Source organism: Exiguobacterium sp. 17-1, from assembly GCF_023096305.1.
In the GTDB taxonomy this organism is placed as follows: Bacteria; Bacillota; Bacilli; order Exiguobacteriales; family Exiguobacteriaceae; genus Exiguobacterium_A; species Exiguobacterium_A sibiricum_A.
In genome coordinates this window covers 115,344-173,014 of sequence record NZ_JALIGJ010000003.1, presented here as the reverse complement: position 1 = coordinate 173,014, position 57,671 = coordinate 115,344, and the positions used below count along the sequence as shown (strand labels likewise).

Genomic DNA, 57,671 nt, shown 5'->3' with positions numbered 1-57,671 from the left:
TAGTCCATGCAGTGTTTTTAAAGGATGAACCTTGATCATGTCGCGCAATAAGGAAAAATTGAAATAAGAGTCGATATTGATGAAAAATTGTTGTTTAGCGATATTGTACAGTTCCTTAACCTCGTCCTGATAACCAGTAATATCATTTTTAGCAAGCTGACCATTCGTAAAACGGTCGACTTCAGTCCGCATCGCCTCACGACCACTGGCGAATGTCAACGAACGTCCATCCGGAAAGTGATTGACGGTATGACGTGTCAATTTCTCAAACGTAAAGTAGTCATCTGGATCTGCTCCTGACTCTAAAATGACGGATTGAAAGATTTCAGGCATCGTGATGGTATTGGGACCGAAGTCAAACCGGTGTCCCTCAGACGTAATGGGCATCATCTTTCCACCGATGTGTTCGTTGCGTTCAATGACAGTAACTTTAAACCCTTTTGAAGCCAGTGAGATGGCGGCACTCAAACCGCCAAGCCCCGCTCCGATGACTGCGATATGTTTCATGACAATAAAGCCTCCTTAAGAATATGTCCGACCCTTCCAACTGATTTCCCTTTTATTGAATCTTCGAATCATCGCCGTCGCTAGCAGGACGACATAAAGAATGACCGCAAGTGGATGCCAAAACCAGGCATGAAAAATCATTGCCTTCCGGTCAATGCGGTAACGGGCAATCATGATCAAAAGAAACGCTCCGAGTGTCCAAATCGACGGGAATATGAACACGAGCGGTAAAGCGGCGGCTTGAACAAGGTAAAACAACAGGAAATAGCTGCCTACTGCATAAGAATCGTTCATACCGCGGAAAACGTTTTTCAGGAAACCTTGCCACACATCACGGTTAGTCGCATACATGTCACAGCTGACATAGGGAGCCACATGAACAAGTGTCGTCGTAAAACCGTTTTGTTTAAAAGCCCGACATAGCTCCAAATCGTCGACGAGTGCCATTTGAATGGCTTGATGTCCACCAACGTGTTCGTAAGCTTTACGTTCGACGAGAACGACCATACCGTTTGCCGCTGCAAAGGCAGGGTGTTTGACCTTCCGAAATGCAATCGGCAGATGTTGGGCGATTAAGACGTGCTGCATCGGAATCAGGCACTTTCCGAGAAAGGTTGGAACGGGGAATGACGGGAAGCCTGACAAGAAGACCGCCTGTTCTTTTTGCAACGTCGCATAGAGGCGGGGAACCGTATCTGCTGCCAAAGTAATATCAGCGTCTAAGAACAACAGGTACTCTTCATGCGTCGCACTCGCGAGTTGATGACAAGCATGGACTTTCCCAGCCCAGCCAGATGGTAAATCAAGACCATCGATGATTGTGAACTGATCCTCTCCGCCGACAAGGCGGACTAACAAATCACGTGTCTGATCAGTCGAGCGGTCTTCATATAAATAGACATGCATATTCGGATGAAGCGCTTGTCGTAACGAACGAATCAGTTTCTCGACATTCCGTTCTTCGTTTCGAAGTGGAATACAGATTGCAAGACTTGGCGGAAGAACAGGTTCGCTTAATTTCGGTAAGAATGACAAGTTGATGAACGTATAGAGACAAACAAAAGTTGCAATGACGAACAGTACGACCATCATGAACGGATCGCCTGTAACCACTGTTCCGTTTTAACGGGGAGCGGTTCCTTTCTCGTAGTCAACACACGATACGATTCAATCCGTTCTTCGATCGCATCAGTCCGGACATCATCATACAGCAGGGTCATCGCGTCCGTTAAGTAACGTAACTGCTCTGAACTACGTCCTTCAGGTAATTGAATCGTCCGGGTCCGGATGTAGACATCCGGCTGTTGTTCATGACCAAATGAGTAATAAAATGAAAACAAGGAGATGGAACGGGCTGCTTTTGCCAGATGTGTCGCTCCGCTACTGAGCTGTAATGGTCGTTCTTCTTGATGCCGTTCTTCCCCTTGAGGGAACATCCAGACACTGCTTCCATTCGCCAATTGATCTTTTGCATACTGCAGGCTTTGTTTGATTTCCGCAAACGAACTCCGGTCGATGGAAAATCCGCCGAGTCGAGTAAAGAAAGGAAAACGTTCCAGTCCCTGCTCATCAATCATGACGTAAGGATCGTGATGCAAAACCGTTTGATCGAGATGAAACAAAATCATACCGTCCCACCACGATCCGTGTGTTGCGAGCATCAAGCCGGGGGTCGGTAAATCATCGGCCCGGTAGAGAATCCGGTGAAATTGTTTTCGGATTAAACGTTCTTTGACATATAGATGAAAAGCGTGTTCAGCTAATTTGTTTTTGTTTGCTTTTTGCAAGAGGAACGCCTCCTTGTGTGAGCCAATAGGTAAGACCTGCGAGAAGGCTGATTAACGTGACGCCGTAAAGACCCGCGACACCTGCTGTCAGACCAAACAACGTATGGAGCATTAAAAACAGATACTGATTATTTCGTTCAAGGGCTGTGATTGTGACCTGTTGTTCAAACCGGGCAATCAGGAGAGCAAAGAAAAGTGCCGTTCCATACCAGCCAAAAAAATTTTGGGTCGGGATGTCATAATACAATCCGCCATCCTGCCAGATCCAATACGATTTGACGTTAGCTGCTACCGGATCAATCGCTAAATCCAACCAAACGGCAAACAGCGGCACCAGAATCACAGTATTGAAGCGAAATGGAAACCGGCGTGAGAAGGCAAGACTTGCTCCCATGACGGATAACCAGGCGGCACCGATCGTAATCGGTACACCGAGCAGTTGTACACCAAAATCTGCTTCGTATGCGTATGTGCCGAACGGCCAACCTGTATGGACGCCGATGGATTCGATGAGGATTGAACCAAAGAAAATGACTGGAATGATGAAACGTCCTTTTGGCAAGACATCCCAGAGATAAAGAGCGGCATATAAACCAGATGCAAATAAAAAAACGGCATTTGCCCATTCAAGCCAAGGGGGCAGTAAGGAAAAACCGACTAAAATCAGTCCGATGAAAAACCAAATCGTAAAAAATAACCAAAGTTTATTTTGGAACCGATCCATCATAAGTGTGTCCTCCATCTCTATGTATTCTGATATTAGTATACCTGTAGGAATGGGCGACGAGCCAGAATGGAGGTGGAATTCACTGTATTAAAAAAACAGACCGAGTGAATCGGTCTGTTTAATCGATTTGATGACTTTTTTGTTTTTTCTTTTTGATGAAGGAAAACAATAAAAATGCGATATACAATGGCACTGCGACGAACCAGAAGGTCGACCACTCGTTGCTGCGGGCAATCATCACATAAGTCACATACAGTAACGTAAACGTGATGACGAATGTATGTCTAGGTACCGGAATATCTTTGAAGCTCGGGATTTTGACTCGACTTACCATTAAAAAAGCGAGTGCAGTAAAGACGAGTGGCACCATTAAATCATTCATACGTCCACTGAATAGGGTGACGACGGCTAAAATACCTCCAGCCGCTGTAATCGGGACGCCGGAAAAATAAGCAGAAGCCACATTAGTAGCCGAGAGATTGAAACGGGCTAAGCGAAATGCACCAAATAGAGGGAACAAAGCCGCAATCAGCAAACCGATTTCTCCGAAATCATAAAAATAAGTGTAATACGCCATCATGGCTGGAGCGACACCAAAAGTCACGACATCAGCTAGTGAATCCAATTCTTTTCCAAAGTCACCTGCGACACCAAGCATTCGGGCAATCCGACCATCCAAACTATCTAACATCATCGCGATGACGATCAGTAAGGTCGCATTTTGAAAATCTCCCCGCGCCGCCATGACGATGGCAAGAAAACCACAGTATAAATTTCCGAACGTAAAGAGGTTCGGAATAGAGTTACGTACACGTTCTTTCCACAAAATGATTCCTCCTGCCACTTCTTCGATACTATCCATCATATCATAAACAACTGATAGATATCAGCGGTTCATGAAGACAACCCCGTTCGTGAAGCGCAGAAAATCATCAGGAGCGAGTTTGATTTGCAGACCGCGTTTTCCAGCCGAAATAATGATGAATTCTTGATTCAGGGCCGAATCCGATAAAAGGACCGGGAAAGGTTTTTTCGCACCAATCGGGGCGACACCTCCTCGGATGTACCCCGTTAGTTGCTTCAAGTCTTTCATTGGCACTAAATGTGCTTTCTTGGCCGACACTGTTCGTGCGACGGCCTTTAAACTCACTTCTTCTTCACCGGAAATGACAGCAAACACATGTTGATATGAGTCTGTTTCTAAAACTAATGTTTTAAAAATAGACGAAAGCGGGTAATTAATCTTTCTAGCTACATGTTGAGCGGATAAATCCTGTTCATCAACAGGATAGGAAAGCAAGTCGAACGGGATGTCAGACTGCTTTAGAAGTCTCGCGACGTTCGTTGTGGTCATGTTGGTCTCCTTTGACGACAGCGTATTGAGCCCACTTCCGACTGTTCCAACGTTTTAAGGCAAAGATGCCACGGAACCATTCGTCGGCAGAAAAGGCGATCCAGATACCGAGTAAGCCAAGTCCGTATTGCAAGCCGAGTGTATAGCTGAGAACAACGGCGATTCCCCACATCGAGAGAATACCGATGGCGACAGGGAAACGGACGTCCCCGGCTGATTTCAACGTTCCCATCAGAACGATATTCATGGCACGACCTGGTTCAAGAATGACACTTGCCCATAATAATGGAATACCGATAGCGATGATTTCCGGGCTTGATGTGAACATCGACAGAATCGATGTTCCGACTGATGCCAGTGCAACGGCAGAAACGAAGCTTGCAAAAACAGCGATTTTCAGCGTTTTTACAGCACGGGCATGTGCTGCTTCAAATTGTTGCGCTCCAACTTGGCGGGCGACTAATAATTGTGTTCCTTGTGCGATAGCTAATGTAAACAAGAAACAAAGCATCGTGATATTCGAGACATAAACGCGTGCAGAAAGAGCCGATTCACCGATTGTGGCGATAAAGCCGGTAATGATCAATTGAGAAAATTGATAGGAGACACCTTCTCCGGCAGAAGGAATTCCGATATTCATGATACTTTTGATATCACGTCGATTAATTTGAATCAAATCTTTTAATTTAAAGCGTAAAGACAGTTTCCGGTAAACAACGAAAAAGAGTAAAACGACTGCCACTGTTCGGGCAACGACGATCGACCAGGCGACTCCGGCGACTCCAAGGACAGGAATACCAAATAATCCGAGGACAGCGATGACGTTACCGAAGGCACTGACGAAGTTCATCAATAACGTGACATACATAGCATTTTTTGTGAAACCATGACTGCGTAAGATAGCACCGAGTGTAAGAGAAATGGCTTCTAAGAATAAGAAGAGACCAACAATCTTTAAGAACGTTTCGCCGTACACTAATGTTTCTCCTTCTAAAGAGAAGAATCCGAGCAATTGTTTTCCGAACAAAGCGACGAGTACGGAAATGATTAAACCGATGTATAGGTTGATGGAAAAAGCAGATCGTGCGGTCTGGCGAGCATCTTGAATCCGTTTCGCACCTAAATATTGACCGATGATGATGGTCGCTCCAACGGATGTGATGTTAAACAGAATGATAAAAATGTTAAGCACCTGATTGGAAACACCGACAGCAGCTGCTGCACTGTCCGAATAATAGCTCAGAATCAATGTAGCGATGATTCCGAGGCTCATATGAAGCGCGATTTCAATGAATAGCGGCCATGTAATTTGAAATAATGATTGTTGTTTAACTGTTTTCATAAATTTAATTCCCCTTTAAGTCCGTAAAACGTATTGTCTTTCTGTATCTTTTGGAAACTATACGCCTTCAATTTTCATAATGAAAGAGGAAAAGTGGAGCTTTCATAAAAAAAGAAGGTATTTAAAAGGATTTTCATAAAACATCACGAATACATCATAATGAATGGATGTTCATTTTTGAAATGGAGGGGAATGGAATGAAAAGTGAAGTCAGTTATACCGTTGCAGAGCAGGTTGCGACCATCACGTTGTCACGTCCGGAACGACTAAATGCACTTACATCGACACTTTTAACTGAATTAGCGGAGTCCATCGAAGAGGCGAATCAAGATGATAACGTGCGGGTTATCGTTTTGACAGGGGCCGGGCGTGGATTTTGTGCGGGACAAGATTTAAAAACCGTTCAACCTGGCATGGATCATGGAGAATACTTAAAACAATACTATCATCCAGTCATTCGAGCACTTGCGACGACGAAAAAACCAACTATCGCTGCCATTAATGGTGTCGCTGCGGGAGCAGGATTATCTCTGACATTAGCCTGCGATTTCCGAATCGTGCGGGATGATGTAAAATTATCGCTCGGCTTCATCAATATCGGATTGGTTCCAGATGCCGGTGCTCCGTACTTCTTACCCCGGTTGATTGGATCGGCTAAAGCACTGGAACTGGCCTTATTAGGTGAAACGATTACGGCACAACAAGCGTACGACTACCATTTGGTGACGAAAAGCATTGCCGCCGAACAGTTTGAACAGGAAGTGGCTTCTTTTGCCAAACTTCTTGCCAATCGGCCGACGAAAGTCATTGGGTATATCAAACAATTACAAACAGCGAGCTCTGAATCGACACTCGAGGATATGTTGGCTCAAGAGATCATTTACCAATCCCGTGCCGGAAAGACAGAAGATCATCAGCAAGCCGTTCAAGCTTTTTTAGAAAAAAAAGCGCCCGTCTTCATTGGGCGTTGATGACATGATGGAAGATAAAAAGGGCTTTCCGGTAAGATGCCGGGAAGTCCTTTTTAGCATTCATTTGATTTTCTGTTTGATTTTTTGGGCGGTTGCATGAGTACGATCCGTTAATGCGGTCGAGGTTCTGAATAAAATGATTCCGAGGAAAGCAGAAACGAAAATATACAATCCAGTTAACGTGACGAAAGCTCCGCTAGCAAGTGTGATGAAGAGAATCGAGAATTCTCCGCGTGGTCCTAAACAAAACCCGGACTCAATCGCATGATAGTTGGAGAGTCCAAACGATCGTCCACCCAGGAAACCAACAAGAAATTTCGACAAAAGTCCCCAAACGACTAATGCAAAGAAAAACCAGTCTAATGGAAGTCCTTCCGTCATCTCAAACGACATCCCGAACGAAATGAAGAATAAAGGTAACAGTAAATCTTGGAATGGTGTGACTAGTCTTTTCAAATAACGTGTCTCTTTGATTTCAGTTAGTAAAATCCCGACGATGAACGCACCAAGGACTTCGGACAACCCAAACATGATTCCAATTCCTGAGAAAGTCAAAATTAATCCGATGATTCCGATCCCGGCGTCCGGGTGCCGATAAAGGGAGTCGACGACTCTCGATTTTTGGCGGATGAAGACCGTTAAAAAAATCAATGCACTGAATAAGAAAATAAATCCAAGAAAAATCGTTCCGACTTTTACGAAGGTGAACTCTTGTGTTCCGAGAACAAACGGGGCACTTGTTAATAAAAGGGGTGCCGCCAAATCTTCAAAGATGAGTAACGAGAGGACAAACCGATTCACGTCTTTGTGTTTGTCTGGCTCCCGGTCGAGCAGACGAGCGGAAATCGATGAACTTGTTGCATAAAGGACACAACCAATTAAAAACGCCTCGGGTACGGAAAACCCAAAGGCCAAGGTCAAGAGGAAGGTACCGCCAAACGACAGGATAAGATCAATCAGTCCTGCTTTCCAAATATTCCGAAACTGGATTAATAAGTCAGCGACAGAAAACTTTAGACCTAACAGGAAAAACAAGACGATGATGCCAGCTTCCCCACCCAGCTTTAACTCTTCCGGCAAATCGTAGTAAAGGCCAAGTACGATTCCGATCAGGATGAAGGCAAGAATGCTCGGGAGATGAAACCGTTCACTGAGATAACTGACTGCGAATAAGCCAATCAGAATCAACCCCGCATAAAGAAATATTTCCATGAGAGAGTATTCCCTCCTTTCTTTCCTCTTTACCCTAAATCAAAAGCCTTAATTGGCTTGTAACAGAAATGAAAAAAGACAGTCTTTTTGCTATTGAGCAAAAAGGCTGTCTGAAAATCAAATTACTTGAATGATTGTTCCGGTATATGGAGCGAGCGTCACCTCTAATGAAGGAAGCGGCGTGTTTGAAAAGAGATCCATTCCTTGACCAGATTGAGGAGCTGGAATCGTAGCTTGATGATTGGAGTTATTAAAGTAGACGTAATATGTCCCGTCTTGACTCATGCGGCGCATGATGATGGTATTCGTTTCATCGTCGGCATGGACGAATGAGATATGCCCGTGATTGGCAAGTGTCTTATGCTGCTTTCGCAACTGAAGTAAATGTTTCGTGTACATCAGTAGGTTCAAATCCTGCTCTTCCGGATTCCACGGCATGCATTTCCGGCAACCTGGATCTTGATCACCATCTAGTCCGATTTCATCTCCATAATAGATGACCGGGCTTCCGGAGAATGTCAGCATGGATAACAGCAGCAGGCGCATCTTATTTTTATCGTTTCCGGCACGCGTTAAGGCACGTGGCGTATCATGTGAACCAATCAAGTTAAACGTCACTTCGTTGACATTGACCGTGTTCGAAAATAGGACATGCGACATGTCGTTGGCATAGGCAGAAGCGGATGTTTTATCGAGTGCAAAGAAATTGAGCGCAGCATTCGTGAACGGATAGTTCATGACGGCATCAAATTGATCACCGAGCAACCACTCCTGTGAGTCATGCCAAATTTCTCCGAGAATATACGTCTCCGGATTCACTTCTTTAACGACAGAACGGAAATCACGCCAGAAGGCATGATCGACTTCGTTGGCAACATCAAGACGCCAGCCGTCGATTCCGAATTCTTCGACCCAGTAACGGGCGACATGGAGTAAGTATGCTTTCACTTCCGGGTTTTCCGTATTGAACTTCGGCATTTCCGGAACAAATGCAAACGTATCATAGTTTGGCATCGGCTCGGTTACGAGCGGGAAGTTTCGGAGGTGGAACCAGTCCCGGTAAGAAGAATTGCTACCGTGTTCCCGAATGTCGGCAAATGCTTTATGATGGAAACCGGCATGGTTAAAGACGGCATCGAGCATGATCCGAATACCGTTTTCGTGCAGTAAATCAACCATTTCCTTGAACTTTTCTTTTGTTCCGAACTGGGGATCGATTTCTAGATAATCAATCGTGTCATATTTATGATTGGACTTGGCTTCAAAAATCGGGCAGAAATAGATACCGGTGATTCCAAGATCAACTAAGTAATCGATTTGATCAATGACCCCCTGGAAATCACCACCGAACAGATTTGTCGTTGTAGGTGCAGTACTGTTCCAAGGAAGAGTACCGGCAGGATCATTGCTTGAATCTCCATTGGCAAAGCGGTCGGGGAAGATTTGATACCAAACCGTATCCTTGACCCAGTCCGGAGCATGGAAGACATCAACTTTGTTTAAATAAGGTACACAGAAGTAATATCCGGTATCATCTAACGGTTTTTCATCAAACCAACCACGTTCGGTAAACACTTGGCTCGAATGTCCATCATGGAGCCGGAATCCGTAGCGCAGACGGCGAAAAGGAGGCACGACATCAATGAACCAATAATCGAACAACTCATCTGACCCGCTCCGTTTCATAGGAGTTTCGAAAGTATTCCAATAGTTTGATTTGGACGGATCAAAATTCCAATCGGCATCATCCGGGTTTTCAGTATGCCAATCATACGGATCTCCCCAAATAAGATCGACGTGATCTACATCATTTTTTTTCGTCTGCAATCGAACATGAATCGTTTTGTCATCATACTTATAGACGAACGGTGACATCGCGCGGTGGAAAACAGCTTCTTTCAGCATTTTGGTCACTCCCTATGTGCAATCGCTTGCATTCTAATATAATTGTCCTCGACCTAAGAATAGTGAAGCGCTTTCTTAAAGTCAATTGGAATTCCAGAAAAAAACAAGGCGGACAGGGAATCCTTCCATATTAGCGCAATCGATTGCACTTAGTTGTGCAAACGGAATGAATGTAAACGTTTTCTTTTTAAAATGATTTTACTAATGCATCGAATCGTTTGTTAAGAATACTTTTCGGAAATCTTTTTTGAATGTAAGGAAATATTTAAAGAAAAGGACTTGTCAAAAGGATTTTAGATTGTATAATAAAAATGTAAAGGTGATGCAAACGTTTTCATAAAACGCTTACAACCCCTCGGTTGTTATCATGAGAAAATGGTTGTGCCTTTATGCAAACGTTGTGCATCAGAACTTATCATTCGTACGTTAACTTGGGGAGGAATTTTCGAACATGGAAATCAAAAAATTAGTAGCAGGTCTTTCAGTATCTGTCATGGCAATTGGTGCTCTTGCAGCATGTGGTGGTGGAACGGATTCAGGTTCTTCTGATACAAGTTCAGAAGGCGGTAAAAAACCAACTAAAATCGTGATCTGGGAAGATACAGAAAAAGCGGAAACAACTAAAGCCGCTGCTAAAGCATTTGAAGAAAAAGAAGGCGTCAAAGTTGAAGTCAAAGAAGTTAAAATGACGGATCAACAAAAGAAAGTCGCTCTTGATGGTCCAGCAGGAAAAGGTCCGGACATCATTCTTCTTCCACATGATCAAATCGGAACAGTCGTTGACCAAGGGTTGATTGCTGAACTCAAAGACGGTGAAAAAGCACTCGAACCTTTCATCGATACAGCTAAATCTGCCGTTACATTTGACGGTAAAGTTTACGGCTATCCTAAAGCTGTCGAAACACCGATTCTTCTTTTCAACAAAGATGAGTTAAAAGAAGCACCGGCTTCAATGGATGACCTATACAAAATTTCAACAGAACAGAAAAAAGACGGGAAATACGGTTTCCTCGCACTTTGGGATAACTTCTACTTCGCACACGGTCCAATCGGTGGATACGGTGGGTACGTCTTTAAAGAAAACGGTGGAAAACTTGATCCTGCTGACATCGGTCTCAATAACAAGGGTGCAGTTGAAGGAATGGATTACATCGGTAAATGGTACAAAGAAGGACTCTTCCCGAAAGGTTTGATTGGCGGTGGCGGTGGTCAAGCAATGGACCAATTGTTCGGCGACAAGAAAGCAGTCGCAGTCATGAACGGACCATGGGCAGTCGCAAGCTATAAAGAAAAAGGCATCAACTTAGGTGCTTCAGCACTTCCGAAGCTTCCAAACGGTGAAGCGATTAAAACATTCGTAGGTGTTAAGACGTATGCTGTTTCAGCTTACTCTGAAAACCAAGAATGGGCAGAAAAGTTCCTCGCGTCACTGACTGGCGAAGAAAACGCGAAAGCGATGTTTGAGAAATACAATGAAATCCCACCGGTCACTTCACTTCAAGAAGATGCAACAATCAAAGATAACGAAGTGGCAGCAGCCGTCTTCGCACAGTCTAAAGACGGTGTACCAATGCCGAACATCGCTGAGATGGGTCAAGTTTGGGAGCCGATGGCAGCAGCACTTCAACTCGTTGCTACAAACAAACAAGATGCACAAAAATCAGCTGATGACGCTGTAAAACAAATCAAGCAACAAATCGAAGCAAACAATCAATAATCAACTGAATCACTGACACAGAATTAAAGAAAGGGGGATCTTGGATTCCCCCTTATCTTTATGGTTGGAAGAGAAGCCTGAGGTCAGACATGACCTTTGGAAAGGAGAACAGACGATGGCGGCCATTGCGACACCACAACCCACGAAAACACCAAAGCCAAAAACGAATCACCGGACGATTGCAGCAGCGATATCGATCGTTCCAGGAATGGGACAACTGTACAACAAACAATTTTTAAAGGGTGCGACATTCTTTATCGTCGTTCTGTCATATTTTTTAGTTAACTTCGAACTGTTTTTTAAAGGTGCTGGGAACGGTCCTGGAGATCGCGGAGCGATCTGGGGATTGATTACACTCGGTGAGGTAGCAGGCGTAAGGGGGGATCACTCGATCTTCTTGATGGTCGAGGGAATCATTGCATTGATTCTGCTTGTGTTTGGTATCGCCATTTACGTCTGGAACTTTATCGATGCGTATCGAATCGGTAAGCTCCGTGATTTGGAATTAGAAGTACCTTCTTTGAAAATGCAGCTGCGGAACTTCCGAGACAATGGATTCCCGTATGCCATGCTGATTCCATCGTTGGTTCTCCTAGTCTTCACGGTCGTCTTACCCTTGATTTTCACGTTTTTGATTGCCTTTACAAACTATAAGTTCAACAACTCACCGCCTGCAAAGCTTGTCGACTGGATCGGGATTCAAAACTTCCTGAACATCTTTACGGTCGATATCTTCCGTGACACATTCGTCAGTGTCTTAGGATGGACGCTCGTCTGGACTGTTGCTTCGACAACTGGTGTCATTGCGATTGGGATTGGTCTTGCCGTCTTGTTAAATCAAAAAGGACTAAAAGGAAAACGTTTCTTCCGTTCGATTTTAATCCTATCGTGGGCTGTACCGGCATTTATCACGATTTTGATTTTCCGTTCGATGTTCAATGAGACATTTGGTGTCTTTAATACGACATTGCTTCCTGCCATCGGCCTTGATAGCGGTGTCGAGTGGATGACAGATCCGACGTATACGAAGCTTGCTTTGATCGGAATTCAGTGGTGGCTCGGTTTCCCTTACATCATGACATTGACGACGGGGATTCTGCAGTCGATTCCAGAAGATTTATACGAAGCGGCAACGATTGACGGTGCGACTTCAGGTGAAAAATTCCGCCTGATCACATTACCGATGATCTTATTTGCGACAGCTCCAATCTTGATTACGCAATATACATTTAACTTCAACAACTTCAACATCATCTATCTCTTTAACAACGGGGGACCGGCTGTTCCGGGTCAGTCGGCCGGCGGAACGGATATCTTGATCTCCTGGATCTACAAACTCTCGCTTGGTTCGAATCCGCAATACGGATTTGCCGCGGCGATTACACTCGTGCTTTCGTTCTTCATCATGACGATTGCAGTCATTCAGTTTAAACGTTCAAAATCATTCAAAGATGAGGATATGATCTAATGAGAAAACAAAACCGAATCAATATGGCGTTGTCATACCTCATTTTGACGATCGCCTCGATAATTATCGTGTATCCACTCTTATGGGTTGTCGGCACATCGCTCAACCCGGGGAAAAGCATCACTTCGGATATCTTCCCAAGCAATCCGACATTAATTCATTACTTTGATTTATTTGATGCAACACAAACGGATTATGGCATGTGGTATTTGAACACCATCAAAATCGCTGTCATTACAATGGTCGTCTCAGTCGCATTGATTACGTTGACAGGTTATATCTTTTCACGTTACCGGTTCGTCGGACGTAAAAATTCATTGATCCTGTTCCTCGTACTGCAGATGGTTCCGCAATTTGTTGCAATCATCGCGATTTACGTTCTGTTGAACATGTTGCAATTGTTTGATACGCATTTGGCATTGATTCTCCTGTATGCAGGGGGAGCGATTCCGATGAACACGTATCTTGCGAAAGGATATTTTGATACAATACCAAAAGAACTGGATGAAGCGGCACGGATGGATGGAGCAGGACATCTTCGGATTTTCTGGCAGATCATTCTTCCACTTGCAAAACCAATGGTTGCTGTTATTGCTTTGTTCAACTTCATGGCACCGTTCAACGACTTTATCCTGGCGTCACTTGTTCTCCGTTCACCGGAGAAACAGACACTTGCTGTTGGACTGTACAACATGGTTTCGGAGCAATTCGATAATAACTTCACATTGTTTGCGGCAGGTGCCGTATTATCAGCAGTACCAATCGTTCTTCTGTTCTTCGCCTTCCAGCGTTTCTTCGTATCTGGATTGACGGCAGGTGGAACGAAAGGTTAATCAATCAAGGGGGAATCAGCGGCATGAGACGAGGCGTGATGCTTCTCCTCTTGCCGCTTCTCTTGTCTATCGGAATGTTTCCGCAGACAAGCGAAGCTGCAGGGTGGGAAAAAGAACGAATGTATTTCATCATGGTCGACCGGTTTGAGAACGGTGACAAAAGTAATGATTTAGAGGCAAATCCAAACGATCCAAAAGCTTTCCAAGGCGGTGACTTGGCAGGTGTCACGAAACGTTTGGACTACATCAAGGATCAAGGATTCACATCGATTTGGCTGACACCCATCTTTAAGAACCGTCCAAATGGTTATCATGGGTATTGGACAGACGATTATTATGAGATTGATCCGCACTTCGGAACAAAAGAAGAATTTAAAACACTGGTCGAAGAAGCACATAAACGTGATCTTAAAGTGGTGCTTGATTTAGTCGTTAACCATTTAGGTCCGAATCATCCGCTCGTAAAAGAAAAACCGGACTGGTTCCATAAAGAACAGACGATTATGAACTGGAACAATCAAGCGGAAGTCGAGAACAATTGGCTGTTTGATTTACCGGACTTTAATACAGAAAATAAAGAAGTCGTGAAGTATTTGATTGACGTCGCGAACTACTGGGTGGATGAGACCGGAATCGACGGTTACCGACTCGATACCGTCCGTCACGTGCCACCGGCTTTTTGGAAAACATTCATACCGGCCGTCAAAAAAGAGCACCCGGATCTCTTTTTATTAGGCGAAGTATTTGACGGTGATCCGCGTAAGATTGCGACCTATTCGAAATTAGGATTTGATTCCGTGACGAACTTCCCGTTTTACTATGGGATCAAGGATCAGTTCGCCCGCAAAAATGGTTCAGCGGAAGAGCTGGATTCGGTTTATAATCGAGATACTACGTTTAATCCGAAAGCGATGTCACTAGCGAACTTTATTGATAATCATGATTTGAAACGCTTTATTACGGAAGCAAAAATTGGTGGGACCGCTGATGAGGAACGACAACTGCGTTTAGCCTTGTTCGCCTTGTATGCAGCACCCGGTATGCCAATCGTCTATCAAGGAACAGAGGTCGCGATGCCTGGTGGAGAAGATCCGGGAAATCGAATGATGATGGAATTTGATAAAAACGATAAGATGCAGGAATATGTACAGACGCTCAATAAGATGCGTAAGAACTATCCGGCTTTCGAAACAGGGAAACAACGGTTGGTGGCTAAAACCGATCATATGGCTGTCTTCGAACGAAAAGCCAAAGACCAGTCTGTCTTATATGCCATCAATTTAGGGGAAAAGAAAACGACGTTGCGTGTGAAAGCATCAGAAATCGGTGATGATCAACGCCTTCGGGGATTGTTGTTCTCTGACGTGGTACGTCAAGACGGAGATGCCTATGAAGTGACGCTCGATGCGAGCAGCGCGAACGGATATGTCGTGGAACGTTCACAGGTCAATTGGGTCTCGCTCGTTGCGATTGGATCAATCGCTCCAATCCTTGCCTTAATCATTTTATTCGTCCATCGACGACGGATCAATCGGACAAAGGAAACACACTAAAATACATTTGTAGGGAAATGATGAGGTGAAAGGGATGCAAGTAACAATCAAGGATGTCGCAAGAGAAGCGAACGTTGCACCATCAACGGTCTCACGTGTAATTGCCAACAGTCCGCGCATCAGTCAAAAAACAAAAGAACGTGTCCGCCAGGCGATGGAAGAGCTCGGCTACTATCCGAACGTCCATGCCCGGAGTCTTGCCAATCGAACGACTCAAGCCATCGGTCTTGTCATGCCTAGTGCGGCAACGAAAACACTTCAAAATCCGTTTTTCTCGGAAGTAATCCGCGGCATTAGCACGAAAGCGCATCAAAACGGTTATTCCTTATATATGACGACAGGGGTTTCGGAAGAAGAAGTTTACGAAGGTGTTGTCTCGATGGTTCAGGGTCGTCGAGTCGATGGTGTCGTCGTCTTGTATTCCCGGACAGATGACAAGGTCGTTCAATTTTTGCAAGATTCGAAGTTTCCATTCGTCGTCGTCGGGAAACCATTTAGTGACTCCTCGCATGTCACATATGTTGATACGGACAATTATCTCGCAGGACGTGAGGTCACGAAGTATTTACATCAACTCGGACATGAGTGCATCGCGTTTGTCGGAGGATCGCAAGACTTAGCGGTCACGCAGGAACGGGTCGGTGGTTATAAAACAGCTTTAATGGAAGAAGGACTACCAATCCATGAATCCTATATCGTCAGTGCACCGTTCATGACGACTGGCGGAGCGGACGCCGTCAAACGATTGATGTCGCTAGAACACCCGCCGACGGCTGTCGTCGTCAGTGATGACATGATGGCGCTTGGTGTCATGAGTACGCTGAATGAGATGGAAATCAGTGTACCCGATCAGATGGCGGTCGTCAGTTTCAACAATCTGTTCATCGCGGAGTTTTCCAGTCCGCCGTTGACATCGGTTGAAATCAACATCTTCGGTTTAGGGTTTGAAGCAACCAACTGCCTGATTGAACAAATGAACGAAGAGGCGACACCATATGGGAAACGTGTCATCGTCCCTCATTATTTAGTTGTTCGTCAATCTTGTGGCGGTACAGTGAAGTAAATACTCTCCCGAAACACCACTTGTCCGGTTAGGATAAGTGGTGTTTTCTGTTGAAGAAAAGGAACCATAAACCAATCGGGAACACGAAATGACCACACGGATCGAAAAAGATTTTTATTTTCGTGCAAACGATTGCATTAACGATGATTATGTGTAGAATAAAGAATGTAGAGAAAATTAAAACGCTTACAAAAAGGTGCTTGGGCATCCATTTGATTAAGAATAAAGGAGCGACTTATAATGAAACGATTGTTTGATATTAATGAGTGGAAAATTACGGAACAAGGTTTTCATCCAGAAGATAACCGCCTTGCTGAATCGATGACGGCGATTGGGAACGGCCATATGGGAATGCGCGGAAATTTTGAAGAAGATTACTCTGGAGACACGCATCAAGGGATGTACGTCGCTGGTGTCTACTACCCAGACAAAACCCGAGTCGGCTGGTGGAAAAACGGTTATCCGGAATATTTCGCAAAAGTTTTGAATGCGGTGAACATCATGGGACTTCGTGTTTCAGTCAATGGGAAAAATGTCGATTTGAACGAGTGGGAAGTTGTCGATTTCAAACGGGAACTCGATATGCAACATGGTGTTCTGACACGGACGATGCTGATCAAAAATGGTGTGGAAGAAACAAAAATTGAATCAAAACGTTTCTTCTCGATCGTCGATAAAGAACTGGCTGCACTTCGATATACAGTCACACCCGTTAACTTTGATGCGGAAGTGGTCATCGAATCATACCTTGACGCTGACGTCGAAAACGAAGACTCCAACTATGATGAGAAATTCTGGCTTCCGGTAGAGCACGGAGCCGAAGAACGATTTGCCTATGTTACTTCTAAAACGAAGAAACTGGATTGGCACGTCACGGCTGCCATGATTACTGATGTTGAGGGCGCGAGATGTGAAGTGCTTGAAAGTACATTACAGTATGTCGCGAATCGTTTCACGAAACAGGTACCGGCGGGTGAAGCGGTGACAGTTGAAAAGTTAGTAGCACTCGTGACGAATCGTGACTATGAGATTGAAGACTTATTGGCGCAGGCGATGAAACGTGTGAATGATGCGTTTGAGAGTGGATTTGACACTGTACTTGCAGCACATGAAGCGGCCTGGTTGAAACACTGGGAAGAGGCAGATGTGAAGATTGAAGGCGATGTTGAAGCTCAACAAGGGATTCGTTTTAACATCTTCCATATGTTCCAAACGTATACAGGCGAAGATTCCCGCCTGAACATTGGACCAAAAGGATTTACCGGAGAAAAATACGGCGGAGCGACATATTGGGATACAGAAGCATACTGCCTGAACTTCTATCTTGCGACATCGAAGCCCGACGTTGCTTGGAACTTATTGAAGTATCGTCATAACCAACTGCCGCAAGCAAAAGAAAATGCGGATAAGAATGTTGGGATGAAGGGTGCTTTATACCCGATGGTGACGATGAACGGGGAAGAGTGCCACAATGAATGGGAAATCACGCATGAAGAAATTCACCGGAATGGTGCGATTGCCCATGCCATTTATAACTATACGAATTACACAGGAGATACATCCTACCTCGGACAATACGGCTTTGAAGTACTTGTTGAAATCGCACGTTACTGGGCAAGTCGCGTCAACTACGTCCCTCATAAAGATGTCTATATGATTCTTGGTGTCACAGGACCAAATGAGTACGAAAATAACGTCAACAACAACTGGTATACGAACTTAATGGCTGCTTGGTGTCTGGAATACGCTCAGACGGTCTATCGTCATCTCGAGCAAGAAGAACCGGCGCGTCTGGAAGAATTGATTCATCAATTAGCTATTACGGATGAAGAATTAGCTCACTGGGCCGATATTGATCAAAAAATGTATTATCCGAAAGACGATTCCGTTCCAGATGTGTTCATGCAACAAGATGGTTTTATGGATAAAGAACAGATTATGGTCGCGGATCTTGATCCAAAACATCTTCCTTTAAATCAAAATTGGTCGTGGGACCGTGTCTTACGTTCTGTCTTCATCAAACAGGCTGATGTCTTACAAGGACTCTATTTCCTGACGGATCGTTTCTCGATCGAAGAGAAGAAGAAGAACTTTGATTTTTATGAGCCGCGTACGGTCCATGAGTCCTCACTTTCACCGTGTATCTATTCCATCATCGCGGCCGAAGTAGGTTATGAAGAAAAAGCAATGGAACTTTATCAACGTTCCGCACGGCTTGATCTTGATAACTACAACAATGATACAGAGGATGGTCTCCACATCACATCGATGGTCGGATCGTGGATGTCGATCGTTCACGGGTTTGCCGGACTTCGTGTCGAGCAGGGAACGCTGTCCTTCAAACCGATGTTGCCGAAGGGCTGGACAAGTTATTCGTTCCGGATGCAATGGCGCGGACATCACATCTTGGTTCAGGTCAAACAGAACGAAGTATGTATCGAACAAAATGCAGGTGAAGCATTTACGTTACAGCTTCATGGTGAAACAGTTGAAGTCCCGTCAGAAGGAACGGTTACGATCCCGGCTTCGATGACTGTGTGATGAAATCAAGAAAAGGCAAACCGTCATGTTCTCATGAATCACGGTGGCAGATTTCAAATCTGCCGCCTTTTTTTTGTTTGAGAAAGAAAGTGTTCAACTTCTGAAAATGAGAGCGTTACCAAAAAAAGAAATATAATTCTTTCATCATCTTGACTATCCGGACACAATTGTTATGTGCTAAAGTGTTCCAAGATAGTTTATGAATGAGAGGAGAACACGGTGTGACAGCGGTTGTAAAGGAAAGTATGTTAAAAGTAATTGTCGCCTCGATTGGCGGGTTCGTCATCGCAGTAGCGATGAACTGGTTCTTGATTCCAAGTGGTGTTTACTCGACAGGATTTACAGGATTGGCCCAGATTTTAACGCAGGTATTGCAAGGAACGGCGTTTGCTTTTGGGGAAAACGTCTGGTTTTTAGTCCTGAACCTACCATTGATTGTTTTGGCATGGATTATGCTAGGACGCAGTTTTACCATCATTACATTGATTTCTGTTTTGGCGACAACGATTTTTATCGGACTTATTCCTCAGTATGCTGTCATTCCGGGTGATCAAACACTCAATGCCGTGTTTGGCGGTGTCTTGCTGGCAATCGGAACGGGGATTACGATTAAATTCGGGGCATCGACGGGTGGTTTTGATATCGTTGCGTTGATTTTTGCACGTTTCTCTGACCGTAGTGTCGGATTATATCTGTTTGTATTGAACTTCCTGATTGCGATTCTCGCTGGAGCGTTATTTGGTTGGTCGACGGCCCTGTACACGATTGTCTTCATTTATGTCACTTCGAAAGTCGTCGATGAAATCCATACAAGCAATCAACGGTTGACGATTTTCATCATTACGAATCATGCCGACGATATTACAACGGCACTTCACCAACACATCATTCGCGGCATCACCCAGATGCCGGCAATCGGCACGTATTCACGGGCTGAGAAGTCGACGCTGATGATGGTCATCGAACGGCATGAGTTGCGCGATATCGAGCGGATTTGCCGCGACGCAGACGAAACGGTGTTCATCAACGTCGTCGCAACAGACTCTGTAGTCGGGTACTTCCGCAAAGGATGAGGTTAAATAAGAAAGCCGGCTTTTCTGTCTGATGGACAGAGAAGCCGGCTTCTTTTGATGACATTAAATCAGACCGAGAACATGTTTCAGATAGTAGGCAATCCCGTCTTCTTGGTTCGTCTTGGTCGTGCCGTTAGCAACCAGTTTTAACGCGCCGATGGCATTGCCCATCGCGACACCATGCCCAACATACTCGAGCATTTCCAGGTCGTTTTCTTCATCACCAAAAGCAATGATCTGTTTTTGTTCAATCCCGAGATGACGCGAAATTTGTTGTAAGCCAATCGCTTTACTCGTACCTTTTCGCATGACCTCGACCATATATTCCGGTTTGACCCACTGGCGGTTTAAGACCGTTTCAGCGTGAATGCTTGAAAGTTCGGATCGGATTTCCTGAACATGTTCGCCTTTGGCGTGAATCAACAGCGATGTCGGTTCATGTTGCAGGACCTTTCGTAAATCGCCGGTCGTCACGGATAAGGCATGATCCGTGTAAAATTCATAAATACCAATCGGATCATTTTGGAAGTAAACATGATCCGTCACCTCACAGACGATATTTTGTGTTTTCGAGTCCGATACCGACTCCAAGATGTGTTGAACGGTTTTCAGGGGAATCGGATGATGGCTGACTTCGAAATGGCGATCCTGCGGATGATGAACAAGTCCGCCGTTAAAATTGACGATCGGTGTCGTCAATCCAAGCTCATCGTAATAGCGTTTGGCGTGCCGGAAAGGACGCCCTGTGGCGATGACGACTTCATGACCATTGTCGCGTGCAGTTCTCAACGCGTGTAAGTTGGCCTGACTGATGGTTTTGTCGTCGCGTAATAATGTTCCGTCTAAATCGACGGCAATCAGATGACGTTGCATAGGATACTCACTCCACTCTGGATTCATTACGTTTACTGTAGCATAATCGACTGAAAAATAACTAAAATTGTCTGTGGTTTGAATTCAGGAAAGCGTTTAAAAAAATCGGAGAAAAGCTGTCCGCTGTCCTAAAAAATGATATACTACGAAACGTAGGACATTAAAAAGTAAGTTAAGAAATGGAGGGGGAAGAATGCGTTTTCTCGTTACATTCTTCTGGTCGTTCTTACTCGTGAACACAGCTGTGTTCATCGTATCAGCGGTCGATGCAGTCACGTATAACTTCGGATTCGCGACAGCTATGTCAGTCGTGACTTCACTTGTCGTCTTCGCACTTGATGCAGTCAATGAAGATCTTGGTCTTGGTCAAGGGACAAAGGCAGAATAAGGTAAAAGCGAGATATCGTCATTCGGACGATAGGCTCGCTTTTTATGATTTAGGAGGCATGTGATGATAGTACTTAAAAATGTGACAGTAGCCGGTGAAACGACGGATGTACTGATTGGTGTGGGAAAGATTCTTGCCATCGGTTCCTATGCGGTGGATGAACGGCTGATCACTCAGACGATTGACGGGACGGGCAAACAACTGATTCCGGGTCTGCTTGATGGACATGTCCATCCGATCGGCGGGGGCGGGGAAGGTGGTTTCGCAACACGAACACCGCCGCTTTCGGCCACTGATTTTTTAGAAGCAGGTGTCACGACCGTCGTCGGATTACTTGGAACAGATGGCTGGACACGAACAGGAATCGATCTGCTTGCGCACATGCGGGGTTACACGAGCCAAGGGATCCGTTCTTTCCTCTTGTCAGGCAGTTACGCTGTCCCGCCGGTTTCGATTACGCAGTCGATTGCGGAAGACATCCTGTTGATTAATGAAGTCATCGGGATTGGTGAGATTGCCATTAATGATCATCGTTCGACACAACCGACTGTTCATGAACTGTCACGTCTTTCTTCGCAAGCGCGGATTGCCGGTCTTTTAAAGGGAGTCCGGGGAACGATGAATGTTCATATCGGGGACGGCAAACGTGGGCTTGGCCTGCTGGAAGAAGTGGTCGAAACGACCGATATTCCGATTACACAATTTTTACCGACCCACATTAACCGCAGCGAACGGATTTTTGACGCCGGTTTACGTTGGGCGAAACAGGGCGGGCGTATTGATTTTACGACCTGTACGACAAAGGCGTTCATTGAAGAAGGGGAAATACCAGCAGGCCAGGCACTAGAGCGTGCTCTTGCTGCCGGTATCCCGTTACGCCAGATTACGATGTCGAGTGACGCTGGCGCCAGCTTACCCGCCTTTGATGAAAGTGGAAGACTGCTTCGTCTCGAGACCGGAAAGCCGTCATCGATTTTTGATGCAGTTCGTGACGCGGTGAAACATGGCGTACAATTAGAGGACGCCATCCAAACGGTTACATCAAACGTCGCAGAGGCGTACGGCATTTCCGGAGGAAGCATCCGGCAAGGCGAACGTGCTGATCTGTTACTGATTGATGACGCTTTGCAAATCGATACGATTCTTGCAGAGGGGCATGCTATAATGATTCAGAAAAAATGGCTGTTGCCAAAATGACGGAGGGATATTGTGTCGAAGAAATCTAACCGTGTAAAACCAACAAAAAAACCGCAGTCGAAAGCCAACTGGATTACAGCTGGTGTGATTGCGCTGATCGTCTTGATCGGGGCAACGATGTTACTGTTTACGGATCGAGAGGATTCTGCATCGAAAAACGGCAATTTAACGGCCAGTCAAGTGGCTGATAAGCTGAAGTCCGGTGATGAATTTTATACGTACTTTTATCAGACGGGATGCGTGCACTGTGAAAAAGTAAAACCGTATTTAGTACCACTCGGTGAGAAGCAGGACATTCCATTTGAACAAATTGATCTGGCAGTCGAACAGTCGGCTTGGGATACATTTGCGATCGAAGGGACACCAACTGTCGTTCACTTCAAAGATGGAAAAGAAGTCAGCCGGGTATCCGGTGAGCAGACAGAAGACGCCTACAAAGAATTTTTCGCCGGTAAAGCCGTTAAAAATTCTGAAGAAGAGTCGTCAGGTGATTTAAATGATTAAAAAATGGTTCTTTACGCAACTGTTTGAACTGAACGGTCATCCGACCGTCGCGAAACAACTGCGCCGCTTTGCGATGAGTCCGGTCAGTCGACCGCTGATCCAACCGTTCGTCAAGATGTATGATTTACAGATGCAAGAGGCAAGTCAGCCACTTGAATCGTATACGACGTTACATGAATTGTTCGTTCGAAACTTAAAAGAAACGGTTCGTCCGATTGATGGGTCAGAACAAGCTGTCGTCAGTCCGTGTGACGGTGTCTTATCCGTTGTCGAGGATTTGACGGAAGAAAGTCGTTTTACTGTCAAAGGACAGACATATTCAGTTTCCGAATTGCTCGGTTCGCATCATGGCGCCGATCACTACATCGGGGGACGGGTATTGATTTTTTACCTCAGTCCGCAAAATTACCACCGTGTTCATGTACCGATAGACGGGACGATCCGGACAAGTTATACGCTTGGACGTGATTCGGCACCGGTCAATGATCTGGGTCTTTCCTATGGGAAACGACCGTTGACACGGAACTATCGTCGGGTCACACGTATCACACATGGTGAACATGCACTTGAACATGTCATGGTCGGTGCCTTGAATGTGAATACAATCGTCCAGACGAATCAAAATCGAGAAGTTAAACGGGGCGACGAGTTCGGTTATTTTTCATTTGGTTCAACGGTCGTCTTGATTTGTCCGAAAGATGCCATCACATTAGAAGCGGACATCAAGGGTCCGGTTTTGATGGGGCAACGCATCGGTTATTGGAATTCATGAATGAAGACGCTCCCGTCACGAAGGGAGCGTTTCGTCATGCTTAGGAGGAAGCTGTCATGCAGGTTTTAATGTTTACGGAAGCGTCGAGCTCGTCGCTTCAAATTTACGCGGCCTTATTCATTTTTTTAGTGACATACGCTTTTATCATCAGTGAAAAAATCAGTCGGGCGATTGTAGCACTGTTAGGTGCATTGGCAATGGTGATATTCGGCATCGTCCGGTTGGAATCTGCCTTGTTCGAATATGTGGAATGGGGAACAATCGTCTTATTGATCGGAATGATGATTTTAGTGACGATTGCCAATCAATCGGGATTGTTTGAATACATTGCCATTCGGGCGGCTAAAAAAACAAAAGGAGATCCGGTAAAAATCTTGATTTTACTGTCCGGATTGACGGCACTCGGATCTGCCTTTTTAGATAACGTCACGACGGTCCTGTTGATTGTTCCGATTACGTTTTCGATTACGAAGGTCTTAAAAATCAAGCCGTTTCCGTTTTTACTCGCCGAAGTCCTGTTTGCCAACATCGGTGGAACGGCCACGTTGATTGGCGACCCTCCGAACATCATGATTGGAGCAGCTAATCCTCATTTGACGTTCAATGCCTTTTTACTGAACCTCGCACCTGTGATTGTGTTGATTACAATCGTGACGATCGGTATTTTGTATATGATTTTCCGTAAACACTTACACGTAGAACCGGAGAATCAACAAAAATTAATGGAAATCGACGAAAACAGCTACATTGTCAGCCGTAAATTAGTCATGCGCAGCAGTATCGTCTTGTTAAGTACGATTGCGTTGTTCGTCATTCATCCGTTACTGAGTAGAATCGGGCTTCATTTGGAAGCACCGGCCATCGCAATCCTTGGAGCGACCGTCTTAATGCTACTGACGATTGAGAATAATCACCAATTGGAAGAAGTGTTCGCCCGGGTGGAATGGACGACGATCTTTTTCTTCGCCGGACTATTTATTTTGGTAGGTGGAATTCAGGAAGTAGGCGTTATCCGCTTCTTGGCAGAAAAAACGATTACGTTGACAGGAGGAGACATCCAGACGACGGCAACCGCTGTTCTTTGGTTATCCGGAATTGCCAGTGCGACGATCGATAATATTCCGTTCGTCGCGACGATGATTCCTTTAATCAACGATGTTGCGACAGGAATTGGTTTGTCACCGGACAGTCAACAAGTCGACGTGTTATGGTGGTCCTTGTCGCTCGGAGCATGTCTTGGAGGGAATGGAACATTGATTGGAGCATCAGCCAATGTGATTGTCGCAGGGTTAGCCACACGGCAAGGTGAGAAGTTCACATACGGACGATTCTTACTTTACGGGGCCCCAATCACCATCGTAACGCTGATTATTTCGCAACTTTATTTATGGATCCGCTATTATTGAACAGAAATTACGAAACGGAAGAGACCTGTGCTCTTTCGTTTTCTTTTGGTCGTCGCTCTATCAAATGGATTGTGCTATAATCGAACGATAAGAACATAACTGTTTCTTAAACTTAACTATAGAGCTAGACCATTATCTGGAGGTTTTATTCTTGTTTAAACGACTTTATCCAAAACATTTTGTGGCGTCGATTTATGATATCGACTTAGAGATGTTAAAACGAAACGGTGTCAAAGCAATTTTGACGGATCTTGATAATACACTTGTTGCTTGGAATATTGCCGATGCTCCAGACGAATTGGTGTCATGGCTCGATATGGTGAATAACCAATACGGATTTGACGTCATCATCGTCTCGAATAACAACGGCGATCGAGTCAAGAAATTTGCGGATCCACTTGGCTTACATTATATTGCACCGGCCCGTAAACCTTTACCGATTGGTTTCAAACGCGCGTTGACGGAATTTGGTTATCACGCGAAGGAAGTTGTTTTCCTTGGAGATCAACTGTTTACGGATGTGTTAGGCGCAAATTCAGTAGGTATCGAAGTAATCCACGTTCAACCCGTCGTCAAGACAGACGGTGTCGTCACAAAATTTAATCGCTTGATGGAACGATTGATTTTCCGTCGGATGAAACGTAAAGGAATCTACAAATTGACGCAACGTGTCAAAGAAGATCCGGCAGCGTTAAAACATCCGATTGAAACACTCCGTCAAGATAAGCAGCAATGACCCTGTCATACCGGTAGATGAAAGGATAGGCAGCAGTCGCAACATGTACGGCGAAAGGTCGGAAGTTACGCTCTTGGAGTGGCGTGCAGGGCGCTACGTTGAATAGAGAAGGGAAAGTCCCGATGCGGCTCAACACACACATGGAAGAAATCAATTGCGCAGGCTGTGGTGTCGCGATCCAGACAGAGGATCCAAAAGCACCTGGTTATGCGCCTAAATCTGCACTTGACCGGGAAATGGTCATTTGCCAACGTTGTTTTAAACTGAAGCATTACAACCAAATTCAAGACGTCGCATTAACGGACGATGATTTTGTCAAAATCTTAGATGGAATCGGTCAAAAAGATGCATTAGTCGTTAAAATCGTTGATATCTTTGATTTTAATGGAAGTTGGTTACCGGGATTACACCGGTTTGTCGGAAAAAATGATGTTTTGCTCGTCGGAAATAAAGCCGACTTGCTACCGAAATCACTTAATCCGAACCGCCTGATGAACTGGATGCGCCAAACATCAAAAGAATTGGGCTTGCGTCCGGTCGATGTCCATCTGATCAGTGCGAAAAAAGGACACGGTGTGGATGAACTGGCAGAGAAAATCGATTATTACCGTAAAGGACGCGACGTTTACGTCGTCGGCTGTACGAACGTCGGTAAATCGACATTGATTAACCAAGTCATCAAACGATTCGGGGAAGAAGAAGAGGCGGTCATCACAGTCAGTCACTTCCCGGGAACGACACTTGATTTAATTGATATTCCGCTGGACGACAACTGTAATCTGTACGATACACCAGGAATCATCAATCATCACCAAATGGCACACTACGTGGATGCAAGAGACTTGAAATTGATTACGCCGAAAAAAGAAATCAAGCCACAAGTGTTCCAAATTCATCCACAACAAACGTTGTTCTTCGGTGGTCTGGCTCGTCTTGACTACATGGAAGGCAACAAACGGTCATTCGTCATCTATATGTCAAATGACTTGAAAGTACACCGGACGAAGCTCGATAAAGCAGACGATCTGTATGCGAATCATAACGGAGAATTGTTATCACCGCCGAATGAGAAGACGCTTGAGATGCTTCCGCCGCTCGTTCGACACGAGTTCAGTCTACGCGATAACATGAAAACGGATATCGTTTTCAGTGGACTCGGTTGGGTTGCAGTTCACGGAAAAGGCGGACGAGTTGCTGCCTACGCACCAAAAGGTGTTGCTGTCTCATTACGTGAGGCGCTTGTCTGATGCAATTTGCTGTCATCGGTCATCCGATTGCCCATTCGCTTTCACCCATGTTGCACGAAACATGGCTGAAGGCGGCTGGGCTTTTCGGTTGTTATACCACGGTAGATGTCGAAGTGAACGAGCTGGAAGCGTTCGTTCAGAAGGTAAGAAAACGGCAGTTTGATGGAATCAATGTGACGATTCCCCATAAGTCGGCCATCATTCCGTTTCTTGATCGTTTGGAGCCGGCGGCAGCCCGCGCCGGTGCCGTCAATACCGTCTATTGGGACGGGGAGGAACTGGTCGGTGCGAATACAGATGGAACCGGGTTCGCCCGTGCCCTTGCGACGCGCACGAATGCGAAAAACAGTTTAGTGATCGGGGCAGGCGGTGCGGCACGTGGCATCATTCCGATGCTTCCCGGTCATGTTACAGTCATGAACCGAACGAATCAGACGGCTGAACAGGTGGCTGCTGAATTCGGACAATCTGCTGTCCCTTGGTCGAACACACTGGATTTGCTGCCGTATGATGTCATCATCAATACGACTTCTGTCGGGATGGCTCCCGCAATTGATCAGACGCCAATCGAATTGACAGCGACGAGAGCTTTAATTTGTGATATTATTTATCGACCGACCCCGACCCGTTTTTTGCGGGAAGCGACCGCAAACGGGCTTGATACACTAGATGGTGTTTTGATGTTTGTACTACAAGCGGCTGAAGCGTTTGAACACTTCACCGGTCATCCGCCTGATCTCGCGCTCGGCGAGCAGGTGATTAGAAAGCAATTGGAGGAATCATAATATGTTAACAGGTAAACAAAAACGGTATTTACGCGCAACGGCTCACGACTTAAGCCCGATTTTCCAAGTCGGAAAAAACGGTGTCGGTGAAGCGATGTGTGCAGACTTGATGGATGCGCTCGAAAAACGTGAACTCTTGAAAGTTCAAGTTCTGCAAAACTGTGCTGACGCTCCGAAAGATGTCGCGGCTGAGCTCGTTGACGGAACGAATGCAGAACTCGTTCAAGTCATCGGAAAAGTCATCGTTCTCTACAAGGAATCGAAAGAGAATAAGACACTTCAATTACCACGATGAAGATCGGTTTGATGGGCGGAACATTCGATCCGCCCCATATCGGTCATCTGCTGATTGCCGAACAAGCGAAAGAGCAACTTCAACTGGATGCGGTCTGGTTTTTGCCGGCAAAACTTCCGCCGCATAAACAATCGACGTTGACGAGTGCGGCGAAACGGTTGCAACTTGTCCGAGAAGCAGTCCGGGACAACAAGGATTTTTCGGTCTCTGAGATCGAGTTTGAACGGGAAACGAAATCGTACACGTTTGATACGATCCGGGAACTGAAGATGCGTTATCCCGGACATGCGTTCTTTTTTCTGATCGGTGCGGATTCATTAGTCAGTTTAGGAACATGGCACCGGTCGGAAGAATTGTACAAGGAAATTGAGTTTGGGGCAGTCGCGCGTCCAGGCAGTCGTTACCTGATTCCGGAAGGTGCGCGTGTCACGGCAGTCGATATGCCGCTGCTTGAAGTTTCTTCGACCGACATCCGACAACGGGTAGCGAGAGGGCGCAGTATCCGTTATCTCGTGCCGGAACCGGTCCGACAACTAATCGAGGAGTGGAAACTCTATGCGACTTGAAGAAGCGAAACGAATCATTAAGGAAACATTGCCCGAAAAACGCTACATCCATACGCTTGGCGTCGTCGAGACGGCAATTCAACTGGCTCGACAATATGGGGTTCAAGAAGAAAAAGCTGCTTTAGCAGCCATGTTACACGATTATGCGAAATATCGGAATGTGTCCGAGATGCAGACGGTAGCAGTAGAACTTGGACTGGATGAATTACTCAACTATGATGAAGAATTGTTGCATGCACCAGTCGGGGCAGAACTCGTTAAGCGAGAGCTCGGCGTTGAGGACGCTGATATTTATCAAGCGATCGCCAATCATACGACGGGTGCTCCGGATATGCCGTTGCTCGATCAAATCATTTTTGTCGCAGATGCGATTGAACCGAATCGTCAGTATCCGGGTGTCGAACAGCTTCGGCAGATTGCGCAGGAAGATTTGACGCAAGCCGTCATTGCGACACTTGTCCAGACGATTTCATTTTTATGCAAAAAACAAACAGTGATTTTTCCGCTGACGATCGAGACGTACAATGCGTTTATCACGGAAAAACGAAAGGGGACCGTCCTATGACAGTCGAACAAGAATTAAAATTAATCGTAAATGCAATTGATGATAAGCGTGCCGAGGACATCGTCGTACTCGACATGTCGAGTATTTCACCGATCGCGGACTACTTTGTGATTTGTGAAGGGAATTCTGAAAAACAAGTTCAAGCGATTGCGCGTGAAGTGAAAGAAGTCGCGCACAAAAACGAATTACCGATCAAACGACTAGAAGGAATGGATGCAGCACGTTGGGTCCTCGCGGATCTTGAGAACGTCGTCGTACATGTCTTCCACCGTGACGACCGTGATTACTACAACCTTGAGAAATTATGGGCAGACGCTCCTAAAGTAGAAGTCGAGATCGACTAATGGCGTACGAACAGTTTGCGTATGTCTATGACGAACTGATGCAAGACGTCCCCTATCCTGAATGGGTCGCATGGGTACTTGAACAGGTAGAAACCGGCAAGAAAATTGCGGATATCGGTTGCGGTACCGGAACGGCAACGTTGTTACTGGCCGACCATTATGAGGTCACCGGTGTTGATTTATCGGAAGAAATGCTTGAAATTGCTCAGGAAAAAGCAATGGAGACAAATCGACACGTTGATTTCTGGGTGCAGGACATGCGGGAACTTGAATTGCCGGAACCAGTGGATGCGATTACGATTTTATGTGATTCCTTGAATTATTTGCAGACGGAATCGGACGTTAAACAGACATTTGATAGTGCAGCAAGTCTGTTGACAGACGGTGGAAAGTTGTTATTTGACGTTCATTCCCCTTATAAAATGGAGACGTTATTTAACGGGAAAACGTACGCGACCCACGCCGAGCAAAGTTCGTATATTTGGTTTGCGGATCCCGGTGAAGACCCGTTGTCGGTTGTCCATGAACTGACCTTCTTTATTGAAGGGGAAGATGGACGATACGATCGTGTCGACGAGACACATCATCAACGGACGTATCCGCCGGAACAATACATTACCTGGTTACGCGAAGCAGGTTTCCGTGTTTGTGCCGTAACAGGTGATTTCACATCCGATGCACCGACTGAAACAGCCGAGCGCATTTTCTTCGTTGCTGAAAAAATATAAAAGTATCTAACCATCAACGGATATCCTGTTGATGGTTTTTTATGTTGTTTCGGGTTAGAAAGGCAACTGGTTGAAGCAAGGAAAACTAAAAGAAGCGAAAGGAAAGGCACGTCACCGGATAATGAAGATTAGCTCTCTTCAGAAGCAGCGGAAAGATTGATACAGTCGAAGAGACAGGAGGGATATGGATGACGATTCCACGCTTACAGCAAGTAGCAACGATTGCGGTTGTTCTCCTACTGCTCGTTGTATTATTTGTTCCGTTGCCTTCATGTTCGAACGAGGCATTGGTTGAAAAACCGGCAGTCGTAGAACGAGAACAGGAAGCACAGGCAGAAGACCGTTCGGCAGATCAGACGCTGACTGAGAAAAAAATCATGGTTGATATCAAAGGGGCGGTCAAACGACCCGGTCCATACAGTTTTCGACTCGGTGATCGCGTTCAAGATGCGATTAAACGTGCAGAAGTGACTGCAGAAGCAGATATCAAAGAACTCAATCTTGCAGCACGTTTAATTGATGGTCAGGAAGTGATTGTTCCGACTAAGAAAACGACCAAGGTATCAAAGAAGCCAGCAACGGAAAAGCCTGAACAAGCGGAAGTGCCAAAAGGATTACTTGATTTAAATGCAGCGACTGAAGAACAGCTATTGGAAGTGCCGGGGATTGGTCCTGCGAAGGCCGATGCGATTTTACAATACCGGGAAGAAAAAGGCGGCTTTGCAGCGTATGAGAATCTTGGCGATGTGAAAGGATTTGGACCGAAGACATTGGAAAATCTGAAAGCTTATCTCATCGTCTACTGATGCCGCTGTTGCCTTTATTTTTTATGATCGGGCTCATCGCCTTAAAAGAATCCCTCTGGCTGGTAGCGGTCTGTTCGATGATTCTTGTACTGAAATCTTGGTCGATGTCGACGTATTCTGTGTTAGCACTCATTGGCCTGACTTTCGTATTTTTACTGAATATGACGACGGAGCAGATCGTCAGACCGGTCAAAGTCATCGATATTCTGGATGCCAAGCAGAATGGCGACAGAATCCGTTATCTCGCAGAAGCCCATAATCAGCAAATCGTTGTCGCAACCACGCTGGATGAAAAAACGGATCGTGACTATGAGCGGATCGGGCAACGATGTGAAGTCGAGCTGGAAGAGCGGACGGTATTGCCTCGAGTGAATTCGGGCGGATTTGACGAATCCCGTTGGATGCAGATTGAACAGTTACAGGGAAAATATGAGGTTGTCCGGTGGGGGAAGTGTTCCGAGACGCCGGGATTCGAAGCGAATGGACGGCGTATTCGTCAGCAGTGGATGACGCGGATCGAACAACTTCCCATCAAACAAGCACTGTATGTGGAAGCCTTAGTATTAGGGGAAGATCGTTTAATGGATCAGATGACGATGGAACGTTTCAAAAAGTTCGGTTTACTCCATGCGATTGTCATCTCCGGTTCACATATTGCGTTTTTGATTGTAACGATGTTATGGCTTTTAAAAAAACTGCGGTTGACGCGGGAGCGGAGATTTGAATTTCTATTGTTGACCTTGCCGTTATATGGATGGTTGACGGAGTGGAGTGCTCCAGTCACACGTGCGGTGTGTGTCGCCATGGTATTGTTGTTCTGTCACAGGATTAACCGGCGACCTGATCCCTTATTGGTCGTTGGTTCGATTGGAGCGCTTCAATTGGCGGTCTCGTATACTTATCTATATGACGTTGGGTTTCAACTGACCGTCGGATTGACGATATTCTTATTACTGTCCCGCAAGATGTGGGAAACGATCAAACGTCCCTGGAACTGGTTGCTGATTAGCCTTTGGGCTCAAATCATGACAAGTCTTGTCCTGCAATTAGCTCAACAGACGGAGGTTTCCCTTTGGTCACCGCTGTTAAATTTGATTGTCGGAGGATGGATTGAGTGGGTGATTCTACCGCTGTCTTTCCTTGTCAGTGCAGCTGTGCTGATTCCGTCGTCTGATAATCTGGTTCGCCTGCATGGTCAAGCTACTTCATTCTTGGATCAAGCATTGGCTTGGGCGGAAAAATTACCCGTCCCGACCGTTGCGGTTCATCTTTTTTCACTTCCTGTGTTTCTGATTGTGGCAGGAGTGGTCCTTACAGGCTGGTGGTTGGCCGAACGCAAATGGTTCGGGCATCTGGTACCACTGGTCGGGCTGCTCGCAGCGAGCCTTTATATGGATCAACAAACGCCGGAGCAAATCACCTTTCTTGACGTCGGACAGGGCGACAGTACAATCATCGAAAAAGCGGGAGAAACGTTTGTCATCGATACCGGAGGGGCATTCTCCTTATCGATCCGTCCTCCTTTACGACCATTCGATCCGGGTGGACAAATCGTAGCTCCGTTTTTGCACACACGGGGAGAAACGCACATTGAAGGATTGGTGGTCACACATGCAGACCATGATCATATCGGTGGATTGTTGGGGGTATTGCGAAAAATTCAAGTGGACACCATTTACATGGGAAAGTTCGACAATCAAGATCCAAAACGGCACGCGTTGATTGAGCAGATTGAAGCGACAGGAACAAAAATTGAATACATTCGTTCAGGACAGCAGATTCGTCCCTGGCTCAAGGTGTTGGCTCCTGTAGCAAGCGAAGAAGAAGAAAATGACCGGTCGGTCGTGTTACTTGCCGACATTGCCGGGAAGCGCGTCTTATTGACAGGAGATGCGAGTATTGATCAAGAGGAGACATGGTCTGTCCAAAAAGTCGATATTTTAAAAGCGGGGCACCATGGTTCGAAAACGTCAACCGGAGAACAGCTTTTGCAGAAAACGGATCCGAACCTGATCATCATATCGGCAGGACGAAATAACCGATATGGTCATCCTCATGCAGAAGTACTGGAGCGAACGAGGAACCGGACTGTCATGCGGACCGATCAATCGGGAATGATAACTTGTTCTGCAACGGGCTGTGAACCTATGCTAAAATAAAAAACAGCAACCCCCCAAGGTTGCTGTTTTACTGGTTATAGGCTTAAGAATTTAATGACAACGCCAATGATGAACAAGACTGCGAAAAAACCGAACGATGCGCCAAAACCGACCGCTGAGTCAAGCGCGTCATTACGTTTTGACTGAATGTCGTTTTCAAACGCATTCTCACTTGGTGGACGTACTGAATGTGCCATGCTGCATTCCCCCTAAAAATAGATTCCGCTTCTAGTATAGCGGAATAAAAGAGGATTATCTATGATGAAGTTAAGAACAAACTGTGAAATGTGGTGGGGAAGATGAAAACACCTTGGCTTGTCAACGGAAAACTGGCGAACCTTTATTTATTATATGGAACGGAACGACACCTTTTGGAAGAGTGGGAACGTGAAATCGTCAAAGCCGCTTTGCCGGATGGTGAACGCTTTGATTACATGAAGATTGATTTAAACGATCAACCACTCGATGCAGTACTCGATGAAGCGGAAACGGTCCCTTTTTTGAGTGATTACCGTGTCGTCATCGCTAAACCGGCGACTTTTTTGACCGGTGCAAAAGACAAGAAAACACATAACGTAGAGCGATTGACTGAATACATCGTCCAACCTGCGGATTATGCAGTTGTCGTCTTGATTGTCGAGGCGGAAAAACTGGATGAGCGAAAAACGATTGTCAAACGGTTAAAAGACCGGGCTGTCGTACTCGAAGCAAAAAAACCGACGACGGAAGAACTGTTTCGTTTCGTGATGGATGCTGTCAATGACAAAGGGTACCGGATGGAACGGCCTGCCATCGAACGATTGATTTTCCTGACGGGCGAGATGTGGGCGACGCTGACACATGAACTGGATAAACTCATGCTCTATGCCGGAGATCATCCGACGATTGAACTGGAAGATGTTAATTTACTGGTGCCACGGACGTTAGAGGATAATGTGTTCCAACTGACGGATTATCTGATGAAACGACAACTTGAACCGGCGATTCGATTGATTCGCGATCTCGAAAAGCAGGGACAGGAAGTGTTGGCGTTACTTGGTCTGATGGCACGACAGTACCGGATGATGCTGTTGTCCAAACGTCTAGCGGAACAAGGGTACGGGGAACGGCAAATCGCGTCCAAAGTCGGGGCGCATCCATATGCGATCAAACTCGCCCTACAGGCTGGTAAACGATTTACGTTCGCGCAGCTCGAACAGGCATTGATCGCAATCACGACGACAGACGAGGGTATGAAGACGGGCCGAGGGGACAAGCGGATATTGTTTGACGCCCTGATTGTCCGGCTTGCTACATTATAGGAGGCAGAGCAGATGGAGATTCGAATCATTTCAGCAACAGAGGTCATTCCACTTCGAAAAGAAGTTTTACGTCCCAACCAGCCGATTGAAATGTGTGTCTATCCGGACGATGATCTCGAATCCACTTTTCATTTAGGAGCCGTCAAAGACGGACGGATTGTAGCTATCGGTACTTTCTCCAATCGTCCTCATGAGGCGTATCCGGAATTGACCTATCAATTACGCGGAATGGCATCGAGTCCTGCTGTCCGTGGAGAAGGATATGGAAAAGCATTGTTAGAAGAGGCACGAAATCGACTGAAAGCAAAAGGTTCAGACGGTTGGTGGTGTAACGCTCGACTCAATGCTGTTCCTTTTTATGAACGATTGGGTTTGACGGTTGCGAGCGAGTCATTCGAAATCGAAGGAATCGGTCCACATCATGTCATGGTGGATTGCTTCTGACGGAAATAAAAAACCATCCGACAAACAGCCGGATGGTTTTTTAAACACAAAAAAATCACCACTGGAGCGGACTCCGAGCGGTGATCGATCACTGTATCCTTCAAAGAAGAATTAAAGTGCGTTTACGAGACGAGCGAGACGTGATTTGTCACGACCAGCTTTGTTGCTGTGGATAAGACCTTTAGCAGCAGCTTTGTCGATTTTCTTAGATGCTGTGTTGAAAGCTACGAGCGCTTGCTCTTTGTTGCCTTCAGTAGCGAAAGTTTCGACTGCTTTGATAGCTGAACGCATAGACGATTTACGTTGTACGTTAGCGACGCGGCGTTTTTCAGCTGTTTTAACACGCTTGATTGCTGATTTAATGTTAGCCATGGATGATTCACCTCCAAGAAAACTCATTCGAGATTTATATTCGCATATCTGCATTTATCGTTCAACAGAACAAACACAATTGTAGCAAACGTTTTTCTTAAAAGCAATAACAGCTCTAGGGTTTCTTTCGATTTTTGTTTTTTTGGAAAACAAAACGAGATGGTGCACCCCGTGTGATTTTTGGTATAATGAAGCGTATGTACGTTTGACTATAAGGTAAGGTGACTATAAACATGAATAATGCAGATCGTTTAAAGCGGCAAAAAAGTATTCGTAATTTCTCTATCATCGCCCATATCGACCACGGGAAATCGACACTTGCAGACCGTATTTTAGAAAAAACAGGTGCTTTGACATCGCGTGAGATGAAAGATCAGACACTCGATGCGATGGACTTAGAACGTGAACGCGGGATTACCATTAAATTAAATGCCGTTCAATTAAAGTATACGGCAAAAGATGGTGAGGAATATATCCTCCATCTGATTGATACACCGGGACACGTCGACTTCACATACGAAGTCTCCCGTTCCCTTGCTGCTTGTGAAGGAGCGGTCCTCGTCGTCGATGCGGCGCAAGGAATCGAAGCGCAAACTCTTGCTAACGTGTATTTGGCACTGGATAACGACTTGGAAATCTTGCCGATTATCAATAAGATTGATTTGCCTTCAGCAGACGTCGAACGTGTCCGTCAAGAGATTGAAGACGTGATTGGACTGGATGCTTCTGAAGCTGTTCCGACATCCGCGAAAGCCGGTATCGGGATTGAAGAAATCCTCGAACAAATCGTTGCGAAAGTTCCGGCACCGACGGGTGACCCGGAAGCACCACTTGAAGCGTTGATCTTCGATTCGTATTATGACGCCTATCGTGGTGTCGTCGCGTCGATTCGTGTCGTCAACGGGACGGTTAAGATCGGTGACAAGATTCGGATGATGTCGACCGGAAAAGACTTTGAAGTCTTGGAACTCGCTGTCTCGACACCGAAGCCACTCCGTCAAAAAGAATTAACGGTCGGAGACGTTGGTACGTTATCGGCTTCCATTAAAACAGTTGGTGATGTTCGCGTCGGGGATACGATTACCTTGGCGAAACAACCGGCGACAGAAGCTTTACCGGGATACCGGAAGATGAACCCGATGGTGTACTGTGGTCTGTATCCGATTGACGCTGCACGCTATAATGATTTACGCGAAGCGCTCGAGCGTCTTCAATTGAGTGACGCAGCACTTGAATTCGAGCCGGAAACATCACAGGCACTCGGATTCGGTTTCCGTTGTGGATTCCTTGGTATGCTTCACATGGAGATCATTCAAGAACGAATCGAACGCGAATTCAACATCGATATGATCACGACTGCTCCATCGGTTATCTATCATGTTACGACGACGGCGGGAGAAGTGCTCCATGTCGATAACCCGTCGAAGATGCCGGAACAGCAAAAAGTCGAGTTCATCGAAGAGCCATACGTTAAAGCAGCCGTCATGACACCAAACGACTATGTCGGTGCCATCATGGAGCTTTGTCAAAAGAAACGCGGAACGTTCATCGATATGGAATACATCGATACGGCACGGGTTAAAATCACGTATGAACTTCCGTTATCGGAAATCGTCTATGATTTCTTCGATCAGTTAAAATCAAGCACAAAAGGCTATGCGTCACTGGATTATGAATTAATCGGCTATCAGCAATCACGTCTCGTCAAGATGGATATCTTATTAAATAATGAAAACGTCGATGCCTTGAGCTTCATCGTTCACCGTGATTTTGCGTACGAACGTGGGAAAGTCATCGTTGATAAATTAAAAGCACTCATTCCGCGGATGCAGTTTGAAGTACCGATTCAAGCGGCCGTCGGAACGAAGATTGTTGCCCGTTCGACAATCAAAGCGTTACGGAAAAACGTTCTCGCCAAGTGTTACGGCGGAGACATCTCGCGTAAGCGTAAATTGCTCGAGAAGCAAAAAGAAGGTAAGAAACGCATGAAGATGGTAGGCTCGGTAGAAGTACCGCAAGAAGCCTTCATGTCGGTTCTGTCGATGGATGAAGATTAAAGAAGACACAAAGGGGGCGTTTCTGGCGCACCCTTTTTCTGTTTAAGTAAAGAAAGTCTGTTTAAGTGAAGAAAGGATGAGGCGAAATGACTCCACGCGCCGCATATGTCCACATTCCGTTTTGTGAACATATTTGTTATTACTGTGACTTTAATAAAGTCTTTTTAAAAAATCAGCCGGTTGCAGAATATCTCGATGCGTTAGAACGGGAAATCGAGCTGACATTACAACAGTATCCGACCGATCGGCTCGAAACGATCTTTATTGGTGGTGGGACACCGACAGCTTTAAATGAAGTCCAGATGCAACGTCTGATGGATATCATCGCGAAGCATCTCCTGCCGCTGACGGACGCAACACTCGAATATACGGTCGAATCCAATCCGGACGGCGTCTCACCAGAAAAACTCGACATCATGAAAGCAGGCGGCGTCAACCGGGTCAGCTTTGGGGTTCAGTCCTTTGACGACGGATTACTCGAGCGGATCGGCCGGACGCACCGGGAAGCGAAAGTTGCCGAGACACTTGATCATGCGGCAAAACGGTTTGACAACATCTCGGTTGATTTGATGTTCGGCTTACCGAACCAAACGCTTGAACAAGTCCGGTATGATGTCGAACGGGCATTACGTTTGCCGATCACGCATATCTCGTCGTACTCGTTGATTCTTGAGCCGCATACAGTTTTTGCGATTCAGGAACGAAAAGGGAAGTTGCCGTTACCGACGCAGGATTTAGAAGCGGATATGTACCGTTTAATGATTGAAACGATTGAAGCCGGCGGATTGCAACAATATGAGATTTCAAACTTTTCCTTACCGGGTCGGGAAAGCCGGCATAACCGGGTCTACTGGGAAAACGACGAATATTATGGATTCGGTGCCGGCTCGCACAGTTATATTAACAAGACACGCCGGGCAAACATCGCACCGATTCCACACTACATTAAAGCGGAAGGTTTACCGGTCCGCAATGAGACACCGTTAACGGAAGTTGAACGGATGGAAGAAGAGATGTTTCTCGGGTTACGAATGAAAGAAGGAGTGTCGGAACGACACTTTGAAGAAAAATACGGCTATTCACTCGATCACGTCTTCGGGCAGACGATTGCGAAGTTATTGCCGCGCGGACTCGTCGAGCGGACGGCGACTCATCTGTGTTTAACGGATGCCGGTGTACCGCTCGCAAACGAAGTATTTGCCGAGTTCATCGGAGAAGCGGAAGTCGAAGGGGAACTGAATAGTTAAGATCCGTACGAATGAAAACGGCGTCCATACAAAAGTATGCGGACGCCGTTTTATTTTTTTGGTTTTCGTAAAAAGTAGGCGGTTGTTCCGATGATCGCGATGAACACCCAGACGAACACACCGGCCATTGAAAACAGTTCGAGCATATACCTCATCCTTTTCTTGTTTGTTTCACTGTATCGCAGAATGGGAAAGTCTTCAAAGGGTTCAGCAAATTGGTTGACATCATTTCCAGGATTCCTTATAGTAAAGATGTAATTAGCACTCGCCAAAAGTGAGTGCTAACAAAATAAGGTGGTGAAGAAGGTGCTGACGGATCGCCAATTGTTGATTTTACGTGCAATCGTCGATGATTATATCAAAACCGCTCAACCCGTCGGCTCACGGACGCTCTCGAAACGGAGTGACGTGACGTTCAGTTCCGCGACCATTCGAAATGAGATGGCGGACCTCGAAGAAATGGGATTGATTGAAAAGCCGCATACTTCTGCCGGCCGAATTCCATCCGAGCTCGGATATCGATTTTATGTCGATCATCTGATTCGTCCGGAAAGCATCTCACCGCAAGAGGCAAAAGCGTTAAAATCGTTATTTGCCCATTCCGTGAATGAAAATGATCGGTTGATCCGACATACAGCGGACTTGTTGAGCGAATTGACACATTATACGACGCTTGTATTAGGTCCAAAAGAAGAAGGACAACGTCTCCATCATTTAGAACTGATTCCCTTGGCGGAAGGACGTGTCGTTATCGTTCTCGTGACAGAAACCGGTCACGTCGAACATAAGACACTTCAGCTCGCGGAAGCCCTCTCACGTGAGGCGGCAAGTCGCCTGATGGAACGGCTGAACCAAACGTTACGCGGAACGCCGCTCAGTCAATTGCGTCTCCGTCTGCTCGAAGAAATCAGACGGTTCCGTTCCGAACATTCGGAGCAGACGACCCTGCTGTCAAAAGCACTCGACATCGTCTTGACGGATCAGCATGAGGAACGTCCCTTGATTTATCTTGGGGGGAAAGCGAACATGTTTGATCAACCTGAGTTTCAGGATGTCGCGAAACTGCGTCCGGTCCTCGAGTTGATCGAGCAACAGGAAGCATTGTTCGATTTCTTGAGTCCAAGTCTGGATAATCAGATTTTGATTACAATCGGCAGCGAAAATAACGTCGATGCCCTGAAAGACTGCAGTGTGATTCGTGCTCATTACTCCGTTGACGGCGTCTCGCTCGGAACATTGGCCCTGATTGGTCCAAAACGGATGGATTATAATCGAGGCATCAATTCGATCATTCATCTTTTACAAGCATTCCAAACCGAGTTGCGTAAAAACAACTTGGATTGAATATAGAAAGGGGCTCGATTCAGAGTGGAAGAAAATAAGCAGAATCAAAACCTCAATACTGAAGAAACAACCGAGCAACAAACAGAAGCAGAAACAGTTGAAGTAACAGAAGAAGAGGTCGTCCAGGCGGATCTCGTTGAAGAACCGGCTGCACCCGACTTTGAAGCACAACTTGCGGAAGCAAAAGCATCAGAATTACGCCTTCGTGCGGATTTTGACAACTTTAAACGCCGGAACCGGATTGAAGCCGAAAACCGTGCGAAGTATTCTTCTCAGACCATCGTCGAGAAATTGCTTCCATTAGTCGATAATCTTGACCGTGCGCTTCAAATCGAATCGGACAACGAAGAAACGAAGTCTGTTTTAGCGGGTGTCGAGATGGTCAAACGTCAATTGGTGGAAACACTCCAAAATGAGGGCGTCGTTGAGATTCCAGCTGTTGGAGAAGCCTTTGATCCGAACCTGCATCAGGCAGTCGTTCAAGAGCCGAGTGAAGAACACGAATCAGGTGTCGTCACAGCGGAATTCCAAAAAGGATACAAATTACACGATCGTGTCATTCGTCCAAGTATGGTCAAAGTCGCAGAATAATCTACGTTACGATCTGATTTAACACTACTAAACTAACTATTCGAAGGTGAGGAATTTATCATGGCAAAAATCATTGGTATTGACTTAGGAACAACAAACTCATGTGTCGCAGTAATGGAAGGCGGAGAGCCTGTCGTTATCGCAAACGCTGAAGGAAACCGTACGACACCATCTGTCGTTGCTTTCAAAAACGGCGAGCGTCAAGTCGGGGAAGTCGCAAAACGTCAAGCCATCACAAACCCGAACACAATCATGTCGATCAAACGTCACATGGGTACAGACTATAAAGTTGAAGTCGAAGGCAAAGACTACACACCACAAGAAGTATCTGCCATCATTCTTCAAAAACTCAAAGCACAAGCAGAAGACTACCTCGGTGAAAAAGTAACGGAAGCGGTCATCACGGTTCCTGCTTACTTCAACGATGCAGAACGCCAAGCAACAAAAGATGCAGGGACAATCGCTGGTCTTGACGTCAAACGGATCATCAACGAGCCGACGGCAGCAGCACTTGCTTACGGTCTTGAAAAAGGCGAAGACCACACGATCCTCATCTATGACCTAGGTGGCGGTACATTCGACGTTTCGATCCTTGAACTTGGAGACGGTGTTTTCGAAGTAGTTTCAACTGCCGGCGACAGCCGTCTTGGTGGAGATGACTTTGACCAAAAAATCATCGACCACTTGGTTGCAGAATTCAAAAAAGACAACGGCATTGATCTTGCCCAAGATAAAATGGCGCTTCAACGTCTAAAAGATGCTGCTGAAAAAGCGAAGAAAGATCTTTCAGGTGTCTCTTCGACACAAATCAGCCTTCCGTTCATCACGGCTGGCGCAGCAGGTCCACTTCACCTTGAAATGACATTGTCACGTGCGAAGTTCGACGATTTAACAGCTGATCTCGTAGAACGGACGATGGCACCAACACGTCGTGCCCTCAGCGATGCTGGCATGACACCGGACAAAATTGACAAAATCATCCTCGTTGGTGGATCAACACGTATTCCTGCGGTTCAAAAAGCTGTTCAAGACTTCACAGGCAAAGAATCGTTCAAAGGGGTTAACCCGGATGAAGTCGTTGCCCTCGGAGCAGCTGTTCAAGGTGGCGTATTGACAGGGGACGTCAAAGACGTTGTCCTTCTCGACGTAACACCACTCTCACTCGGAATCGAAACAATGGGTAGCGTGATGACGAAACTGATCGACCGTAACACGACGATCCCGACTTCGAAATCACAAGTCTTCTCAACTGCTGCTGACAACCAACCAGCCGTTGACATTCATGTTCTTCAAGGTGAACGTCCAATGGCGTCAGACAACAAAACGCTCGGTCGTTTCCAATTGACGGACATTCCGCCAGCACAACGCGGTGTGCCGCAAATCGAAGTTAAATTCGATATCGATGCAAACGGAATCGTTAACGTATCAGCGAAAGATCTTGGTACGAACAAAGAACAATCGATTACAATCCAATCATCAAGCGGCTTGACTGAAGCGGACATCGACCAAATGGTCAAAGATGCAGAAGCAAACGCAGATGCTGATAACAAACGTAAAGAAGAAGTAGAACTTCGCAACGAAGCGGATCAACTCGTCTTCGCAACAGATAAAGCAGTCAAAGATCTTGGCGAGCAAATTGACGCAGCAGATAAAGAAAAAGCTGAAGCGGCAAAAGAAAAAGTCACAACTGCACTCGCAGGAACAGACGTCGAAGCCATTCGTGCTGCAAAAGACGAATTATCAACGGTTGTTCAAGAATTGACACAAAAAGTCTACGAAAACATGGCTCAACAACAAGCGGGCGCTGAAGGTGCGCAAGCAGGCGGACAAGATGACAATGTCATGGACGCTGAATTTGAAGAAGTCGACGACAAAGACAACAAATAAGTAACCGACCGATTTTTCGGGCGCTAGAGAGAGCCAAAGCGTAATCCGCGCTTTGGCTCTTTCCATGTCGCCTGAAGTTCGGTAAAATCAAACAGTATGAAATGAATCGGACCTAAAGAGAGGAAGAATGCACGTGGAAAAACGCGATTATTATGAAGTGTTAGGCGTCGCGCGCGATGCCTCAGCAGCAGAGATTAAACGAGCTTACCGAAAACTAGCTCGGACTTATCATCCGGATGTCAATAAAGAGGCGGATGCCGATCAAAAATTCAAAGAGTTGTCGGAAGCCTATGAAGTCTTGTCAGACGACAATCAACGTGCCCGTTACGACCAGTTTGGTCACCAGGATCCATCGCAAGGAGGCGGTGGCTTTGGTGGAGCAGAAGGGTTCGGCGACATCTTTGATATGTTCTTCGGTGGCGGACGCCGTCAAGATCCGAATGCCCCGCGTAAAGGACAGGATTTACAATATGTCGAAGAAATCGACTTCATGGAAGCTTTCTCTGGTGTCGAGAAAGTCATTACGATTCCAGTCGAAGAAGATTGCGGAACGTGTCACGGTTCAGGTGCTAAACCGGGAACACATCCGGAAACATGTAAACGTTGTGGTGGATCAGGACACATCAACGTCGAGCAAAATACGATGTTTGGACGTGTCGTCAATCAAACGACGTGTTCGACATGCCACGGTCGTGGACAAATCGTCAAAGAACCATGTGAAACATGCCGGGGAGCCGGTCGTGTCCGTAAAAATAAAGATGTCCGCGTCAAGATTCCAGCCGGGATCGACAATGGTCAACAAATCCGGTTAGCAGGTAAAGGGGAAGCCGGTGTGAACGGCGGACCGTTCGGTGATTTGTATGTCGTCGTCCGTGTTCGGGAACATGAATTATTTGAACGCGTTGATGACCATATCGTCATGGATATGCCGCTCACTTTCGCACAAGCGACGCTTGGAGATGAAATCGAAGTACCGACTGTTCACGGGAAAGTCAGCTTGAAAATTCCGGCCGGTACACAAACCGGTTCACGGTTCCGTTTGCGTGGCAAAGGGATGCCAAACGTCCGTTCAGGCCATCACGGGGATCAGTATGTCAATGTCGTCATCATCACACCAAAAAATCTGACGGACCGTCAAAAAGAACTGCTTCGTGAGTTCAACGAAATCAGTGATGAAAAAGGTGTCGAAGAACAACACGAAGGCGTATTCAGCCGCATCAAAACATTCTTTACAGGGTGATCACTAAAGGAGCGTGACAGGAAATGAAATGGTCAGAAGTCTGTGTCCATACGACACAAGAAGCAATCGAAGCAGTCTCGAACATCTTACATGAAGCAGGAGCAAGCGGTGTCGTCATCGAGGACGTCGAAGATTTCGAAATGATGTCACATCGTGAAGATAACTTCGGTGAGATTTGGGATGAGAAGAAGCGCGACGAATACCCGGACAGCGGTGTACTCGTCAAAGCGTATCTTGCGGAAAGCAGTGATTTGACGGATACGATTAAAGGAATCGAACGCGACATTCAGATGCTGACGAAATTCGGTCTGACGATTGGTGCAGGAACTGTCACGCTGACACAAGTCGATGAAGAAGACTGGGCCCATTCGTGGAAACAGTTTTATAAACCCGTTAAAATCAGCCGTCATTTGACGGTCGTTCCAATGTGGGAAGACTACACACCGCAACCGGATGAAAAGATCATCGAACTCGATCCCGGGATGGCATTTGGAACAGGAACGCATCCGACGACAGTCCTCTGTATCCAGGCGATTGAAAATTATCTGAAAGACAACGACCGTGTCGTCGATGTCGGAACGGGTTCAGGTGTTCTGGCGATTGCAGCAGCCAAACTCGGGGCTAAAGATGTCTTTGCGCTTGATTTAGATGAAGTCGCGGTTCGTTCGGCAACAGACAATGTGGCGTTAAACAAAGTCAGCCAGCAAGTCACGGTCCGTCAAGGCGATTTAATGAAAGAACTCAAAGAACCGGTTGAGTTGATCGTCGCGAACATTTTAGCCGAAGTCATCTTACTTTTCGTCAACGATGCCTATGAACTGACTTTACCGGGCGGTCACTTCATCGCTTCCGGAATCATCGGTCAGAAAAAAGATATGGTGCGTGACGCGATGGTAGCCGCCGGATTCACCATCGTCGAGACGACGAAGCTTGAGGATTGGGTCGCGATTATCGCGAAACGCGAGGCTTAAGCCGATGCAACGATATTTCGTCGAACAGACCGCACGTGCGGGAAATACCTTTACACTGTCAAAAGACGACGCGCATCACATGAAAAATGTCATGCGGATGGATGTCGGAGATGAGATTTTAGTGTTAGACGGCACAGGACTGTTTCGTTGCCGGCTTGACCAGCTCGATAAACAATCCGCTGTCGCCCAAATTGTCGAAGAACTCCCGATTGAGACGGAACTTCCAATTCACGTGACGATTGCTTATGCTTTACCAAAAGGGGATAAAGTAGAGCTCGTTGCACAAAAAGCGACAGAACTTGGTGTCAGCCGGTTGCTTGTGTTTGAATCGGCCCGTTCGGTCTCGAAGTGGGATGCGAAAAAAATCCCGAAGAAGCTGGAACGGCTTCAAAAAATCAGCAAAGAAGCAGCAGAACAATCATACCGGGCACACTTGCCGACGATTGAGTATGTGACGTATGATGAAGTCCTACACCGTGCAGCTGACTATACAGCGTGTCTGATTGCTTACGAAGAATCGGCGAAAGAAGGGGAGGCGGCAGCCTTTGCTTCGACGTTGTCCCAGCTTCAGTCAGGCGACTCCTTATTGGTTGTGATTGGTCCGGAAGGTGGACTGACGGAAACAGAAGTAACGCGGTTAACCGCTGGCGGATTCGTGCCGGCATCACTCGGACGACGGATTTTGCGGACGGAAACGGCACCACTCTACGTTCTATCCGCCGTATCGTATCATTTTGAATTGAAAGGGTGAGTGAAATGGCAACGGTAGCCTTTCAAACGCTTGGTTGTAAAGTCAATCATTACGAGACAGAAGCCGTCTGGCAACTGTTCAAGGATGCGGGATATGGACGTGTCGACTTTGCAGATCATGCCGACGTTTACGTCGTCAATACATGTACAGTAACGAATACGGGCGACAAGAAGAGCCGGCAAGTCATTCGACGGGCCATCCGTCAAAATCCGGACAGTGTTATCTGTGTCACAGGTTGTTATGCGCAGACGTCACCGGCTGAAATCATGGCGATTCCAGGAGTCGATGTCGTCGTCGGCACCCAGGATCGTCATAAGATGATTGGTTATATCGAACAGTTCCGTGAAGAACGGATGCCAATCAACGCTGTCGGTAACATCATGAAAGCGAAAGTGTACGAAGAACTCGACGTGCCGGCCTTTACCGACCGGACACGGGCTTCCTTGAAGATTCAAGAAGGATGCAACAACTTCTGCACGTTCTGTATCATTCCTTGGGCACGTGGTCTGATGCGTTCGCGCCAACCGGAAGATGTCCTGAAGCAGGCGCAACAGCTTGTCGATGCAGGATACAAAGAGATTGTCCTGACCGGCATTCATACAGGTGGTTACGGGGAAGACTTAAAAGACTATAACTTGGCGAAATTATTAAAAGCTCTGGAATCCGTGACAGGTCTCGAACGGCTCCGGATTTCGTCCATTGAAGCGAGTCAAATCACGGATGAAGTGCTGGACGTTCTTAAAGATTCGCCAATCGTCGTCCGGCATCTCCACGTTCCGATTCAATCGGGGTCGGATACGGTCTTGCGCCGGATGCGCCGGAAATATACGATGGCAGAGTTCGGAGAACGGATTACGCGTCTGAAGGAAGTTCTGCCTGATTGTGCGATTACGTCTGACGTCATCGTCGGTTTCCCAGGCGAGACGGAAGAAGAGTTCATGGAGACGTTTAACTTTATCAACGATCATAAGTTCAGCGAACTGCATGTCTTCCCGTATTCGAAACGGACCGGGACACCGGCTGCAATGATGGATGAACAAGTCGATGAGCACGTTAAAGAACAACGTGTTGCTCGCTTGATTGCCTTGTCGGATCAGCTGGCCAAAGAATATGCGTCGAAGTACGAAGATGAACTGCTTGAAATCATTCCCGAAGAATTTTCGGAAGAAGCAGGCGGTCGTCTGGTCGGATATACTGATAATTACTTACGTGTCGCGATTGAAGGAGACGAATCATTGATTGGTCAACTCGTTCGCGTCAAGATCACAAAAGCAGGTTACCCGATGAATGACGGGCAATTCGTTCGCGTCCTTGAGACATTAAAAGAGCAAGCCATCTAAAAGGAATTCGCCTTCCGGTTACAGGAAGGCGAATTTTGTTTTCCTGTCGATAAATTATTTTGTTTTCAGGTAACGGATACGCTACACTGAGTAAAGATTACAAAAGAGAAAGAGGACATCAACTTATGCGAATCAATAAATTTATCAGCGAAACAGGATTTTGTTCCCGCCGGGCAGCAGATAAGCTCATCGATGCCGGACGTGTGACCATTAACGGCAACGTCGCCGAGCTCGGCTCGCAGGTCGAAAAAACGGACACCGTCGAAATTGACGGACAGCCGCTTCAAGCAAAACCGGAACTCGAGTACTTGATTTTAAACAAACCTGTCGGCATTACATGTACGACGGAACGTGACATTGAAGGCAACATCATCGATTTCGTCAATCATCCGAAACGGATTTTCCCGATCGGACGACTCGACAAAGACTCGGACGGATTGATTATACTGACGAACGACGGAGATATCGTCAACCGGATTTTACGGGCAGAAAACAATCACGATAAAGAGTATATCGTGACGGTCGATGCACCGATTACGGAAACGTTTATCGAAGGAATGGCAGGCGGCGTCGAGATTCTCGGAACGACGACGAAAGAATGTGTCGTCGAACAGCTCGAGTCGCGGACGTTCCGAATCGTTTTGACACAAGGGTTGAACCGGCAAATTCGCCGGATGTGTAAAGAGTTTGGTTACCGTGTCAAACGCCTGCAACGCGTCCGGATCATGAACGTTGAACTCGGCGAATTACCAATCGGTGAATGGCGTGATTTGACGGAGTCAGAAATGAAGACGTTGTTCGAGATTCTCGATCAACAATAAGCTGAAAAAGTCGCCATGATGATGGCGGCTTTACTTGTATACATGGAAGGGGGTTCATCGTGGATAAACGTGGAATGAGTGCGACGTTCGTCGCTTATGTGATTGGTGGCTTGTTGCCAATCTACAAACTGTTCGCGGATGAAGTACCGGCGTGGACGGTCGTATCAATTCGCATCATCAGTGCCTTTATCTTTGTCACGTTATTACTGCGACTGACAGGAAAATTTAAACACGTCAAGCAACTTTGGCAAAGTAAACGCCAACGGAATACCGTTCTAGCAGCAGGACTCGTTCTTGGGGGGAACTGGACCTTGTATTTATATGCGATCGGGGAAGGGTATCTCGTCGAGTCGTCACTCGGCTATTACATTAACCCACTGGTCAGCGTCTTGTTCGGTTTATTATTTTTCGGTGAACGTCTGAATCGGGCCCAACTGCTCGCAATCGTCAGTGCCATCACGGGTGTCTTGATTTTAACGTTCGGTTACGGGAAGTTTCCGATCATTGCGTTTTCACTCGCCATCTCATTTGCCTTTTACGGTGTTCTGAAAAAGAAGGCAGCGGCAGAACCGTTATCTGGTCTGTTTCTTGAAACACTCGTGACGCTACCGTTTGCCGTATTGACGCTTGGTTTAACGGGTGCGAACCCGATTGCTCTCCCGACGGAAGCCTTGTTCGCGATCGTCATGTTAGGAGTGGCAACGGCCATTCAATTGATGTTGTTTGGATACGGAATGCCGAAAATCCCGTTCGTCTATGTCGGGATTTTACAATATATCGCTCCGACCTTGACCTTGATTCTCGGAGTCTTTTTATTCAATGACGTCTTTACACCGATTCACTTCATCGCGTTCTTGTTCATTTGGCTGGCCGTCGCTGTCTTTACAATCAGTGGGATATCAAGCGGACGAATGAAAATGAAAAAAGTATCGTGATTGAGAAAAGAGGAAATTATTCATGAATAACTCAGGTTTCATCGCAACATTATCCGCCTATATCATTTGGGGTTTGTTGCCGATCTACTGGAAATTACTTGCGACCGTCTCGAGTGAAGAGATATTAGCCCACCGAATCGTCTGGTCGTTTATTTTCTTACTGTTATTATTATCCCTTCAAAAAGCATTGCCGAAGTTTACGGGGGCATTGAAAAACCCGTTCACCCGTCGTCTTTTTTTCCTGAACGGACTGATCATTAGCATGAACTGGTTCATCTACATCTGGGCGGTCAATCATAATTTTATCGTCGAAGCATCGCTTGGGTATTACATCAATCCGATTGTCAGCATCATTTTCGGGGTGTTCTTTTTCCGGGAGAAACTGTCGCGGATTGAATGGCTCGCGATTCTACTTGCGACGATTGGTGTCTTGATCCTGACGATCGGCTATGGAAAGTTTCCTTGGATTTCGCTCGCACTGGCCTTCAGCTTTGGTTTTTATGGAGTCGTCAAAAAACAGCGACCGCTTGAATCAACGGTCAGCTTGACGATTGAAACGCTTGCTCCGTTACCGATTGCCATCCTGTTCTTAGGATATATGGGTGTCAGTGGGCAAGAGACTTTTACGTCGTCTCCCTTTGTGATGATCGGACTCTTTTTGACTGGTATCATTACCGCTGTTCCACTGTTATTGTTCGGATTTGGAGCGCAACGGATTCCGTTTACAGTCGTTGGTTTTCTGCAATTCGTTGCTCCGACGTTGTCGCTTGCGATCGGAGTTCTCCTGTATGATGAACCCTTTACGAGAACGCACTTGATTGCGTTTACATTCATTTGGTCAGCTGCCCTTGTCTTTACCTTGAATGGTTTATTGATTCGGAAAAAACAGTTACGAAAAGTCGCGTAAAAAGATAGAAGTCTGACCTCTTGCATGATAGAATGGAAACAGAGTCTAAGGGATATCCTTAAGGAGGAAATGAATCATGAATTTAGCAGGAATGATCGACCACACGGCTTTAAAAGCAGAAACGTCACGTGCTCAAATCGAAACACTTTGTAAGGAAGCACTCGAATACAAATTTGCAAGCGTCTGTGTCAACCCGACAAACGTAGCACTCGCAGCAGAACTTTTGAAATCAGACGACGCAGTTAAAGTCTGTACAGTCATCGGCTTCCCACTTGGTGCAAACACACCAGAAGTAAAAGCATTTGAAACACAAGATGCCATCAAAAACGGAGCAACAGAAATCGATATGGTCTTAAATATCGGCGCATTGAAAGACGGCGATCTTTCACTTGTTGAACGCGACATTCGTGCTGTTGTCGAAGCAGCAAACGGGACACTCGTCAAAGTCATCTTCGAGAACTGTCTCTTAACAAAAGAAGAAATTAAAACAGCTGCTGAGTTATCAGTCAAAGCAGGTGCAGATTTTGTCAAGACGTCAACTGGTTTCTCGACAGGCGGCGCAACGGTAGAAGATATCCGTCTCATGCGTGAAACAGTCGGACCTGACATCGGTGTTAAAGCTTCAGGCGGCGTTCGTGATTTCGAAGGCGCAAAAGCAATGATCGATGCTGGCGCAACACGCATCGGTGCTTCTGCCGGAATCGCCATCGTCACAGGTGGTTCTTCAGACAGCGATTACTAATTTAATCTGATAGACCGACGTGTTCTTTTTGCAACTGTTGTTGCGGGAAGGACACGTTTTTGTTTTAAAACAATTCTGAATTTGATTTTTAGGTTAAGAAGTCAGACAACCTTTCCGATAATCCATTGTAGAACAGTGGAGGGAAGTGGAAATATGTCAAAACGATTCAGTTTGTCCATACTAGCATTGACAATCGGTCTGGCGGGTTGTGGAAGTGTCATCGATGATCCGCAACAAGCAGTGAAGGAGCGTCGAAAAATGGCAGTCGTCTTATCCGATGTCGGATTAGGGGATCAATCATTCAGTGATGCAGCCATGAGCGGCATGTCCTTACTGCGTGAAAAAGAAGACTGGTTCATTGATTATAGAGAATTGAGCGAAACAAAATCATATGAAGCGGCATTTGCCACATTAGCGAAACAACAGCCGACCGTTGTCGTCGGTCTCGGTTTCATGGGACAGGCGGACTTGGAGAAAGTTGCTAAACAGTATCCAAAACAGCAGTTTGCATTGATTGATGCCGTGTCAGAACTACCGAATGTATTATCCGTCACATTTAAAGAGGATGAAGGCAGTTATCTGGCGGGGGCAGCGGCAGCAATCCAATCTGACAGTGAAACGATTGGTTTCATCGGCGGCATGAAGTCGCCGCTCATTGAAAAGTTTGAAAAAGGCTATCGGGCCGGTGCAACAGCGATTAATCCTGACATCCGTGTTCTTGTCGATTATGCGGAGGACTTTGCTGCGCCGGACAAAGGACGGGAACTGGCAAATGCTCAAATGAAAAAAGAGGCAGATGTGTTATATGCGGCAGCAGGGCTTACCGGCAGTGGTGTTCTGGAAGCGGCAGAAGAAAAAGGAAATAAGGCGATTGGTGTCGACAGTGATCAAACGGCAATTGCACCGGACGCAGTCATGACGTCGATGTTGAAACAGGTCGATCTTGCGATTACGAAAATTGGCGACAGCGTTAAGGCATCAGGTCTTCAATCCGGTCAAATCGTGTTAGGGGTCAAAGATGGAGCCATTCAATTAGCACCGATTCGTAATGCCAACTTTACAGCAAAGGAACTGCAACGACTCGAACAATTGAAACAAGAAATACTGGAAGGCAAGGTGAAGGTCCAATGACGTTACGAAAACGATTTTTAATTTCGACACTTGTGACGATTGTCAGTGTCGTCGCCCTGATGGGTTGGACATTATTCGAGCTGCGGCAAATCCAGTCTTACAATGAAGATTACGGAAAACAACTGGTTGAGATTTCAGAACTGGAGACCAAGTTACTGTATGAGCAGGCAGGCTGGAACCGGTTAGCAAGCCAGCCGTCAGAAAATCAAAAAGAACAGGTCCTTGCCTTGAGTAAAAAAAATGAAAAAGCTCTCGATTCATTACAAAAAGCTTATTTGATTGATCGGTTTAAACCCGATTTGAATCGTGCCAAAATGAAGTATACGGTCTTAGCGGAGAAACGGACGGCATTATTAAATGCGCTCGATCCAATCGCAATCCGTTCCCATGCAGCCCAGGTGGAAGGGGTACTCAGCGATTTATACACGTTACATACAAAGAACGGTGAATTTTACGATGTACTGCAACAAGAAGCGAAAGATAAAACGTTGAATCTGACGCGTTCAGTTTTAATCGCGACATTCATCCTTCTGATTGCATTAGCACTCTACAATTGGTATTTCGCCCGGAGTATCACCCGTCCAATCAGCCGGGTCGTTAAAACGGCGGAACAGATTTCGCAAGGGGATGTCTCACAACAACTGCAGGTTTCAGGACGGACGGATGAAATTGGCCGTCTCGAATCAGCAATCGCCCAAATGCAAGGGACATTGCATGGTGTTATCGGGACGATCAGCCAGACATCGTCGACCATCAATCAGATGAGCGAACAAGCGACAGCTGAAAATGCCAATATCGTCGAAGTATCCGGAAACATGACACATGCCATCAATGAAATGGCCAGTGGTACGCAAACTGTCTCAGATGACTTACAAACGACAGTCAGCACGATCACGGATATGAGTACATTGTTTGAACAAAGTGAACAACGGGCACAACAGGCGTTGAGTCAAGGACAACTCGCGGATACGACGATGGGGAAAAGTGCCACCATCATGCAGGAACAAGCGGAATCACTGGCGACGGCTACTCTCCAAAATCAGGAGCTTGGTCATAAGTTGGCTGGATTCTTGCAACAAACACAGCAAATCGAACAGATGGCGCAACTCGTCTCAAGTGTCTCGGCACAAACGAATTTGCTATCGTTAAATGCTGCGATCGAAGCGGCACGGGCAGGAGAAGCAGGACGTGGTTTTGCTGTCGTGGCGAGTGAAGTGAAAAAGCTAGCGGATGAAACACATCAAGCAACCCGCTCTATTTTCTCACTCGTTCGTTCAATTCGGGCAGACGGAGCAATTTTGCAGGAAGCGTTACTTCAATCTGAAAAAGAACAAGCACATCAGGTCCAAAACTTTGCTGAGGTGACAGCAGCATTCGAAGAAACCCGTGGTCACGTGACGGATGTAACGGAAGCCGTCCAGTTCATGACGACACAGTTACTACAATCGAAAGACCAAGCCAATCAAGTGGTCAATCAGGTCAGCTCAGTCAGTGGCGTGATGGAAGAACTGGCCGCGGGGAATGAAGAAGTGGCGGCGTCGATGCGCGATCAGCAAGCATCATTCGAACAAATTCATCAACTTATGCTGGAACTGGAACAAACGACGACTTCACTCGATCAACAAACCAGCCAGTTCAAACTGTAATTCAAAAAGAAACATCAAAAAATCCCTCATCGGAGTTATTCCGGTGAGGGATTTTGCATCAACAGTTAGTTAAAAGAAGTCACTTGGATTCAGTTCGTTTGTCCGGCCGTTGGCATTGTATTGATAACCGCCGTCATGAATCTCAAAATGAAGGTGGGGACCGGTTGAATTTCCGGTACTTCCAAGGTTACCGATTTGTTGTCCCTGTTTCACCTGTTGACCTTGTTTGACGGTCAGAGAATTCATGTGCGCATAAACGGTCGTATACGTTTTTCCGCCGATGCTGTGAGAGAGGTAGACGTGATTACCGTAAGGACCGCCTGAACTTGCCTGAATGACAGTTCCGCTGGCCGAAGCAACGACTGGCGAATTCAGTGGACCCGCAAAATCAATCCCGTTATGGTACGCATATCCGTTACTTCCGCTGGCAGCACCCATTCCTTGTGAAATGGAACCGGCAGCAGGTTTAATGAACTTTCCTGTTGCTTTTGACAGGACTTTTGTACTTGCTTTTGTAACAGAAGCAGGTTGCGCCGATTGCGCGGCTGCTTGTTTTTCTGCTAGTCGTGCAGCTCGAGCAGCTGAACGGGCAGCAGCTTCCTGTGCTTTCAATTGAGCGGCTGCATCTTTTAAGCTCAAGATATTTGTTTCGATGGAACGTTTTTCTGTCTTCAAGCGCTTCAGCAACGTTGTCCGCTTGATTTTTTCTGCCGTTAGTTCACGCTGTTTCTGTTTTAGAAGAGTGCGATCATCGATCAAATCGACACGGGTTTGCTTCAATTCTTTTTGAGCAAGTGCCAATTGATGTTTATTTTGTTCGTAATCTTTTAATAAAGAAGCGTCGCTTTCAGCAATCGTATTAAAAGCATTAAACCGGCTGATCATATCTCCGACATCCTTGGCACCGAAAACAGCTTCGAGAAGCGGATCCTCATCTGCTTTCGACTGGCGGACTGCTAACCGATCACCCAACATTTTTTCCTGCTTGTTGATCTTTTCGCGCAAGGCATCGATTTTTTGTTCCAATCGTTTAATCTGCTTACGGTTTCGATCAATTTTTTGTTGGTTTTCAACGACCTGTAACGTCAATCCATTGATTTGTTGATCAAGCGCATAGACCTTTTGCTGGGCTTTGGACAATTGAGCTGTCGTTTTCGAGAGAGCTTGTTTTTGTTTTGACTGCTGCTTATGGTTTTGCTGTTGTTTTTCTTTATAAGAACTTGCCGCTCCGACCGGATGGACAAGTGGACTGAAGAGTAATGTCATCGTCATGAGGGACAGACCTAGTGTTTGCTTTAAAGATGATTTCATAGTTGAATCAATCATTCCTTCCTAAATCAGATACATGTTATAAAATGTTACCTGTTCTACTCTAACAAGAAATAGGTCAAGTCTCCGTTACAGTTTCATTAAAAATATTATATGGAAATTATCAGGTAGTAACATTCCTTTTTGTAAATCATTCTTTGAATTCTCTCAAAAGAGAGAGAAAACTGTTGGCGAAACAGGAAAGAAGAAAAAATAAAAAAAGTGAATACAAGGATTCACTTTTAAAAAAGGGATGATATGTTTTTGTAATATTAAGAAGAACTGAAAAATGAAACGTTTGATGCATCGAGAAAAAGGTTATATGAATTAGTTTTGACTTACTCTTCGTAAATCATTTTCCGAGTCATTCCACCATCGAGAACCAATGTTTCTCCCGTTAAGAAGTCGTTATCAGGATTCGTTAAGAACAAAGCAGCCCGGGCGACATCTTCAGGTTTTCCGACTCGTCCAGCCGGATGCTGGCTATGATCTTCTGGTGAAAGTTCATGATAATTTCCGGTTTCAATCCAGCCGGGGGCAATCGCATTGACTAAAATTCGGTCTGGTCCTAAAGAAACGGCCAAAGCATGCGTCAATGCGACAATCCCGCCTTTAGTAGCCGCGTAAGATTCCGTATCCGGCTCGGACATAAAGGCACGGGTGGAGGCCAAATTGACAATCCGTCCACCGGCCGGGTTTTTCTTCAGGTAAGGAGCAGCGGCTTTTGTTGTTAAAAAGATGCTCCGCAGGTTGGTGTGTTGAACACGGTCCCACTCATCGAGCGATAATTCAAGTAACGGTTTACGAACCATGATGCCGGCATTGTTAATCAGGATATCAATCCGGCCGGTATGTTCGATGGCTTTATCAATCAATAGGTTGACGTCTTGTTCATCTTGAACATCCAGATGATAAAAATAAGCGGTTCCGCCGTCAGCTTCGATTTCCGATGCAAGGTCGTCACCCGTCATTTGATCAATGTCGGCCAAAATGACCGATGCGCCTTCCTTGGCATAACTCTTGGCAAGTGTAGCTCCGATGCCATTAGCAGCACCTGTGATGATGACAGTATGATTGATATGATTCATTGTAAATTCCTCCTGGGGAGTGTGTAGTTGAGTAGACTGCTATAATCAGATAGCCGAAAACGAATCGATTAAAACATACTGGATCCTTGAAGAAAGGATTATCCAGATAGGCATTAGGGAACATAGAAAATAGCTAACGCTATTATTATGTTGAATGGGGGATTTTTGATGGATTTATCAAATCAAAAGCTCGAAACAGAACAAGAAAAATATGCAGATGAAGCTAAAGCGTATATTAATCAACCTAAAAAAACCAATTCGATGCTAAAACGAGCAATTGATAAAATAAATAAAAATTCAAGTTTATCAGTTGTTTTCTCACCGGTTCGCTTGTTTGTCGACATGGTTCGTTCTTACCAGTCAGGTGAATATCGAAATATTCGCCGGACGACGATTTTGAAAGTGATCGGTGCGTTAATTTATCTCGTTTCTCCAATTGATCTGGTCCCTGATTTTGTACTTGGATTTGGTTTTGCGGATGATATCGCCATCGTTCTGTTCGTGACAAAAACGGTGTTTGAAGAATTGACACGTTTTAGTGACTGGCAAGATGAGCAACAAAAAGCAAGCACGCAACCGCTCCAAAGTGAAGATGCGTATTAATTGCATGAATTGATTCTGCCCTGCCACTGACATTGAGTCAGCGACAGGGTTTTTAGTCGTGAAGCCGAACACGATTTCTGTACGCTACCTCAAAAGTTCGTTACACTGGAGTTAGAAGAAAAATCCAGTGAAAGGGGGGGGATCATGGCTTGGCATTCGTGGATTGAATCGTATGGCTATTTCGGAATGATGTTGACGTTGATGTTTCCGTTTTTACCGAGTGAAGTACCGTTAGCTTATGCGGGCTACCTGGTACATACGACGCAATTTAATCTCATTATCATGTTGATTGTCTCAGTACTCAGTTTTGTGATCAGTCAAAACATCTTCTTTACGATTGGTCGGCTCGGAAGTGACCGCTTACTGGCCCGTGTATTTAAATGGTTTCGGATTTCTGAAACGAAGATGAATCAGTTTCAACGTCAAATGGACACACGCGGACGTTTTATCCTGTTGTTGTCACCGATGTGGCGGATGGGATTTGCCATCGGGGCCGGATTGACAGGTGTTTCACGGTTGACGTTCACGATTGCCACGACAATTTCCTTTTTCGCCTGGTCGGCCTTTTTCATTTGGGGCGGGAAAAAACTGGGGCATGGTATGATGGGGCGGCATCATGAACTCCATCACTATACACCTTGGCTCATCGGGTTACTCGTATTTGGAGCCGGATATATCTACTTCCGGAAGAAAACGCTTATGAAAAAACAAAACGCTTTTAAAAAATAGAGGAGTGTTCACATGGCAGTGATTTTATTTGATATCGATGGAACATTGATTGATTCAACCAATCAAATGACAGAGGCAATTCATCTGGCGATGGAAGATATGCCGCATCTTGTCAAACCATCAAAAGAGAGTGTTCAGTCCAGCTATGGTTTGGCAGGAAATGCTTTTTGGAGAAAAGCGATTCCGGATGCTTCAGAAGAAGACATTCGTGCGATTCGAAAAAAACGTCACCATCATCTAGAACAGACGATGGCGGGACAGGATGTTTTGTTTGACGGGATTCGTGAAATGTTAGAAACGTTGACCAAACAAGGACACATCGTTTCGACAGCAAGCAATTGCGGCGTTCACTATTTGAATCTAGTGCTCGACAGTCAAAACATTCGCTCGTATTTTACAAGTCCAAAATGTCTGGAGTCGGTTCAGGGTAAACAAAAAGCCGATATTCTAGCAGCCCATCGAGAAGAATTCGGAGCGGTCGAATATTTGATGGTGGGAGACCGTTCATCGGACGTCGAAGCAGCACGAAACCAACAGATGCCGGTTGCGATTTGCCGGTTCGGCTTCGGAACGGAACAGGAGTGGAATTCGGCTGATTATCAGTTAGGGACACCGATGGACGTATTGAAATACGTATAATAAAGATACAAAAAAGAAGCGATGCTGACAGCGTCGCTTCTTTTTTGTATCAATCAAAATCGAGCCGGTATTGTTCATGATTCGTCCATGGACGGAAACGACGGAATAAGTGGTGGAATAAGAGACAAAGAAGAATCGGTAAAATGATGAAGA

General features: G+C 45.9%; 58 protein-coding genes (2 of these 58 cut by a window edge). 43 read left to right on the top strand and 15 right to left on the bottom strand.

The genetic code is table 11. From position 1 onward, the window contains the following. The 7 genes from MUN34_RS10535 to MUN34_RS10505 form a co-directional block, all read right to left on the bottom strand. Positions 1 to 507, bottom strand: the beginning of a protein-coding gene (locus MUN34_RS10535; protein ID WP_026829055.1) for a phytoene desaturase family protein. It extends 966 nt beyond the left edge of the window; 507 of the gene's 1,473 nt are visible here — the first part of the coding sequence; the start codon lies at positions 505 to 507; its stop codon lies off the left edge, out of view. A gap of 15 nt (positions 508 to 522) precedes the next feature. Next, on the bottom strand, positions 523 to 1,599 hold the full coding sequence (locus tag MUN34_RS10530; RefSeq protein WP_247857752.1) for a glycosyltransferase family 2 protein: 1,077 nt from the start codon (positions 1,597 to 1,599) through the stop codon (positions 523 to 525). Further along, the gene (locus MUN34_RS10525; protein ID WP_247857751.1) at positions 1,596 to 2,294 is read right to left on the bottom strand and encodes a lysophospholipid acyltransferase family protein; all 699 of its coding nucleotides are present in this window, start codon (positions 2,292 to 2,294) and stop codon (positions 1,596 to 1,598) included. The genes MUN34_RS10530 and MUN34_RS10525 overlap by 4 nt, the downstream gene beginning before the upstream one ends. After that, positions 2,263 to 3,021 carry a carotenoid biosynthesis protein gene (locus tag MUN34_RS10520; RefSeq protein ID WP_247857750.1) on the bottom strand — a complete coding sequence of 253 codons (759 nt, stop codon included), beginning with the start codon at positions 3,019 to 3,021 and terminating at the stop codon, positions 2,263 to 2,265. Before MUN34_RS10520 ends, MUN34_RS10525 begins: the two co-directional genes overlap by 32 nt. Positions 3,022 to 3,139: 118 nt before the next feature. Beyond that, the gene (gene pssA / locus MUN34_RS10515; protein ID WP_200868723.1) at positions 3,140 to 3,886 is read right to left on the bottom strand and encodes a CDP-diacylglycerol--serine O-phosphatidyltransferase; all 747 of its coding nucleotides are present in this window, start codon (positions 3,884 to 3,886) and stop codon (positions 3,140 to 3,142) included. A gap of 21 nt (positions 3,887 to 3,907) precedes the next feature. Beyond that, positions 3,908 to 4,375, bottom strand: coding sequence for a Cys-tRNA(Pro) deacylase (gene ybaK / locus MUN34_RS10510; RefSeq protein ID WP_247857749.1), 468 nt, complete (start codon positions 4,373 to 4,375; stop codon positions 3,908 to 3,910). Next, positions 4,335 to 5,717: an MATE family efflux transporter gene (locus MUN34_RS10505; RefSeq protein ID WP_026829049.1), complete on the bottom strand. Its 1,383-nt coding sequence runs from the start codon at positions 5,715 to 5,717 to the stop codon at positions 4,335 to 4,337. The genes ybaK and MUN34_RS10505 overlap by 41 nt, the downstream gene beginning before the upstream one ends. Before the next feature lie 197 nt (positions 5,718 to 5,914). Here MUN34_RS10505 and MUN34_RS10500 point away from each other — a divergent pair, with 197 nt between their 5' ends. Further along, on the top strand, positions 5,915 to 6,688 hold the full coding sequence (locus MUN34_RS10500) for an enoyl-CoA hydratase/isomerase family protein (RefSeq protein WP_026829048.1): 774 nt from the start codon (positions 5,915 to 5,917) through the stop codon (positions 6,686 to 6,688). Between the two features lie 60 nt (positions 6,689 to 6,748). Here the strand turns inward: MUN34_RS10500 and MUN34_RS10495 are convergent, their stop codons facing one another. Together MUN34_RS10495 and MUN34_RS10490 are read right to left on the bottom strand one after the other, a co-directional pair. Then, on the bottom strand, positions 6,749 to 7,900 hold the full coding sequence (locus MUN34_RS10495) for a cation:proton antiporter (RefSeq protein WP_026829047.1): 1,152 nt from the start codon (positions 7,898 to 7,900) through the stop codon (positions 6,749 to 6,751). Between the two features lie 117 nt (positions 7,901 to 8,017). After that, entirely contained in the window at positions 8,018 to 9,805 is a 1,788-nt protein-coding gene (locus MUN34_RS10490) for a glycoside hydrolase family 13 protein (RefSeq protein ID WP_247857748.1), read from the bottom strand. A gap of 457 nt (positions 9,806 to 10,262) precedes the next feature. Between MUN34_RS10490 and MUN34_RS10485 the strand changes: the two genes are divergently transcribed. From MUN34_RS10485 to MUN34_RS10455, 7 genes are all read left to right on the top strand, one after another. Then, positions 10,263 to 11,522 carry an extracellular solute-binding protein gene (locus MUN34_RS10485; protein WP_026829045.1) on the top strand — a complete coding sequence of 420 codons (1,260 nt, stop codon included), beginning with the start codon at positions 10,263 to 10,265 and terminating at the stop codon, positions 11,520 to 11,522. Positions 11,523 to 11,637: 115 nt separating this feature from the next. After that, entirely contained in the window at positions 11,638 to 12,990 is a 1,353-nt protein-coding gene (locus MUN34_RS10480; RefSeq protein WP_026829044.1) for a carbohydrate ABC transporter permease, read from the top strand. After that, entirely contained in the window at positions 12,990 to 13,823 is an 834-nt protein-coding gene (locus tag MUN34_RS10475) for a sugar ABC transporter permease (protein ID WP_012369657.1), read from the top strand. Before MUN34_RS10480 ends, MUN34_RS10475 begins: the two co-directional genes overlap by 1 nt. 23 nt (positions 13,824 to 13,846) lie before the next feature. Beyond that, positions 13,847 to 15,376 carry an alpha-amylase family glycosyl hydrolase gene (locus MUN34_RS10470; RefSeq protein WP_247857747.1) on the top strand — a complete coding sequence of 510 codons (1,530 nt, stop codon included), beginning with the start codon at positions 13,847 to 13,849 and terminating at the stop codon, positions 15,374 to 15,376. Positions 15,377 to 15,410: 34 nt separating this feature from the next. Then, a complete protein-coding gene (locus MUN34_RS10465; protein ID WP_026829042.1) occupies positions 15,411 to 16,439 on the top strand; it encodes a LacI family DNA-binding transcriptional regulator in 1,029 nt (342 codons plus the stop codon). A gap of 240 nt (positions 16,440 to 16,679) precedes the next feature. Then, a complete protein-coding gene (locus MUN34_RS10460; protein ID WP_026829041.1) occupies positions 16,680 to 18,980 on the top strand; it encodes a glycoside hydrolase family 65 protein in 2,301 nt (766 codons plus the stop codon). A gap of 221 nt (positions 18,981 to 19,201) precedes the next feature. Beyond that, positions 19,202 to 20,053: a YitT family protein gene (locus tag MUN34_RS10455; RefSeq protein WP_012369661.1), complete on the top strand. Its 852-nt coding sequence runs from the start codon at positions 19,202 to 19,204 to the stop codon at positions 20,051 to 20,053. Between the two features lie 63 nt (positions 20,054 to 20,116). On the opposite strand, the gene MUN34_RS10450 is transcribed toward MUN34_RS10455, so the two are convergent. Next, on the bottom strand, positions 20,117 to 20,926 hold the full coding sequence (locus MUN34_RS10450) for a Cof-type HAD-IIB family hydrolase (RefSeq protein ID WP_026829039.1): 810 nt from the start codon (positions 20,924 to 20,926) through the stop codon (positions 20,117 to 20,119). 193 nt (positions 20,927 to 21,119) lie between these two features. Between MUN34_RS10450 and MUN34_RS10445 the strand changes: the two genes are divergently transcribed. The 15 genes from MUN34_RS10445 to MUN34_RS10375 all read left to right on the top strand — a co-directional run bounded on the left by MUN34_RS10445 (position 21,120) and on the right by MUN34_RS10375 (position 33,424). Continuing rightward, on the top strand, positions 21,120 to 21,314 hold the full coding sequence (locus tag MUN34_RS10445; protein WP_012369663.1) for a YjzD family protein: 195 nt from the start codon (positions 21,120 to 21,122) through the stop codon (positions 21,312 to 21,314). Positions 21,315 to 21,377: 63 nt separating this feature from the next. Continuing rightward, entirely contained in the window at positions 21,378 to 22,511 is a 1,134-nt protein-coding gene (iadA, locus tag MUN34_RS10440) for a beta-aspartyl-peptidase (protein ID WP_247857746.1), read from the top strand. 12 nt (positions 22,512 to 22,523) lie between these two features. After that, positions 22,524 to 23,015, top strand: coding sequence for a thioredoxin family protein (locus MUN34_RS10435; RefSeq protein WP_026829037.1), 492 nt, complete (start codon positions 22,524 to 22,526; stop codon positions 23,013 to 23,015). After that, complete coding sequence (locus tag MUN34_RS10430; protein ID WP_247857745.1) at positions 23,008 to 23,787, top strand: phosphatidylserine decarboxylase; 780 nt, start codon at positions 23,008 to 23,010, stop codon at positions 23,785 to 23,787. Before MUN34_RS10435 ends, MUN34_RS10430 begins: the two co-directional genes overlap by 8 nt. A 56-nt stretch (positions 23,788 to 23,843) precedes the next feature. Further along, the gene (locus tag MUN34_RS10425; protein ID WP_026829035.1) at positions 23,844 to 25,193 is read left to right on the top strand and encodes an ArsB/NhaD family transporter; all 1,350 of its coding nucleotides are present in this window, start codon (positions 23,844 to 23,846) and stop codon (positions 25,191 to 25,193) included. A 151-nt stretch (positions 25,194 to 25,344) separates the two neighbouring features. Next, a complete protein-coding gene (locus tag MUN34_RS10420; protein WP_026829034.1) occupies positions 25,345 to 25,929 on the top strand; it encodes a YqeG family HAD IIIA-type phosphatase in 585 nt (194 codons plus the stop codon). Positions 25,930 to 26,069: 140 nt separating this feature from the next. Further along, the gene (gene yqeH, locus MUN34_RS10415) at positions 26,070 to 27,176 is read left to right on the top strand and encodes a ribosome biogenesis GTPase YqeH (RefSeq protein ID WP_026829033.1); all 1,107 of its coding nucleotides are present in this window, start codon (positions 26,070 to 26,072) and stop codon (positions 27,174 to 27,176) included. Continuing rightward, positions 27,176 to 27,961 (top strand): shikimate dehydrogenase, encoded by a 786-nt coding sequence (aroE, locus tag MUN34_RS10410; RefSeq protein WP_247857744.1) that lies wholly within the window; start codon positions 27,176 to 27,178, stop codon positions 27,959 to 27,961. Before yqeH ends, aroE begins: the two co-directional genes overlap by 1 nt. Before the next feature lies 1 nt (position 27,962). Then, on the top strand, positions 27,963 to 28,256 hold the full coding sequence (gene yhbY / locus MUN34_RS10405) for a ribosome assembly RNA-binding protein YhbY (protein WP_012369671.1): 294 nt from the start codon (positions 27,963 to 27,965) through the stop codon (positions 28,254 to 28,256). Further along, on the top strand, positions 28,253 to 28,822 hold the full coding sequence (locus MUN34_RS10400; protein ID WP_247857743.1) for a nicotinate-nucleotide adenylyltransferase: 570 nt from the start codon (positions 28,253 to 28,255) through the stop codon (positions 28,820 to 28,822). Before yhbY ends, MUN34_RS10400 begins: the two co-directional genes overlap by 4 nt. After that, positions 28,812 to 29,387 carry a bis(5'-nucleosyl)-tetraphosphatase (symmetrical) YqeK gene (gene yqeK, locus MUN34_RS10395; RefSeq protein WP_247857742.1) on the top strand — a complete coding sequence of 192 codons (576 nt, stop codon included), beginning with the start codon at positions 28,812 to 28,814 and terminating at the stop codon, positions 29,385 to 29,387. The genes MUN34_RS10400 and yqeK overlap by 11 nt, the downstream gene beginning before the upstream one ends. Then, positions 29,384 to 29,731 carry a ribosome silencing factor gene (rsfS, locus tag MUN34_RS10390; RefSeq protein WP_012369674.1) on the top strand — a complete coding sequence of 116 codons (348 nt, stop codon included), beginning with the start codon at positions 29,384 to 29,386 and terminating at the stop codon, positions 29,729 to 29,731. Before yqeK ends, rsfS begins: the two co-directional genes overlap by 4 nt. Further along, complete coding sequence (locus tag MUN34_RS10385; RefSeq protein WP_247857741.1) at positions 29,731 to 30,459, top strand: class I SAM-dependent DNA methyltransferase; 729 nt, start codon at positions 29,731 to 29,733, stop codon at positions 30,457 to 30,459. Before rsfS ends, MUN34_RS10385 begins: the two co-directional genes overlap by 1 nt. Positions 30,460 to 30,647: 188 nt before the next feature. Further along, the gene (locus MUN34_RS10380; RefSeq protein WP_247857740.1) at positions 30,648 to 31,265 is read left to right on the top strand and encodes a ComEA family DNA-binding protein; all 618 of its coding nucleotides are present in this window, start codon (positions 30,648 to 30,650) and stop codon (positions 31,263 to 31,265) included. A 77-nt stretch (positions 31,266 to 31,342) separates the two neighbouring features. Then, a complete protein-coding gene (locus MUN34_RS10375; RefSeq protein ID WP_247857739.1) occupies positions 31,343 to 33,424 on the top strand; it encodes a DNA internalization-related competence protein ComEC/Rec2 in 2,082 nt (693 codons plus the stop codon). 35 nt (positions 33,425 to 33,459) lie between these two features. Here MUN34_RS10375 and MUN34_RS10370 read toward each other — a convergent pair whose 3' ends face one another. Then, positions 33,460 to 33,621, bottom strand: a complete 162-nt coding sequence (locus MUN34_RS10370) for a YqzM family protein (protein ID WP_012369678.1) — start codon at positions 33,619 to 33,621, stop codon at positions 33,460 to 33,462. Positions 33,622 to 33,723: 102 nt separating this feature from the next. Between MUN34_RS10370 and holA the strand changes: the two genes are divergently transcribed. After that, positions 33,724 to 34,725: a DNA polymerase III subunit delta gene (gene holA, locus MUN34_RS10365; protein WP_026829025.1), complete on the top strand. Its 1,002-nt coding sequence runs from the start codon at positions 33,724 to 33,726 to the stop codon at positions 34,723 to 34,725. Between the two features lie 12 nt (positions 34,726 to 34,737). Continuing rightward, positions 34,738 to 35,169: a GNAT family N-acetyltransferase gene (locus MUN34_RS10360; protein ID WP_247857738.1), complete on the top strand. Its 432-nt coding sequence runs from the start codon at positions 34,738 to 34,740 to the stop codon at positions 35,167 to 35,169. Positions 35,170 to 35,280: 111 nt separating this feature from the next. Here MUN34_RS10360 and rpsT read toward each other — a convergent pair whose 3' ends face one another. Continuing rightward, complete coding sequence (gene rpsT / locus MUN34_RS10355; protein WP_012369681.1) at positions 35,281 to 35,541, bottom strand: 30S ribosomal protein S20; 261 nt, start codon at positions 35,539 to 35,541, stop codon at positions 35,281 to 35,283. A gap of 233 nt (positions 35,542 to 35,774) precedes the next feature. Here rpsT and lepA point away from each other — a divergent pair, with 233 nt between their 5' ends. From lepA to MUN34_RS10280, 15 genes are all read left to right on the top strand, one after another. Next, the gene (lepA, locus tag MUN34_RS10350) at positions 35,775 to 37,598 is read left to right on the top strand and encodes a translation elongation factor 4 (protein WP_026829023.1); all 1,824 of its coding nucleotides are present in this window, start codon (positions 35,775 to 35,777) and stop codon (positions 37,596 to 37,598) included. Between the two features lie 86 nt (positions 37,599 to 37,684). Then, the gene (gene hemW / locus MUN34_RS10345) at positions 37,685 to 38,845 is read left to right on the top strand and encodes a radical SAM family heme chaperone HemW (RefSeq protein ID WP_247857737.1); all 1,161 of its coding nucleotides are present in this window, start codon (positions 37,685 to 37,687) and stop codon (positions 38,843 to 38,845) included. Between the two features lie 306 nt (positions 38,846 to 39,151). Continuing rightward, the gene (gene hrcA / locus MUN34_RS10340) at positions 39,152 to 40,189 is read left to right on the top strand and encodes a heat-inducible transcriptional repressor HrcA (protein WP_026829021.1); all 1,038 of its coding nucleotides are present in this window, start codon (positions 39,152 to 39,154) and stop codon (positions 40,187 to 40,189) included. 24 nt (positions 40,190 to 40,213) lie between these two features. Beyond that, positions 40,214 to 40,780 (top strand): nucleotide exchange factor GrpE, encoded by a 567-nt coding sequence (gene grpE / locus MUN34_RS10335; RefSeq protein ID WP_247857736.1) that lies wholly within the window; start codon positions 40,214 to 40,216, stop codon positions 40,778 to 40,780. A gap of 60 nt (positions 40,781 to 40,840) precedes the next feature. After that, positions 40,841 to 42,667 carry a molecular chaperone DnaK gene (gene dnaK / locus MUN34_RS10330; protein ID WP_247857735.1) on the top strand — a complete coding sequence of 609 codons (1,827 nt, stop codon included), beginning with the start codon at positions 40,841 to 40,843 and terminating at the stop codon, positions 42,665 to 42,667. A 133-nt stretch (positions 42,668 to 42,800) separates the two neighbouring features. Further along, complete coding sequence (gene dnaJ, locus MUN34_RS10325) at positions 42,801 to 43,907, top strand: molecular chaperone DnaJ (RefSeq protein ID WP_012369687.1); 1,107 nt, start codon at positions 42,801 to 42,803, stop codon at positions 43,905 to 43,907. A 23-nt stretch (positions 43,908 to 43,930) separates the two neighbouring features. After that, positions 43,931 to 44,878 carry a 50S ribosomal protein L11 methyltransferase gene (prmA, locus tag MUN34_RS10320; protein ID WP_026829018.1) on the top strand — a complete coding sequence of 316 codons (948 nt, stop codon included), beginning with the start codon at positions 43,931 to 43,933 and terminating at the stop codon, positions 44,876 to 44,878. A 4-nt stretch (positions 44,879 to 44,882) separates the two neighbouring features. Beyond that, positions 44,883 to 45,629, top strand: a complete 747-nt coding sequence (locus MUN34_RS10315; protein ID WP_247857734.1) for a 16S rRNA (uracil(1498)-N(3))-methyltransferase — start codon at positions 44,883 to 44,885, stop codon at positions 45,627 to 45,629. A gap of 5 nt (positions 45,630 to 45,634) precedes the next feature. After that, the gene (mtaB, locus tag MUN34_RS10310; protein WP_247857733.1) at positions 45,635 to 46,969 is read left to right on the top strand and encodes a tRNA (N(6)-L-threonylcarbamoyladenosine(37)-C(2))-methylthiotransferase MtaB; all 1,335 of its coding nucleotides are present in this window, start codon (positions 45,635 to 45,637) and stop codon (positions 46,967 to 46,969) included. Positions 46,970 to 47,094: 125 nt separating this feature from the next. Continuing rightward, the gene (gene rluF / locus MUN34_RS10305) at positions 47,095 to 47,790 is read left to right on the top strand and encodes a 23S rRNA pseudouridine(2604) synthase RluF (protein WP_247857732.1); all 696 of its coding nucleotides are present in this window, start codon (positions 47,095 to 47,097) and stop codon (positions 47,788 to 47,790) included. Between the two features lie 59 nt (positions 47,791 to 47,849). Beyond that, positions 47,850 to 48,725: an EamA family transporter RarD gene (rarD, locus tag MUN34_RS10300; RefSeq protein WP_026829014.1), complete on the top strand. Its 876-nt coding sequence runs from the start codon at positions 47,850 to 47,852 to the stop codon at positions 48,723 to 48,725. Between the two features lie 22 nt (positions 48,726 to 48,747). Further along, a complete protein-coding gene (gene rarD / locus MUN34_RS10295) occupies positions 48,748 to 49,632 on the top strand; it encodes an EamA family transporter RarD (RefSeq protein ID WP_247857731.1) in 885 nt (294 codons plus the stop codon). Between the two features lie 76 nt (positions 49,633 to 49,708). After that, positions 49,709 to 50,374 (top strand): deoxyribose-phosphate aldolase, encoded by a 666-nt coding sequence (gene deoC / locus MUN34_RS10290; RefSeq protein WP_026829012.1) that lies wholly within the window; start codon positions 49,709 to 49,711, stop codon positions 50,372 to 50,374. A gap of 153 nt (positions 50,375 to 50,527) precedes the next feature. Then, positions 50,528 to 51,505 carry a BMP family lipoprotein gene (locus MUN34_RS10285; RefSeq protein WP_247857730.1) on the top strand — a complete coding sequence of 326 codons (978 nt, stop codon included), beginning with the start codon at positions 50,528 to 50,530 and terminating at the stop codon, positions 51,503 to 51,505. Beyond that, a complete protein-coding gene (locus MUN34_RS10280) occupies positions 51,502 to 53,151 on the top strand; it encodes a methyl-accepting chemotaxis protein (protein ID WP_026829010.1) in 1,650 nt (549 codons plus the stop codon). Before MUN34_RS10285 ends, MUN34_RS10280 begins: the two co-directional genes overlap by 4 nt. A gap of 69 nt (positions 53,152 to 53,220) precedes the next feature. Here MUN34_RS10280 and MUN34_RS10275 read toward each other — a convergent pair whose 3' ends face one another. Beyond that, positions 53,221 to 54,423 carry a murein hydrolase activator EnvC family protein gene (locus MUN34_RS10275; protein ID WP_247857729.1) on the bottom strand — a complete coding sequence of 401 codons (1,203 nt, stop codon included), beginning with the start codon at positions 54,421 to 54,423 and terminating at the stop codon, positions 53,221 to 53,223. Positions 54,424 to 54,797: 374 nt separating this feature from the next. After that, the gene (locus tag MUN34_RS10270) at positions 54,798 to 55,547 is read right to left on the bottom strand and encodes an SDR family NAD(P)-dependent oxidoreductase (RefSeq protein WP_026829008.1); all 750 of its coding nucleotides are present in this window, start codon (positions 55,545 to 55,547) and stop codon (positions 54,798 to 54,800) included. Positions 55,548 to 55,715: 168 nt separating this feature from the next. Here MUN34_RS10270 and MUN34_RS10265 point away from each other — a divergent pair, with 168 nt between their 5' ends. From MUN34_RS10265 to MUN34_RS10255, 3 genes are all read left to right on the top strand, one after another. Next, entirely contained in the window at positions 55,716 to 56,150 is a 435-nt protein-coding gene (locus tag MUN34_RS10265; RefSeq protein WP_026829007.1) for a YkvA family protein, read from the top strand. Positions 56,151 to 56,294: 144 nt separating this feature from the next. Further along, positions 56,295 to 56,879, top strand: a complete 585-nt coding sequence (locus MUN34_RS10260) for a DedA family protein (protein WP_026829006.1) — start codon at positions 56,295 to 56,297, stop codon at positions 56,877 to 56,879. 12 nt (positions 56,880 to 56,891) lie between these two features. Beyond that, positions 56,892 to 57,518, top strand: coding sequence for an HAD family hydrolase (locus MUN34_RS10255; RefSeq protein WP_247857728.1), 627 nt, complete (start codon positions 56,892 to 56,894; stop codon positions 57,516 to 57,518). 49 nt (positions 57,519 to 57,567) lie between these two features. On the opposite strand, the gene MUN34_RS10250 is transcribed toward MUN34_RS10255, so the two are convergent. Next, positions 57,568 to 57,671, bottom strand: the final stretch of a protein-coding gene (locus MUN34_RS10250) for a PTS sugar transporter subunit IIC (RefSeq protein ID WP_026829004.1). The gene runs 958 nt beyond the window's last position; 104 of the gene's 1,062 nt are visible here — the last part of the coding sequence; the start codon falls outside the window, past its right edge — the gene reads right to left on this strand; the stop codon is at positions 57,568 to 57,570.

Coding starts and splice junctions, on each gene's coding strand:
- MUN34_RS10260 (WP_026829006.1), top strand. CDS start 56,295: ATGGCTTGGCATTCGTGGATTGAATCGTATGGCTATTTCGGAATGATG.
- MUN34_RS10430 (WP_247857745.1), top strand. CDS start 23,008: ATGATTAAAAAATGGTTCTTTACGCAACTGTTTGAACTGAACGGTCAT.
- MUN34_RS10400 (WP_247857743.1), top strand. CDS start 28,253: ATGAAGATCGGTTTGATGGGCGGAACATTCGATCCGCCCCATATCGGT.
- yqeK (WP_247857742.1), top strand. CDS start 28,812: ATGCGACTTGAAGAAGCGAAACGAATCATTAAGGAAACATTGCCCGAA.
- MUN34_RS10275 (WP_247857729.1), bottom strand. CDS start 54,423: ATGACGATGACATTACTCTTCAGTCCACTTGTCCATCCGGTCGGAGCG.
- aroE (WP_247857744.1), top strand. CDS start 27,176: ATGCAATTTGCTGTCATCGGTCATCCGATTGCCCATTCGCTTTCACCC.
- rpsT (WP_012369681.1), bottom strand. CDS start 35,541: ATGGCTAACATTAAATCAGCAATCAAGCGTGTTAAAACAGCTGAAAAA.
- rluF (WP_247857732.1), top strand. CDS start 47,095: ATGCGAATCAATAAATTTATCAGCGAAACAGGATTTTGTTCCCGCCGG.
- MUN34_RS10500 (WP_026829048.1), top strand. CDS start 5,915: ATGAAAAGTGAAGTCAGTTATACCGTTGCAGAGCAGGTTGCGACCATC.
- prmA (WP_026829018.1), top strand. CDS start 43,931: ATGAAATGGTCAGAAGTCTGTGTCCATACGACACAAGAAGCAATCGAA.
- MUN34_RS10280 (WP_026829010.1), top strand. CDS start 51,502: ATGACGTTACGAAAACGATTTTTAATTTCGACACTTGTGACGATTGTC.
- MUN34_RS10490 (WP_247857748.1), bottom strand. CDS start 9,805: ATGCTGAAAGAAGCTGTTTTCCACCGCGCGATGTCACCGTTCGTCTAT.
- yhbY (WP_012369671.1), top strand. CDS start 27,963: ATGTTAACAGGTAAACAAAAACGGTATTTACGCGCAACGGCTCACGAC.
- ybaK (WP_247857749.1), bottom strand. CDS start 4,375: ATGACCACAACGAACGTCGCGAGACTTCTAAAGCAGTCTGACATCCCG.
- MUN34_RS10445 (WP_012369663.1), top strand. CDS start 21,120: ATGCGTTTTCTCGTTACATTCTTCTGGTCGTTCTTACTCGTGAACACA.
- MUN34_RS10530 (WP_247857752.1), bottom strand. CDS start 1,599: ATGATGGTCGTACTGTTCGTCATTGCAACTTTTGTTTGTCTCTATACG.
- MUN34_RS10380 (WP_247857740.1), top strand. CDS start 30,648: ATGACGATTCCACGCTTACAGCAAGTAGCAACGATTGCGGTTGTTCTC.
- yqeH (WP_026829033.1), top strand. CDS start 26,070: ATGGAAGAAATCAATTGCGCAGGCTGTGGTGTCGCGATCCAGACAGAG.
- MUN34_RS10520 (WP_247857750.1), bottom strand. CDS start 3,021: ATGATGGATCGGTTCCAAAATAAACTTTGGTTATTTTTTACGATTTGG.
- MUN34_RS10475 (WP_012369657.1), top strand. CDS start 12,990: ATGAGAAAACAAAACCGAATCAATATGGCGTTGTCATACCTCATTTTG.
- MUN34_RS10385 (WP_247857741.1), top strand. CDS start 29,731: ATGGCGTACGAACAGTTTGCGTATGTCTATGACGAACTGATGCAAGAC.
- MUN34_RS10370 (WP_012369678.1), bottom strand. CDS start 33,621: ATGGCACATTCAGTACGTCCACCAAGTGAGAATGCGTTTGAAAACGAC.
- MUN34_RS10465 (WP_026829042.1), top strand. CDS start 15,411: ATGCAAGTAACAATCAAGGATGTCGCAAGAGAAGCGAACGTTGCACCA.
- MUN34_RS10505 (WP_026829049.1), bottom strand. CDS start 5,717: ATGAAAACAGTTAAACAACAATCATTATTTCAAATTACATGGCCGCTA.
- dnaK (WP_247857735.1), top strand. CDS start 40,841: ATGGCAAAAATCATTGGTATTGACTTAGGAACAACAAACTCATGTGTC.
- MUN34_RS10285 (WP_247857730.1), top strand. CDS start 50,528: ATGTCAAAACGATTCAGTTTGTCCATACTAGCATTGACAATCGGTCTG.
- MUN34_RS10375 (WP_247857739.1), top strand. CDS start 31,343: ATGATTCTTGTACTGAAATCTTGGTCGATGTCGACGTATTCTGTGTTA.
- rsfS (WP_012369674.1), top strand. CDS start 29,384: ATGACAGTCGAACAAGAATTAAAATTAATCGTAAATGCAATTGATGAT.
- MUN34_RS10425 (WP_026829035.1), top strand. CDS start 23,844: ATGCAGGTTTTAATGTTTACGGAAGCGTCGAGCTCGTCGCTTCAAATT.
- MUN34_RS10480 (WP_026829044.1), top strand. CDS start 11,638: ATGGCGGCCATTGCGACACCACAACCCACGAAAACACCAAAGCCAAAA.
- MUN34_RS10255 (WP_247857728.1), top strand. CDS start 56,892: ATGGCAGTGATTTTATTTGATATCGATGGAACATTGATTGATTCAACC.
- MUN34_RS10360 (WP_247857738.1), top strand. CDS start 34,738: ATGGAGATTCGAATCATTTCAGCAACAGAGGTCATTCCACTTCGAAAA.
- MUN34_RS10450 (WP_026829039.1), bottom strand. CDS start 20,926: ATGCAACGTCATCTGATTGCCGTCGATTTAGACGGAACATTATTACGC.
- lepA (WP_026829023.1), top strand. CDS start 35,775: ATGAATAATGCAGATCGTTTAAAGCGGCAAAAAAGTATTCGTAATTTC.
- MUN34_RS10470 (WP_247857747.1), top strand. CDS start 13,847: ATGAGACGAGGCGTGATGCTTCTCCTCTTGCCGCTTCTCTTGTCTATC.
- pssA (WP_200868723.1), bottom strand. CDS start 3,886: ATGATGGATAGTATCGAAGAAGTGGCAGGAGGAATCATTTTGTGGAAA.
- MUN34_RS10460 (WP_026829041.1), top strand. CDS start 16,680: ATGAAACGATTGTTTGATATTAATGAGTGGAAAATTACGGAACAAGGT.
- MUN34_RS10265 (WP_026829007.1), top strand. CDS start 55,716: ATGGATTTATCAAATCAAAAGCTCGAAACAGAACAAGAAAAATATGCA.
- mtaB (WP_247857733.1), top strand. CDS start 45,635: ATGGCAACGGTAGCCTTTCAAACGCTTGGTTGTAAAGTCAATCATTAC.
- MUN34_RS10270 (WP_026829008.1), bottom strand. CDS start 55,547: ATGAATCATATCAATCATACTGTCATCATCACAGGTGCTGCTAATGGC.
- deoC (WP_026829012.1), top strand. CDS start 49,709: ATGAATTTAGCAGGAATGATCGACCACACGGCTTTAAAAGCAGAAACG.
- MUN34_RS10495 (WP_026829047.1), bottom strand. CDS start 7,900: ATGGAAATATTTCTTTATGCGGGGTTGATTCTGATTGGCTTATTCGCA.
- iadA (WP_247857746.1), top strand. CDS start 21,378: ATGATAGTACTTAAAAATGTGACAGTAGCCGGTGAAACGACGGATGTA.
- rarD (WP_247857731.1), top strand. CDS start 48,748: ATGAATAACTCAGGTTTCATCGCAACATTATCCGCCTATATCATTTGG.
- MUN34_RS10315 (WP_247857734.1), top strand. CDS start 44,883: ATGCAACGATATTTCGTCGAACAGACCGCACGTGCGGGAAATACCTTT.
- holA (WP_026829025.1), top strand. CDS start 33,724: ATGAAAACACCTTGGCTTGTCAACGGAAAACTGGCGAACCTTTATTTA.
- hemW (WP_247857737.1), top strand. CDS start 37,685: ATGACTCCACGCGCCGCATATGTCCACATTCCGTTTTGTGAACATATT.